The following is a 57,671-nucleotide window of genomic DNA, read 5'->3' as shown; positions in this document are numbered from 1 at the left end:
ATGACTTACCATATGATAACGTATATTGGTTTTTCGCAGATCGGACCTTTCAAAAGGCCAGACTAACTGACGGAGAGTTGGCAGAAGCTTCTGGCACTTTCTCACCCGTGCCGCATCCTGCAGGAGAATCAGGGGAAGGGCTGGCTTATGAACTTACCTTTGCTGTAGGCGAAGAGCTTATAGAAGGCTGCCATGCGGATCGAGAAATCATTATCCATGTCACAGATGTCGAACTCCTACATGAAGGGGCGCCCTGTGGTGCACCGGATATATATTATACCAAGGCTGATTTTGGTGGCAGTCGATAATTTTTCTGTAAATATCTATTCTTTTGAGCCATTTCATTATTACGGTACGTCTTGATGAATATTTAAAAAGGGCTTTCTATGAAAAAAATATTTTACATAATAGCAGTTATAATATTCCTCCCTGGATGTCAAGAGGATAATCAGCCGGCATCAGAAGTGGTAGGGGAGTGGCAACTTATACAGAGTCACCATTATGTAGGTACAGAAGTGATCAGAGAAGGAGAGGACTTAGAGTGGCAGGAAGTATATGTTTTTAGATCAGACGGAAAGTTTGCCAAAACCAGGACTACATCTTCGGGCAATCTCAATGCTTCCGGAACTTACATGGTGGAAGATGCTCCACTGTATCTATCCAGGCCGGTAAAATTATTGTTGAAGTTAACTTTCACTACCGGAGATGGGCTGGCAGGTGGCTGCAGTCCAGGTACAGAAGAATTTGACTTATCTTCTCATGATGGTATGGTGAGAAATTATTCTATTGCCTGTCAAAACCCTATATTGACCTATCAAAAAAAATAGAGCTTAATTTAAGGTAAGCTATAGAACTATCATCACCAAACATAATAAGACATAAAAAAATCCCCTCAACTTCTGTCAAGGGGATTTTTCATATATTCTGTCGTCCGCGGACTATTAATTTGTCTTCTTTTCCATTCTAGATCTCTCACCTTCATCAAGATAAATTTTTCTCATCCTGATAGATTTAGGAGTGATCTCTAGGTATTCATCTTTCTGGATGTATTCCATGGATTCCTCCAAAGAAAACTTTTTGGCTGGCGCAATTTTAGCATTGTCATCAGAACCAGAAGCTCTCATGTTGGTAAGTTTTTTTCCTTTTTGGACATTTACCACGATGTCATTATCACGGCTATGTTCACCTATTACCATACCACCATAAAGTTCATCTCCTGGGTCTACAAAGAAAGTACCTCTATCCTGAAGTTTATCTATAGCATAGGCAGTACACTGACCACCTTCCATTGATATGATTGAGCCGTTTACCCTGCCAGGTATTGGGCCTTTAAAAGGTTCATAAGAAGAAAACCTATGGTTCATAATGGCTTCACCTTGTGTAGCGGTAAGCACATTGTTTCTAAGTCCGATAAGGCCTCTGGAAGGAATTCTGAATTCCAGGTGCTGCAAATCTCCTTTTGGCTCCATGATCAACAGTTCCCCCTTTCTTTGGGTAGCCAATTCGATCACTTTACCTGCTGTAGTTTCAGGTACATCTACTACAAGCGTTTCTATAGGCTCGAGTCTTTGTCCATCTTCTTCTTTATAGATTACCTGGGGCTGACCTACCTGTAGTTCGTAGCCTTCTCTTCTCATCGTCTCTATTAGAACTGACAAGTGAAGTATACCTCTACCATAGACTAAGAATTTGTCCTCGTTATCAGTAGGCTCTACTCTTAGGGCAAGGTTTTTTTCCATTTCTTTAAAAAGTCTGTCTCTCAAATGACGAGAGGTAACAAACTTACCTTCTCTACCAAAGAACGGAGAGTTGTTTATAGTAAACAACATGTTCATAGTAGGTTCATCTATAGAGATTCTTTTTAATGGCTCTGGATTGTTTGCATCAGCTAACGTGTCTCCGATCTCAAAATCTTCTATACCTGTCACTGCACAGATATCACCGGCTTTTACCTCTGAAACCTTCACTTTACCCAAGCCTTCAAAAACATGAAGCTCTTTGATTTTTACTTTTTTGAAAACGCCATCTGCCTTACAGAGCATCATTTGGGCCCCTTCGTTCAATGTGCCTCTTTTTACTCTTCCTATAGCTATTCTACCTACGAAGTTAGAATAATCAAGAGAAGTAATCTGCATTTGCGGCGTGCCTTCATCTATAATAGGTGCAGGGATATGCTCCACGATGGCATCTAAAAGGGGTAGGATAGAATCGGTAGGGTTTTTCCAGTCGTGACCCATCCAGTTGTTTTTGGCCGAACCGTACATGGTCACAAAATCCAATTGCTCTTCTGTAGCATCAAGGTTAAACATCAGGTCAAATACTGACTCATGTACCTCATCAGGTCTACAGTTTTCTTTGTCTACTTTATTGACCACTACGATGGGAGTCAAGCCAAGATCCAGGGCCTTACCCAATACGAATCTGGTCTGTGGCATAGGTCCTTCAAAGGCATCCACAAGCAGGATGACCCCATCAGCCATTTTTAATACCCGCTCCACTTCACCGCCGAAATCGGCGTGACCAGGCGTATCTATGATGTTGATTTTAGTATCTTTATATCTTACTGACACGTTTTTGGAAAGGATGGTGATACCTCTTTCTCTTTCCAAATCATTACTGTCAAGGATTAGATCGTCAAATTGTTGGTTTTCACGAAAGATTTTAGATACGTGAATGATTTTGTCCACCAAAGTGGTTTTACCGTGGTCAACGTGTGCGATTATCGCGATGTTACGTATGCTCTGCATGATATGTTAAATTGAGGAGCAAAGGTAAGAAGAAAATTTGGTTTGAATATCAAACACTTGTAAACTTTGAGTTATTTTAAGAAACTAAATAGATTTCTATCTCTAATATAGCTATGTCTCTTTTTATTATATGCGGAATGGTCCCCTTATAGTCACTTGAAAACAGCTGATATATATCGATTTGGGTAGGTAATACCAACTGCTGTCCTTTACTGGCTTATACATTATATAATAAATGGCTAGGGGAGTTTGTTTTTAGATTTGATTTTAAAATATCTTTATCTCAAATTTTACACACGGTTCGGTGGAGTACAGGTATATGCCAGAAAAAAATCATTTGTGTTTTATTTTAAAAATATACTCCTGTCATATCAATGACAGGAGGGGAATTATTTATTTCTATACTTATCGGTTTTTTCATCGATAGTGACGTTGCTATCTTTTCTTATATGGATGCGGTAATAGATTAAAACCTCTTCTGCTCCAGCATTGAATACCGCATTTTGGGCTTCCATGGCTATGGCCATAAGCTGTTCCTGAGGTCCTTCCATGACTGTTTCAAAGGGGGTCACCTCAAATTTTACACCTGAATCCTGGATGACCTCAATGGCCTTGTCTACCAGGCTATAACTTTCCTGGGTTTTGCTTTTAGGGACTATCTGGATTCCCAAATTTATAATTTCCATTATTGTTGTTTTTGTGATAGTTTATTTATGATCTACCTTATAGTGGGCTAAAAAAATACATTTCCCTACTTATAAGTCATGGTAGCATGATCAACTACCTTGCCAATCAGTCATTGTATTGGCTCATGGTCATGTTAAGGCCTATGGTACAAAAAGCTTTGGTCATCTCAATGGCTTTATCCATAAATATGGGCAATTCTTCTATTTCGGATTTTCTCCATCTGCCGAGAACATAATCCACCTGCTTTCCTTTGGGGAAATCATCGCCAATGCCAAACTTTAACCGAGCATAGTTTTGGCCACCAGTAAGTTCTTCTATGTTTTTTAGTCCATTATGTCCAGCAGATGATCCTTTTCCTCTGAGCCGGAGGCTGCCAAAGGGGAGTGCCACATCATCTACAATTACTAGCACATTTTCTTTGGGGATGTTAAGCTCTTTCATCCAATAGTTCATCGCCTTGCCACTCAGGTTCATATACGTAGTAGGCTTGATCATGTGAATATGACGGCTTTTGTATTTAAAATCTGTCGTGAAGGCCAGGCGATTACTGGTCCAGCTCACCCCTTCCTGATCTGCTAGTCTGTCTACGGTGAGAAAGCCTATATTATGCCTTGTCAGTTCATATTCAGGCCCTATATTTCCTAATCCTATGATTAAATATTTCATTTTAGAGATGTATTATTGACTGCATGTTTCTATGGTTTCCAACTACCGAGAACAAAAAATCCTGCCTCTTTTAAGGAGGCAGGATTTAAAATATATTTTATTAAAGATTAAGCGTCGGCATCAGCTTTCTTACCTCTAAGTGCTCTTGGTATACCGATGGTAGCAATAGAGACATTAGGGTTGGTAAGAATTTCAAATCCTTCAGCTTTGACTTCAGATACTTTTACAGATTTACCTAAATCCAGATGTCCTATTCCTACTTCAATTACATCAGGTAAGTCATGGGCTAATCCTTTTACGGATAGCGTTCTTGATTTTAGTTCAAGTTTACCACCTTTTTGAATACCTGGAGAAGAACCAGTGATTTTGACTGGGATATCCATTTTGATGGCCTTTTTGTCACTGAATGCAAGGAAATCAGCATGAAGCAAAACTTCACTTACCGGGTGAAACTGGGCTTCTCTTAGGATAGCCTTACACTTGGTTCCCTCTATGTTCAAGTCCACCATGTGTACGTCAGCAGTATAGATTAGATCTTTAAAAAGGATAGCAGGGGAATGGAAGTGGATCTGTTCCTTGATACCTGGTCCATAAACTACGCAGGGCACACTTCCTTCTTCACGGATCTGAGTAAGCTCAGCCGAATCAAGATTTGCTCTTTTAAACCCTATAATCTCAATTGATTTCATAAATTTTAATTTGAGTATAAATTATTAAAGTAAATTCTATTAAATAAACAGCGCGCTGATGGAATCGTTTCCTGTTACGGCATGTATTGCTTTGGCAAATAAACTAGATACACTGAGCACCTTTATCTTATCTGACTTTTGGGTCATGGGGATAGTGTCAGTAATTACAAGTTCTTCAAGTACAGAATTAGAGATGTTTTCGTAAGCTTTTCCGGACAATACACCGTGGGTCACTACCGCCCTAACTGATTTGGCTCCTTTGTCCATGATGATCTCAGCTGCTTTACACATGGTGCCTGCTGTATCTATAAGATCGTCTATCAGTACCACATCCTTACCCTCCACTTCTCCTATGACCTGCATAGAGGCCACTTCATTAGCCCGTTTTCTGTGCTTGTCACAGACTACCATTTCTACTTCAAAATGCTTGGCATAAGATCTGGCTCTTCCCACTCCTCCTACATCAGGAGCTGCGAAAATCAGGTCAGGTAGCGCCAAGCTTTTCAAATAGGGCACAAAGATAGCTGAACCATTCAAATGATCCAAAGGAATATCAAAAAAACCTTGAATCTGACCGGCATGTAGATCGCATGTCATAATCCTATCTGCCCCCGCTGACATCAATATGTTAGCGACCAGTTTAGCTGCTATGGAAACACGAGGTTTATCTTTTCTGTCCTGTCTGGCATATCCATAGTAGGGGACCACAGCTACCACCTTATAGGCACTTGCACGCTTGGCAGCATCAATCATCAGGCAGAGCTCTAGCAGATTGTCCGCGGACGGCATGGTAGATTGGATTAGAAATATCGTGCATCCTCTTATAGATTCATCAAAGCTGGGAGACATTTCTCCGTCACTGAACTTGGAGATGGTAAGCTGTCCTAGCGGCTGGCCATAATTGCTGGCTATAGACTCGGCCAATTGACGGGAATAGGTTCCTGAGAAGATTTTAACCTCGGGCATGAGTTATTAATGTTTTGGGATTGAGCATTATTTGTAGATCAGGACAAATGTAATAAAATTCCAATAAACCGTAAGCCTATTGCTGTCTATTCTCCATTTATGCCCCCTCATTCATGCTGAACGGCAAAGTGAAATTATAATAGGATAAGGTTGCTTCTAATTTACATCTGGGTTATTGCTTTTTAGTTTTTAAAGCAGCAAGTATATATTTCGGTTGGACTGCTGTAGTGCTGCTGTTGCTGGATTTAAAGCTTGCATTTTTTGATAATAATCAATTTATAATTGCAATAATGTTGCATTTTTAATATAGATTTTTATAATTTGAAAAAACTTTAACACTCTAGTATGAAGAATATAATCAGATGTAACTTTATGTTATTTACTTTATTGGTTTCCTTGCTTAGTTGTTCGAATGAGGTAGATCGTAATCTGGAGAAAGCTTATTATTATCATATGGAGGCCAATAAGCTAAGGAGGGAGTTGGATGTACTAATGGAAAAAGAGTCAGTATATGCTCCATCTGATGGTCTATATACTGATATTTTATCACTTCTTGGTGAGTGGGATGATAATTTTGTGGAGGTGCCAGGATATGAACATGAACATAGCGCATCCGACAAGGGCCACCACCGCCATCACCATCAACCTATTCCTAATATAACTCCCTTAGAACATCTTTACCTTCAAAAAAGTCTTTATGAGGATATTAAGCTTATTTATGAAAAGTTTGTTTTAGTAAGAAGAAGGTAGATTCATGTCCTTATTTTTATGTCATCATGAAATAATGCGCCGCCGCTAAGTTTTTAAATGGCTGGCTAAGGAGTGATGGAAATCAAAAAAAAATCTCTGTTTACGATTGTAAACAGAGATTTGGTTGGCCGACCAGGGCTCGAACCTGGACTCTTCTGGACCAAAACCAGACGTGTTGCCAGTTACACCATCGGCCAGTTTTTATTACCTTTTAGCCGTTGCTTTGCTTTAAGGTGTCACAAATGTAGGGGCTCTTTTTATTTAATGCAAATAGTCAGCTGAAGATTTTTTGTTTTTGAAGCCTAAATACCTTTGTTTCAGTAAAAAAAATATTCTTTTTGAGAACATCAGTTTAAAATTCGGATAGATAAAAGGTTTAAGGCTATATACTTCGGATAGCATAATTGATTATTTTCACCATACTTATGGTCACAATAACCATTTAAACTTCTTTAAGATTCTTAATATAAAATCTATAGTTATAGCCATGATAAAATTTGAGATTGCAGATCAAATAAAAACCCATTATTTCCTTGGTTATGCCCTTTCGAAGAATTTTATTGACTTTCTTTTTTTTCTGTTTTGTTTTTTGTTGGGAAGCATATGGACAAAGGGAACTAACCGGTACTGTCCTGGAAGATGGCTCTGAGGAGCCTGTATTCGGGGCGTATGTTTTTTTTAAATCAAAGGAAGGAGAGACGCTGCAGACTGCAGTGACTGATTTTGATGGAAAGTTCAAAATCACCAAACCTTCGGCAAAACAATTTATAATAGAAATTACCTATGTAGGGTATAAAACGCTCCGAAAAGAGCTCAGTGACAATGTGGAAGGTGATCTGGGAAGATTTTTTGTAGAGGATGAAGGCGAGCTTTTGGAAGCATTTGAAATCAGTGCACCGGTTCTTTCAGGGGAGGTTAAAAGGGATACAGTATCTTTTAATGCATCAGCATACAAAACAAGACCTGAAGCAGATGCGGACGAACTGGTCAGAAAGATGCCTGGTGTGATCATTCAGGATGGCGTAATCCAGGTACAGGGTGAAAATGTGGAGGAAATATTGGTAGATGGAAGGCCGTTTTTTGGTGATAACCCTGCCGCCGCACTCAAAAACCTGCCAGCTGAGGTAATTGATCGGATAGAATTTTTAGACAGACAGGGAGATGAAGCACAACTTACCGGTTTTGATGATGGAGAGACTGTCAAAACAATCAATATCATCACCAAAAAAGGAAGAAGGCAGGGGCGATTTGGTAAATTTTATGCTGGATATGGTACTGATAATAATTACAATGCCGGTGGAAATATGAATTTCTTTAATGAAGCTCAGCGGCTAACTATCCTCGGTCTTAGTAATAATATTAATAGACAGAATTTTGCAGCGGACGAACTGGCCGGCGCAATGGGGGGTGATAACCGACGGGGAGGGGGTGATGGGCTTTCTGTAGGGCAGCAACCTGGTATCACCCGAACCAATGCAATAGGTGTGAATTTTTCCGATGAATATCTGGATAATAAATTAAAACTATCTGCTAGTTATCTTTTCAACGATCGTGATAATGTCCTCAACAGAAATTCATCCAGGGAATATATTTTACCAAATGACAGCCTGCAGTTATATAATGAAAATAGGTCCAATCAGAACCAAAGTCAAAATCACCGGTTTAATATGCGTATAGACTACCGTATTAATGACCATCATAGTCTTATAATTCGTCCTCGGTTAAGCTTTGAAAAAGCAGATGCACTTAACCAGCTGGAAGCTATAAACCTCTTTGATAGAAATAACCCCATCAGTCAGAATAATAATACGACCATTTCAACTAGAGAAAACCTAAATTTTGGTAATTCTTTGACCTATCGCTATCGCTTCAATAAACCTGGGAGAACATTTTCTACCAATATTTATACAGGAGCTTTCAATAATCTGAATAGAGCGGATCTGGTGGCAGTCAATCAAAACTTCGTAACCGGTAATCTGGATAGTCTCATCCAATTTTCCGATAATAGGTCCAGTGGCATGAATTACAATGTTAACTTCACCGTGACCGAACCCCTTACAGAACATGCGCAGCTGAGGGCAAATTATAGAATATCAAATAACGCCTCCCAGACACGTCAGGAAGTCTTGCGTCAGGAGCAAGAGACAGGCATAGTAAGACTGGACAGCACTTTGACCAATGAATTTGATAATGTTTATCAGACCCAAAGAATGGGCCTGGGATATAGGTACAATAAAAATAACCTAAGAATATTTACAGACTTAGGTTATGAAATAGCTGATATCGACAGTGATAGGATCTTTCCCGGTTTTGAGAACACACAAAGGACTTTTCGAAATTTTATGCCTAGGGCAGTGCTTACCTATGAGTTCAACGATATGAGTAGCATAAGGGTAAATTACCGGACTAATACTGACGCACCTTCTATCAGGCAGTTGCAGGATGTACTTGATAATTCCAACCCCCTTCAGATATCCATGGGGAATCCCGAGCTGAACCAGGAATACAGTCATAGGGTTTTTACCCGCTTTAGAAGGATCAATCCTGAGACAAATAGGTCTTTTATGGTGTTTTTTGCCGGGTCAATAACGAATAATTTTATAGGTAATGAAACCTTTATAGCTCCTAGGGATACTTTACTTCAAGGAGATGTATTTCTTAGTCAAGGGGGACAATTAAGCAGACCAGTTAATTTGGACAACTTCTGGAACGTGAGAACATATGTGAATTATGGCTTCCCAATATCTGCGATACGGAGCAATATGAATATCAATTCCAGCTTGAGGGTAACCAATCAACCCGGTATCATTAACGGTCAAAAAAACAACAATACCAATACGGTGATAAGTAAAGGCTTTGTACTGAGCAGTAATATCAATCGAAACATTGACTTCAATCTATCATCTGAAGGTAACTACAATATGGTGAGAAGCAGTCTGCAGGAGAGTTTAAATAATAATTTTTATCAGCAGAGAAGCAGATTGGACTTTTTCTGGAATTTTGCAGGTGGCTTTTTTTTAAGCAATAATGTGAATCACCTCCTATATACAGGTTTGGGAGAAGATTTTGACCAGTCTATCTGGCTTTGGAATATGGATCTGGGATTCCGCTTTCCTCCCAGCCGAAAAGCAGAAATAAAATTGACCGTTTTTGATCTGCTCAACCAAAATGTAAGCATTAATAGAAATGTTACTGATGTATTTATAGAAGATGTCAGAACTCAGGTGCTCAGGCAGTTCTTTATGGTGACCTTTACCTATAACCTAAGAAGGTTTGGAGGAGTGAATATGCCTTTATAAATACCTGATATCTATTCACAATATTTTAATGTAGTGTTTCCATTTTTACTTAAGGCATATTGGCGATATACTATAGGTTCGTTAATATTCAATTTTTAAATTTATATTCTTCTTTGGAAATCAAATCACCCGTCATATCTATATGGCTCTTCCTAGAGATAGGCAATAAAAAAGTAGCTTGTTTTCTTAAAACACTTAACGTTTCCGTAAGTTAATAATCTATGAATGGATTTAAATTGGAAGAAATACCTTCCCAGTCAGGGAAGATAGCGATAGTAACTGGAGCTAACAGTGGATTGGGTTTAGAGACTGCAGAAGGATTGGCCAAAGTAGGCTATAAAGTGATTATGGCTGCTCGTAACCAGGAAAAAGCCGAAGAAGCTCAAGCAAAGATTCTCAAAAAGAATCCAAATGCGATGCTGGACATTTTATTATTAGACCTAAATAGTCTGGCAGCCATCAAAAAGTTTACAGAAAATTTTTTGAATAAATATGACCAACTAGATTTGTTGGTAAACAATGCGGGTTTAATGATGCCTCCCTATCAGAAAACGAAAGATGGGTTTGAAAGCCAGATAGGCATCAATCATCTTGGGCATTTTCTTTTGACTGGATTATTGATAGATACTTTAAACAGATTTCCAGGGTCTAGGGTGGTGAGCTTAAGCAGTATAGCCCATAAAAATGGGAAAATTAATTTTGAAGACTTCCATTCGAGGAAAAAGTATAACGCTCAAGGTGCTTATAGTCAAAGTAAACTCGCGTGCCTTATGTTTGCCTATGAACTACAAAGAAGGCTGGATAAAAAAGACTATAAAATAGTTTCAGTAGCTGCGCATCCCGGTGTGGCCATGACTAATTTGATGCAGTACCTGCCTCCGTTTATGGTAAAAGTAGGAAAGGCTATTGGACCTCTTTTACTTCAGCCTCCCAAGATGGGCGCCATGCCCACCTTAAGAGCAGCTTTAGATCCCTCTGTAAAAGGAGGAGAATATTTTGGGCCATCTGGGTTTGGGGAAATAAAAGGGGCTCCCGAACGCGTGCATTCCAGTCGCAGGTCTCTGGACAGAGAGGTGGCCAACAAGTTATGGGAGCTTTCAGAAAAAGAAACCGGGATTAAATTTCTATAATTTAATTAGATCTCTTAAAAAAGGAGAGGAAGCCAATAAAGATACTTTGCATGCTCCACGTCACAGGTAAGCCGGTTTTACCTGTGGCTTATTATCTAGTTCTGTGATAAATAAGTTAATCAGGTATCCCTTTATTTGGCTATTTGCTAGTAGCATTTAAAATCAGCTGCCGATAAAATCGGATGGCATTTTCCAGATCACTTATTGCCAAATGTTCATCTGTACCATGGAAAGTAGATATATTATCTTTGTTCAGGTAAAAGGGGACAAACCTATAAATCTGATCCGATATAGGGTAATAATGTCTCGAATCAGTAGCCCCCAGCACTAGATTAGGCGCTACGATTACTTGGGGAAATATTTCTTTGATAGATTGATGCAAGGTTTCATAGCCAAAAGTTTCTACTTGGGATGAACCTGGAGCTTCACTGTTGAAGGTTCCTTCTTTTATTACGATCCTGTCATCGTCTATTAAAGTCAGGACCCTGTCTTTTACATCTTGCATAGTGGTGCCAGGGAGTGTTCTGAAATTTACAGTGGCTTTTGCCTGGATAGGAATTATATTGTCTTTTATGCCTGCTCTAAAAATGGTGGGCGAGGTCGTAGTCCTTATAAGGGCATTACCGGATGGTTCTTTACTGAGCGTGGATATGATTAGGGGGCGAAAGATGGAGGGATTTGCAAAAGCCATTCTGGAAGTAAAAGAGTTCATCTCAGGCCCGGCATATGCCATAAAATCCTGGACCGGCTGACTGATCAGGTAGGGAAATGGATTGTCCTTAAGTTTAGTGACTGCTTTAGCCATGACATCTATGGATGTTTCATGGGCAGGCATGGAAGAATGTCCCCCTTCTATGCTGACAGATAGTTCCAAAGTCACAAAACCTTTCTCTGCAGTTCCTATAAGTGCAACATCTTTAGTAATTCCTGGGACCATACCTTGAGTGATGGCGAATCCTTCATCTAAAACAAATGCTGCATTTACGCCCCTATTTTTAAGATGATCCACTATGGCTGAAGCGCCTTTCTCTCCGCCTATTTCTTCATCATGTCCAAAGCATAGGTAGACCGTCCTGTTGGGTTTATATTCTTCCTGTAATAGGATTTCGACAGCTTCCATATTCCCTATTACACTTATTTTGTCATCTATAGCTCCCCGTCCCCATATTTTGCCATCTCTGATATTGCCACTGAAGGGAGGTTCTGTCCATTGAGTAGGATCTTCCACCGGCACCACATCTATATGACCCATTAGGATAATAGGAGGTAAACTATTATCAGATCCTTCCCATTTATAAATTATACTGAATTCATTTATATAGGTGATCTCTAATTGTGAGGAAGAAAGCGGATAGGCTTCTTTTAAGAATCTGGCAAATTCATAGAAGGCACTGGGATCAAAATTAGCCGGATCTTCATGAGAGATAGTGGGAATCGAAAGTGCTCTGGAAAAATTTTCTATCGCACTATTTGGAATGAGTATCTTTTCTGCTGGATCTGGTTGGATCTGTTTGGATGAAAAAGTGAACGTGGTAAAGATAATGTATCCTACTAAAGCCCCCACCAGGATGAGAGAGATAATCAATAAGTTTTTCATAAAGAAATCATAGGAATGTTTACTTGACCAAATATAATTTTTTTTGCTCAAAATCAAACAAAAGGCCTATCGCTTAAAAACAACAGGCCTAGTGGGTGGATTATTATATACTGTTACATCTTTGTTATAAAAAGTTTTAAGGATCGATGATATCTAGGGGAAAACCTTTTATCTCCAAAAGTCCTGCTATTATGGAAGCTATATAATGTTCCATAAAGCTTTCCTCTTCATCATCTTTTGCTCTGTGAAAATCTACCTTTTTCGGCGGATCGGATTTATGTTCTGAAATATCAGTATCTATCACCAATACATTAGCCAGATAGGCACCAACTTGCCATAAAAAACCTGCAGGCTCTGGACTATCTGACTCGCTTAACCGTACTACTAAATCTTCATAACTCAATCCAAAAATACCTTCCGCAGCTTCGTTTCCGGCTTCAAAATCCCAAAGCAGGGTATAGATCATTCCACTTTCGAACCCAAATAGGGAAGTGTATTCTGTATATCTGTTCAATGTGGTCACATCTAATGAGTCGAGTTCTCCAGAAAATCTGACAGGCTGCTCAAGATGATGCATAGGAATGGCAAGCTTAGTCTGAAAATGCCCATTTCCCATGAGCATCACATCTACATTGATAAATGATAGTAAATCGTTGCCGATAATGCTATCTATATTGGTTAAACTATTTATGTTGACAAATAGGCTTTCTAAGGTCATAATGCCAGGTTCTTCAGCTCCCTCGGCTAGTTCCTTTAATTCGATATGTCCGTTTTTCAGCGAAAGATCTCCTAAGTAAAAGGGTATTTCGATATCTTTTATCATTTTTTGTAAAGTTGGCGCTCCATCATTGTCATTTTCCTGAGTAGGGAAATTATTATCTATAAGAACTTTTACATCGAGTCCATCTACCAGTATCTTGTCGAGTAGGATACCCAATTCATCTATTTCATTGATATCGTTCATAACGTTACTGAAATCCATGCCTTCTATCTGGAAAAGATCATTTCTTAGGCTGAAAACCATATTCGTTTCCTGATTTTGCATGATGGAAGGGTAATTTTCGTTAAAATCATAAACCAGTCCTGATATGCTGAGGATACCTTTATTTGTACTCATTTTAAACTGATCCAACTTCACTCGGTGAACTTCATCAGGAAGCGGGAAATCTATATGGCCCATCTGTAAGTCAATATCAATGGCATGCATCACCCGGTTACTTTTAAATGCTGTGCCTTCTGCAATCAGCAAATCTGTAACTTCCAAATTTATGTCAGGTAAGCGACCTATCTGTATATCTCCTGCTGTTTCCAACATTTTTAATTCAGCACCTACTATGGCTATCCTATGTATGCGTAATTCTTCTAAAAAATCATTTATAAAAGGGTAAAGGTCTAATTCCATCTCCTCTTCTTCTTCAGGAATATCTTCTTCTGTCTGTTGATCCATAGACGAACCTGCATCAGCCCTCACTATTGGGTTTATAAGGTTTATTTCATCTATAGCAAACTTTCTGTCAACCAGGCTACGTGTATCTATACCCTTTATATTGAAATTGTCTATGGCTGCATTTATATACATTTGGTCTTGGATTCTATCTTCATGAAGAGCATGTAAATTTTCTATTGTGAAGTTCCCCAGGCCTTGAGATATATCAAATTCCATATCATTTATTCCTAAGTGCAGCCTATCATGTTCATTTATAAAACCAACGGTATCTATAGCAATTCTAAATTTTTTGGTATGCAAAAATCTATTTTCTTTAAAAGCGGGGCGATTATCCACCGCCATCTGATTTACTTCAAATTCAAGTCCCCCCAATTTTAATTTATCTTTTTGTAATATATTTATATCCTGAAGAGATATGGCTCCAATGTAGATGGCGTCCAGGCCTTCCGGTAAATAGTCTACAAGTGTGAATTTATTTACATCAAATGCCGCGATGGATTCATTTTCCCCTCCATTAGATTCTTCAGTTTCATCTTCTGCCATCAATGACTGTCCAAAGATCTCAGCATCCAACCCATCCATAGATATGTTACCGGCATAAAAGCCAACCTCACGGATCAGTGATCCATAATTCAAATTTTTGATGGAAAAACTTCTGTTACTTACGGTATAGACCTGATCTACTTCTGGATCTTCCAAATGTTTTTTTGAATCACCTATATGATCAAACAGAAGTCCCTCTGTATTCAGGTATCCATCTCCTGTACTCAATCCAAAACTTCTGAGCTTCACAAAATGTATATCATCAGGAAGGGGGATTTCAAAGTTTTTCAGGGATAAAGATATATCTTCAGTGTGGAGGATCCTGTTGTCTTTAAAAGCTGTGCCCTCAGCTATAAAAATATCAGATATGGTGAGATCCATATGAGGAATAAGAGCAGTTTTGCCCGATCCTGGGACCCCATCCATACGGATATCTGCATCCTGAATGGATATTGTATTTATTTGTAAGCTTTCCAGCACCTTTTCTATAGCAGGGTATAAATCCATTTCAGCATCCGAACTACCATTGTCAGCTCCCTTATCTTCCGGATTATTATCTAATTCAGCAATTAGCCTTGGATATACCATGGCTATGCTGTCTATTTTAAACACTTTATCTACCAGGTTTTGGGTATTAATTCCAGTAATTTTAAAGCGGTCTATTTTTGTGTTTGCAGTTAAATCTAAGGATAGGTTAGCATTGATATCATTCATAGACATTCTTCCTAACCCTGATTCCATAGCCAGTTTATAATCTGATAGATTTAACTTTATATTATTATCAGGGCCCTGATATTGAACCGAATCTATTAAAATTTCAAATTGCTCAGCATGTAAAAATTGCTTATTTGCAAAAGCAGGCTTTTCATCAATCGTCATATGGCGGGTAAAAAAACTAAAGTCATGTATCTTCAGATCTTCATGCTGTCTATAATTAATATGTTCAAGGGATATTTCAGTAATAGTTACACTCTTTAGAAGTTCTGGTAATTGATCTGCTAAAGAAAATTTCGAAAAATCGAAGGGGTCACTTTCTATATTATCTGAAGTTTCTGCATCAGGATTAAGGTCTAAATTATTGATTATGGCCAATTCATTTAAAAATACGGTCCCAATCTTACCTAGGCTATCTTCCTGTACCCGGTTTAGATCCAGATCGGTCAGGTTAAATTCAGTATATCCGGCAAACAGTACGGTATCTTCTTTGGTTTCGCCATGTTTAAAGAATTTCAGGTTTTTAGATAACATACCAAAATCGCTTTCTCGGGTAGCAAATTCTATCAACCCCATCTCTAAGTTAAACTGTGGCTCACCAGTGCGGTTAATTACCACATCTTTACCTTGTATGTCTATAGCAGAAGCATAAAAAGCCCTAGCATCTGTAAAAACCCTATCTGCATCAATAAGTATGTCATCACTTCCCACATTAAATTCCTCCGCTTCAAAAGTTAGGGTGTCTATGGTTTCAACATTTATCAAAGTTAAATCTAAATTGTTAAAATTCAGATCATTTAATCTGATACGGTCCACCTGATCTTTGACCATGGGGTATATATCTAAATCCTCCCATCTAAAAGGTCCTGTATCTTCGTCGGTTTCACCATTTTCTACCGTTCTAACCTTCGCTTCCAGCACTAGGTCTAAAAAGGATACCCTATCTATTTGAAGTTTATCGGACAGCAAAAACTGCAGCCATGATAAACCAAAAACGGAAATTTCTCCTGCATCTAGGTTGATAACAGGAGTTTCATTTTCCCGAGCCTGTATGGTATCTGTTTGTATACTGATACCTTCTATTACAAAATTCCCTCTGAGGATAGATACATTCACATTGTCTATTTGAGCATCATATTGGCCTTGGTCAGCCTGATTAATTTCGTCTTCCAAAAAATCTCTGGCTATGGGATCTATCACCACCGAAGCAATGATTAAAAGCACAATAATTCCAAGAAAAATAAATCCCAAAATCTTTAAAATTTTCTTGAATATCTTCATTTTATATTTTGCTTATGAATTAATCTATTATATGATTATACCTATATGTATAATTAAAATCTCCAAGATTTGTTTAGAATAAATTGTATTTTTTCTTGAAAAATAAAAATTAATTTACCTTAGATAAGTTGAATTTTAGGGTTTAAAACATTTTATATTTTTTATAAATTTTACATTAAGGTGCAGCTTCTGGAATGGCATAGCTGATTATTCCAGTCATAGTTCCTTTGAATAAACCTAATGATAAGGAGAGCCTGTTTTTGAAAAGGGGGCACAGCAGACCTGATATTTCTATAGCGTATAAATAATTACCTTTGTATTTTCATTTAATCAATTATTATTTATAAATTAGTTCATTCCGGTTTTTTGAGATTATCTTTTTGGGAAATTAGTATAAATTATAAGGGGTATAGATGTATACTTAGTAGGATACAGTCGTAATACTGGAAAGGGATATGGTGTAACCGAAATAGGGATTTGGTCAATAGTAATTGTTGTGTGAGATTAGGAGTTGTTTTGAGGATCCAGAGGGCGGAAAGCCGAAAAGATGAATGTTCTGAACATTCCTTCCGTAGGTGCAGGAGGGATATTTTATTCTTATTCCATTAGTGGTGTATGGGATAAGATTTGCAAAACAAATCGGAAAATCTTATCAGGATGATCTTGGGAAATCTAGATTCCAGTTATAATAGGTCCCAATGGCCAACCTGATTTTTAGCACTATTATTTCGATCAGATTTCTATTATACCCGTAATACATACAAGAGAAACAGATCATGATCAGGTAGTGGCTTGTATAGCGATCATGCGCTACATGGCACTCCTACGCTGCTACAGTTTATGAACATCTTAAACAACTAATAGTAGATTGCTATACCCTTTCTGTTTTTAAATTTATTGTATCATTTGATTATATAAATTGGCTTAAGATAATGGTGACCATATGATTGAGATAAAACCTGCACCCAATTTTTCTATACAGTGTCCTTCATGTGGATATGAATCAGTTTCTAGTGGGAAACTATTTTTTCAGGGAATGCATATCCTTAGAGAGGAGATGTGTGAAGGATGTGGATTAGATTATTTTGCAACCATACCTATAGGTCATGATGCCCATTTTCCGACCCAATTTTCCAAAGATTATCAGTTTGTATCATATGTGCCCCGGGCTAAAGACTGGCTGGCTATGCCGCTGATTGAGGGAATGAAAGAAATGAGTGCCAGAAAAGTTACGTTTACACTGACCTCTAGACAGTTGCATAAAGAAGTGGTGATTGTAAATTGCTTAGATAACTGCTTTGGTCATGTATTTACCAAGCTTTGGAATACATATTCACTAATGGACAATAAGCAAGATGTAAGAGTTATAGTGCTGATTCCTTCCCAATTTAGATGGTTGCTGCCGGAGGGGGTAGATGAAGCTTGGCTGGTCCATTTACCCCTGAAGCTTTGTCATATTAGGATTCAGAATCTGGATAAATGGATAAAGGATCAATTATTAAGGTTTAATAGGGTATTTCTTTGTGAAACTTATACCCATTTGGATCAGTCTTTATATGTAGATGTAGAAAAAATGCTCAGAATTTCCAGGTTTGAGCTTTCCACATTCTCAAGTAAAAGACCATGTATTACTTTTGTCTTAAGAGAAGACAGGTTTTGGCATGGAAGTAAATTATTGTCTATAGTTATAAATGCCTTTACCAAAATAGGTAAAATTAAAACCCTGAAATTTTTTTTGGTTTCCAGACAAAATGATCTAATTAATAGAACTGCAAAGAATATTTTAGATAAAATTCCCCATGCTCATATTTTTGCCACTGGGTTAGGCAAAACCGGTAAGTTATGGACTAAAATCACTGACTTGAGGGTTTTTGAAATTAGTTATGAAACAGAGCAAAAATGGAACAGCACATATGCCAAGAGTCACTTGGTGATTGGTATCCACGGATCTAATATGTTAATTCCTAGTGGATTGGCAGCGGGATTTATAGAGATATTGCCGAGACATAAACTGGATCATATCGGGGAAGACACGCTGTTACCCTATACCAATAGATTTTTACATTTTTTGGGCAGGTATATAGATGAATATGCTACCCCAAAGTTAGCTGCGCTTCATGCTGTTAGCATGATCCGACATTTCCCTTACTTTTATAAAAATACTATCCAGAAACCAGAAGGTTTCCGGGAATAAACTAATTAACAGCTAAACTTAGTTTATTGTATTCCTTTTTTTATTCCGTCCTTTAATCCAAGGAATGACGCATATGATTTTTCTATGCTTAATCACCATTCAAAACTGATTAAATACTTAAGTTGCATTTATTTGTCTATTTAATGGTTTTATATGTGTATTTATGAATAATATAACTTATTATTGTTTTAGGATGTGTCTTATCGTACCAGCTGATGTGGCTGACGTGGCGAAGCATTATATTATATATGAGTGTTAGAATAACGATGTTTATTTTAATATGCCATAGGAGGTGTTTTTATAGATATATAAAATTTTTTATTATGTCATATTTTGTATGTGGTGTTGTTTAGATTCATAAATTAATAATAAAATTTTATTATAGAGGTGTTGTTTAATGGGTGATATTTTTAAACATTTTATTATAACTAAAATAAATCTCGGTTATTACGAAAAAGGGAATAAATTGGGATGGTCTCCTGATCAGTGGCTTAAGTATAGGGTAGATGTTTTCATTAAAATGTGTTTGCCTTCTGTATTAAATCAAAGCTGTAAAAATTTCGTCTGGATAGTTTATTTGGACAAAAGGACCCCGGAGTCGATTAGGTCAAAACTAAAAGCAATACAGGAATTTCATGGTTTTGTGAGGTTTCATTACAGACGGGGTTCTTTTGAAGATATTGGAAAACACTTTTTGTCAGATTTTCAAAATTTAATTGAGATCAGAACAGGATACATCATCTCTACACGGCTGGATAGTGATGATATGATTCATAGGGATTTTGTATTGCAAATTCAGTCCTGTTTTAAGAAACAGGTCCATCTTGCTATAAACTTTAATTATGGGGGTACATACCTGATGGGAAGAGGTGCATTCGGAACCGCTATCCATAAAAATAATCCATTTATAAGTTTAATAGAGGAGATTCAAAATGGGATGATCAAGTCAGTTTTTTACAAAAAACATATGGATTATTCAAATGATCCGGATAAGCTAGAAATTTATAGCCGCTATCCTATGTGGTGCATGACTGTTCATAAATTAAACATCAGCACAGGGTTTTTTGGCAGGGCCTGGCTCTTCAAAAACATAGATATGTATGACGCTTTTGGATTTTTGAAAAAAGATGAAGCATCATTTTTATTGAAAATTAGGTTGAATATTTCATTCATGCGTAGAAAGTCCCGTAAAGTTATTCCATTTATCACACATAATATAATCAGAAAATTTAGGTGATAATATCTGTTATCATTCCCACCTATAAAGATGATATAAGGCTTTTGAAATGCCTTGACGGGTTAATAGGACAAACTTTGAATCCTGGGTTTTTTGAAGTGATAATTGTCAACAATTTTCCCCACCTTTCTATTAAACTACCAGGAGTATATTATTCCAGCTTAAACTTAAAATTGATAGATGAAATCATACCCGGATCATATGCCGCTAGAAACAAAGGTATTTATACAGCCAAAGGGGATATCATCGCAATGACCGATTCGGACTGCATACCGGACCCTGATTGGTTAATTAATGCGTATCAGTATTTTGAGAATGATAAGGATAAAATTATAGGGATTATTGCAGGTGATGTCCCTTTATTTTATAAAAATCCCAACGCATTGACACTGGCAGAAATTTATGAAAAATATACAGGTTTTGATTTTTTTGCATATACTAAAGAAGGCTCTTGTGGTGCCGGAAACTGGTTTTCATATAAAAGTGTCCTGAAGAAATTTGGAGGATTTGACCCAAAATTAAAATCAAATGGCGATACCGATCTATCAAAAAAAATATCCAATAAATATAAAGTCATATATGCTCCTGAGGTTATAGTCCGTCATCCTGCCAGAAATACTGTTTTTCAACTGGATTATAAATATAGGCGGCTTTTGGGAGGGGTGTACCTACGTAAATATAACAATAGGCATTTTAGATTTTTTGGGCATGTAGCTGATTTTACATGGAGGAGGTTCCGTTTTTCAGTCAAAAAGTTGTTTACCGTTAATTTTAAAGAAGCTTTAGCTATCTCTATAGTATGTATGGTTATAAGCATCGGGGCATGGATAGAGTATTTTTATTTGATAAATGGCAGCGATACCAAAAGATGATATTGATGAAGTACCTAATGATTTACTTGATCAATCATGTTTTGGCAAATGGATATAAACTTATAAGTCATCAAATGTATTTGATCAGGGTTTTTACATATTTATACTATACTTAAATGTCGGATTCTCCTATAAAATTGATCAGGATTGTTCCTTTACTTGATTTTGGCGGTTTGGAACAAAGGGTACATCTCACAGCAAAAAGTCTTAAAAACAATAGGATGATAGACCTAGGCATAATAGCATTGGGCCAAGGGGGTGCTAAAGAGCGCTCATTAAGATCGGAAGGGGTATTGGTCCAAGTAATGAACCATTCGATAAGGATCCCTAACCTGGTTTTAATTTTCCGCTTAATAAAAATATTTAAGAAAACGAAACCTCATATTATCCATACATCAGGTGCAGAAGCCAATTTTCATGGTCTGGTAGCAGCTAAGATTTCAGGAATACCCTTAAGAATAGGGGAAGAAATAGGTTTTCCGAATCATAGTTTCTTTTGGGCATGTTTATTTAAATTGGTCTATTTAAATGCCAATAAGGTTCTGGCTATATCCGAATCAGTAAAGCAAAGACTAATAGCTTTAGGGGAGGTGAAAGCAAATAAAGTAGAAGTAATATATAACCCATTGGATATGGGATGTATGTTTGCTAAAAATACCATATCAGTGGTTTCAAGTAACTTAGATTCGCGGATATATCAGGTCTTTAATAGAAAAAATATGCGGGATTTTTCGAGGATTGGAACTCAGGTCAACCAGGGAAAAACTTTTGTATTTATTATTACCTGTAGACTAGTACCGATAAAAAACTTAAAGACGCTTATAAATGTATTTGGCGAAATATGTAAAGATAAGAGAGATTTTTTACAATTATGGCTGGTAGGAGATGGGCCGCAAAGGGGGTTATTGGAATTGCTGGTCAAAGATTTAGGTCTTGTAAGTCAGGTTATATTTTTCGGATTCATACAGGATGTGAAACCATATTTAACTGCAGCTGATGCATTTGTTTTACCTTCATTTTCCGAAGGCTTTTCTAATTCACTTGTGGAGGCTATGCAGTGTGGATTGCCCTGTATCGTGACAAATCAAGGCGGGCCTGGTGAAATAATCATCGATTGTGAATCTGGGTATCTTATTGATCCGTACCAACCTGGTCAGCTTAAAGATGCTATGGTCAAACTTATAGAGATGGATGGATCTATGCGTAAAAAAATCGGCCAGATAGCACAAATTTCCATAAGGAAATATTCCCTGCAAAATCATATGGTACGATTGATGGAAATTTACAATATTCCTTCTCCCAAAATACCGATGAATACCCCATTGCTATGAGATTTACATTGTCAGCTATAGGTAATGATTAGAGTTCTTCATTGTATTGAAACCATATCATCTGGGGGGGTAGAGCAGGTGAGGCTCCAATATGCCAAATGCTTTAATTCCGATGAATTTCAGTTGGCCATAGTATGTACGCAGGCCAAGGGGTACATTTTCACAGCGTTTCAAGACCTGAACATTAAAGTAGTTCCGCTAGGTACCTTTGACCATCCATTTGAATTAAAAATTTATAGAAAACTTTTAGAATTTATCAGGGAGTATAATCCCCATATAATACACGGGGCCGTATTTGAAGGGATGTCTATGGCTGTTATAGGAAAAATTTTTGGAAGGGTGCCTGTAGCCATTTTAGAAGAAACATCTGATCCTCAATTCAGATCTCGTAAAGCTAATTTGTTACTGAAACTATATGCTATGATCGCAGATGTAGTCCTGGGGATATCTCCTGAAGTGATGCTATATCTAAACCATAAAATAAAGGTTTCAGATAATAAAACACTTTTAATGCCAAATGGTCTAGCAATTCCCCCTTTCTCGACATTAAATGAATTATCTAACCTTAGAATAAGGCTAGGGATAGCACCTGATGATATAGTAATAGGTTCTGTGGGAAGAATGCATAATGAAATAAAGCGATTTTCAGATCTTATTGATGCGATTGATTTGTTATCAGTACCTTCAGTAAAATGTATTCTAATAGGGGATGGTCCAGATTTAAATAAGCTAAAAGGGCAGGTTAGCAGTTTGGGGTTGAATGGCCGGATTTTATTTCTAGGGTATCAGTCAAACCCGCATCCGTTTTATGGTATCATGGATATATTTTGCATCCCATCAGTGCAGGAGGGCTTTGGGTTAGTAGCAGTGGAAGCCATGTTTCATAAGTTGCCAGTCATAGCCTGTAGGGTAGGAGGCCTAAAGGATATTGTAGAAGGGGGCATTACGGGATGTTTTGTTAAACCAAAAAATCCTTTAGCGCTGGCTGAAAAAGTAAAATTATTGGTTCAGAATCCTGAACTTAGGTATGAAATGGGTCTGGCAGGATACAAAAAAGCTATTCAAAGCTATACTATAGATATTTATAAAGAAAAACTGGAAATGCTTTATAAAACATTGCTAGGTAAATGAAAAAGTTAATTTCAGCTTGTTAGACATCATAATATTAGGTGTAATAGTTACGGCTTTGGTCCGTACAAATGATGGAATATCCAATGCATATGGTTTGCCTAAAAAATACTCACAGCACCTTCATTACCTTCTTATTTATCACCTTTGTTTTTCTGTTTTTTTCACTTGGTATATATTACAGTTTGGTGGGGATTCTCAGGGATATTGGCGGTTTACAATGCAACAGGTTTTGATCAGGGGTGATGTGTTTTGGTGGAGGTATTTCGGCACCAGCACCACTTTTGTTTTATGGATGACCTATATTCCTAGCCAAATAATAGGGTTGAGTTATTTAACAGGCAACTTAATATTTGGTGCTTTGGGCTTTATAGGTATCCGGTATGTTTTTATCATGACAGCGGTAAATTTTCCCCAAAACCATGCTATCATGAACATACGCCTGTTTCCACTGGTCTTTTATTTTCCTAACCTTCATTTTTGGACAGCAGGTGTAGGGAAGGATTCCATAGCCTTTTGGGGGATAGCTTGGTTTCTTTTTGCATTGCAAAGTTATAATACAAAATGGTGGCAAGGATTGGTTGCATTGTTTTTTGTCTATATGACAAGACCACATATGGGGCAGGCACTGATAGCATCTGCTTCTGTGGCTATATTGTTTAGTACTGAAATTAGGAGAGAGTATAAATATATATTAGGTGTGGTTACGTTCGGTGTTAGTATTTATCTCAGTGATTCAACCTTAGAGTTTTTAAAATTAGAAGAATTTTCTATAGTGGAAATGGAAACATTGGCCAATAAGACTGCTGGACTTTTGGCTTCAGGAAAGTCTGGGATAGATGTCTCCTCCAATTCTTTTCCTTTAAGGATATTCACTTATATGTTTAGGCCGTTATTTATTGATGCACATAATACTATGGCATTCTTAAGTTCATGTGAAAACGCAGTTTATCTTTATTTAAGTTTTTATATTTACCGTAATTGGTCTCCTGAAGCTTTAAGGGATATGCCTGTATTTCTTAAAGCGGGAATGGTTGTTTTTATTCCTACTTTACTGGCCTTCGCCAATAGCTTGGGGAATCTAGGTGCTATTATGCGTATGAAAAACATGACTATGATTTATTTTTTACTTTTCTGTTTTTGGCTTATTTCATACCAAAAAGAAAGAAGGTTACGAAAAACTTTGTTGAGATGTAAAACACTTAAAAGTATGCATATCAAGTTATCTCCTTTGCCAAAGGGAAATGAAGTACATCAATATTGACATAAAGTAATGAGTAGATTTTTTTGAAAAAGATATTATTTCTGCCCAAATATACCCGTTTAGGTGCAAGCAGCCGGTTGCGTACTTTCCAATACCTGAATTTCTGGGAAAAGCATGGATATGAGGTGACCGTGTCCTCTTTTTTCAATGATGACTATCTAAGCGCCATCTATAAAAATAATTCACCTGATTATTATAATGTGGTGAAATGTTACTGTAGAAGGTTATGGACGTTGGTCAATGCTTTGAAATATGATATTATATATATTGAAAAAGAAATCTTTCCTTACTTACCTGCATATGCGGAACTTCTATTAAAGTTCTGTAATAAAGGATATATAGTAGATTATGATGATGCTATTTTTCATAATTATGACTGTCATAAATTAAGGATAGTAAAGTATATTTTGGGCGATAAAATAGACATAGTCATGCGGCATGCCAAAATGGTTTGGGTAGGTAATTCTTATTTATACCAAAGGACAATACGTGCAGGCGCTAAAGAGACATTAGTATTGCCTACTGTAGTAGATTTACATAAATACGCTATGAAAGTGCCAAAAAGTAAAACCAGTCTTCCGGTAATAGGCTGGATAGGAACACCTTTGACTGTCAAATATCTTCATAATTTACTGCCCTCACTGGAGAAACTGTATGATATGATGAAATTTACAATAATGGTGATTGGTCCAGAGACATCATTGGATTTTAAAGGAGAATGGGAATGTCTGCCTTGGTCAGAAGAGAATGAAATTTCCTACCTTCATTTTTTTGACGTGGGTATAATGCCATTGCCTGATTCGGATTGGGAGCAGGGAAAATGTGCCTATAAATTGATCCAATATATGGCCTGCGGCTTACCGATAGTGGCATCCCCAGTGGGAATGAATACTGATGTAGTTAGACATGGCATAAATGGATTTTTAGCTGCTTCAGAAGAAGATTGGATTTTTTATTTGTCTATGCTGATCAGGGACCATGACCTATGTATTAAGATGGGGGTGCAAGGCCGTAAACTGGTAGAATCTTCCTTTAACCTTAATAAAAACTGGGAAAGGATGCATCAAAGATTGTTAGATTTTTCATAAGATATTCTATTGTTTAAATGAACTTAATTTAAAATATATTAAGTGTTTTCTGAATTAATAGTACGTATATTAATAAAAAATAAATATTTAGAATGATTTATACTGGCTATTCATCCTATGAAAAGACTTCTCTTCCTAACCTGGGATTCTGATCGTACAAATTATATGGAAAATCTTTTTTTTCCAATTTTAGCAGGAATACAACAGAGCGGGTTAGCTTGTTATGTACTTCAGTTTTCCTGGGCAGATGGAGAAGAAGTTTTAAGGCTTAAAGCATTGGCTAAAGATTATGGAATTAACTATAGTCATATTGAGGTTTATCGCAGGCCTATAGTAAGCATAGGTACGGTTAATACTTTAATGAAAGGTATCCGTTTTTTAAAACATTACTTAGAAGAAAATAAGATCGATATCATAATGCCGAGGTCTACCATGCCAGCAGCTATGGTCAATTTCAATTATGAATTCATCAAAAAGCAACGAATTAAAATAGTATTTGATGCGGACGGAATGCCCTTAGAAGAAAGGGTGGATTTCGGTGGAGTGAATGAAAAAGGGTTTCAGTACCGATGCCTTAAAAGCCAGGAAAGTAAACTATTGCACCGTGCAGACAGGGTACTTACCCGGACGTTTAAAGCTATCAATATTCATGTAGGTACTATAGGTGAAGTATATAGGACTAAATTTTTTAAAGTAACCAATGGAAAGGATCCCTGGCAGTTCCGGTTTGATATTAAAGCTCGCCAAAAGATCAGGGCAAAGTTGGATCTTGGTAATGAAGACACGCTATTTGTGTATTCAGGTGGCTTAGGGCCCCAGTATGGGTGGGAAGAAATGGTAGAAATTTTTAATGCATACAAACAAATAAATTCCGGTGCAGAATGGATTGTCCTCACTCCAGATGGAGGATACGTTAAAAACCGCATTCCTATTAACCTAAAATCTTCCATTCATATTATCAATCTCGATTATAACGAGGTACCTGAGTACTTGTCTGCAGCTGATGTTGCTTTTAACCTGAGGAGGCCAGCATATAGTCTGAGAGGACTGTCTCCGATTAAATTAGGCGAATACCTCCTTATGGGCCTTCCTACCATCTCAAGTACCGGAATAGGGGATACAGCGCTGTTATTAAAAGAATTCTCAGGATATATTCACCCATATAAACACAAAAAAGGCAGTAGTTTGTCCAAGGCATTACACTGGCTTACAAAGCTAAAATTATTGGACCGTACCAATATTCGAGAGCTCGCCCTTTCTCATTTTTCGATTCAAAAATCTATTTTAGACTACAGGAATGCTCTAAAATTCTAACTCGAAGGGGAACAATGATTTATCTATTGGTCTGGAGGGATGATTTTTAGCAGATTAGAAGGTTTATTTTACCTTATCTTTTGTTCAATCTGATGTGTTTTTTTATGCTAGATCTTTCCTTACTGGTGCTTATTGTCTTCTTTAATTTTTATGCTAACGTTAGAATAGCCACCCGTTGGCATATTCCTAAGCGGATTTATGTTCAATTACAAGCTTTATGGGTTTATCACCTATTATTTACTAGTGTTTTTAGTTGTTATATTTTAAAGAAAGGAGGGGATGCATTAGCTTACTGGACATTAACTACTAATGTGATGACAGGACCAAGTGAACGGTGGATGGATTATTTTGGGTTGAGTACATTTTTTGTCCAGTGGCTTAACTTTTTATTATATAAAATTATGGACCTGTCCTTCATCACAGGTAATTATCTGTGGGGAATGATGGGCTATTTAGGAATAAGGATCCTGTTTCTGCTCAGCTATCAGGCTTTTATAAAAGAAGCCCCTTTGCGTAGGCAACCCATCTACTTATGTGTGTTTTTTCTTCCCAGCCTTCATTTTTGGTCTGCCGGTATAGGTAAAGAATCCATTACCCTCTTTGCACTAGCATGGCTGCTTTGGGGAATGTCATATCTTCATAAGTTTGGCTGGCAGTTGATCCCTGCCTGTGGACTATTGTTTTTAATAAGGCCACATCTTGGGTTTTTGGCCCTTGCTCTTATTGGATTGATATTTGGGATATCGCCTGTGTTTGCCTTAAAGAACAAAATGATTATATCGATATGCGCAGGGATTGTTTTATTGGTGATGTCACCCATATTGGTCCAGTATCTGAATATCTCTGATCTTTCTCTCACGAGTATGGGGAGTTTAATGGATTATCAGATTACTTTACTGCAGCAGGCAGGTTCATCAGTCAATTTGGCTTCTTATAATCAAGTGCAAAGGGTATTGACTTTTCTTTTTCGTCCCCTCTTTTTTGATGCTTACCATTGGGAAAGTTATGTAGCATCAATTGAAAATTTGATTTATGTGGCGGCTGTACCTATGTTGGCTTTTTATGGAGACAGAGCCGGGGTCCGTAAGATGCCTGTATACCTGAGTTTCGGTTTTCTTTTTTTTATTGCTACCACTTTAATATTTGCCAATAGCCTGAGCAATTTAGGTATCATGATGAGGATGAAAAGCTTTACGATTATTTTTATGATTTTAGTAGTCGTATACCTGATGGTATTTAGTAAAGAAAGCTGATTTACCCAAGGGACTGATCATTACATTATATTAAGGGAATCATTTTTGTAGCTACTTTATATCTAAAGTTAAACAAGATGAGCAGAGGATTTGTAAAAGAAGAAGATCAGGAAGAAGCACCGCTTATTCCGCCCAGGGCAGCATTACCTCCAGGTGTCACGAATTATGTCACAGTAGAAGGACTTCAGGCCTTATTGGATGAAAAAATAAAATTAGAGGAAGAAAAGTCTGGCAATAAAAAGGAAAATGAAGCAGAAAAGCGCTACGAAAACCTGATGATAGAAGGCAAGCTAAAGCTGCTGATAGAACGTATCAATTCTGCGAGAGTAGTCGAAATGTCATCTGATGCTTCAAAAGAAATCAGATTTGGCTCAACTGTTTGTCTTAAAACCATTAAAGGTAGAAAGCCAGGTTTTTTAAGGAAATTTACCATTGTAGGAGTGGATGAGGCTGATGTGAAGCAAGGTAAAATAGCTTTTATTGCCCCTATCGCTAAAGCAGTAGTGGGAAAAGTAGAAAAGGACAGGGTTAGCTTTCAGATAGGTGGCTTAGTTGAAGAATTGGAAGTAATATCTGTGGAGTAAATGTATTAATGATGAATGATTTATTTAATGTTGGTATATATGGGGATTTCATGTTCTATCCAAATAACTCATTGGTTTATTGCCCACTATAATATATAATGAATTTTTCTACATTAGATATTAAACGGTTTTTACTATTGATTAAAAAAGTAAAATTATTTTATTACGCCCCCCTTAAAGTCTTTCTATGAATTATTTTTTAATGAAACCATAAGTCCTATGACATAATAGGAATTTTTTACTCATCTTTTACTTTTTTGAATTTATAAGCATAAGAAGCTGGTTCTATTGCTTTGCCCCGATCATTAGAATAGGCCTTTGTAAAGCTGGCGCCGTATAGAAAAACCAGTGAGGCATAAAATATCCATAGGGCTACCACTATGATAGATGCGGCCACATCATAAAAATCCTCCAACTCCCTTTTGACCACAAATTCCCATATCAAAAGATATCCTATGATAAAAAGTATCGAAGTGACCCATGCCCCTACTAAGGTAGGTCCCCATTTAATTTTAACTGCTGGCAATACTTTATAAAGTAAGCTGAACCAAAAGAATACAAAAATAGCAGTAATTATGTTTACCAATACAGAAGTAAGCGTCCATCCACTTTGCTGGCTGTCTGAACCCAGGAGCATTTCCAGCCCCCATTCTACTGCGATAGAAGAAAATAATAATACTCCAGATCCAATGACCAGAAAAAAAGTCAGCACCCTCTCCATCCATATGCGTTGCCAAAAATTAGTGAATTTTGGTTTGACCAGCCAAAGATCGTTCAGAGAATTTTGGAACAGTCGAAACAACTGAGTGGATAGCCAAAAAATTACAACGGAATATATTACCAGCGTGAATAAATTCTGCTCTGCCTGTCCTTTATAGTTTTCAGTAATGACTACCAGAATGTTTGCGCCATCTTGTCCCACCACTATGGAAAGTTCCTCTTTTAATAAATCCACAATCATTTCCACAGGAAAAAACATGCTAAAGAAATAAAGAATGATCAGCAACATAGATGGCAGTGCAAACAATGAAAAGTAGGCAATGGCTGATGCAAATTTTACAGGGTGATTGTCTGCAAAAATTTTAAAGGAAGTTTTGGACAGGGAATAACACTTTTTTATAAAATGCATGGAAAGTAATCAAGTAAACATAAAAAATATTTGTTAGCAAATATTGGTCCTAGGTTGTGGAAACTGTTTTTGACAATTAAGATCTTATGTATAGGGTCATGTCGACAAGGGCATTTATATAAAGCCATTATAACCCAATTTAAAATGGGATGTCAAATAAACACTAATCCTGAGTGCCAATTGATTATCCATTAGCCCTACAATAAAACCACAAAGCTTTAAGAAAACTCTTTCAGAAGGATTAAATTGCAGCCGCTTAGCATATTATTGCCTACTATAGATGGCAATCTATTGACAAACTATTAAAACATGAACATCAACCATTACCTGAAGATAGCCGAAGAGCTGAAAATAAAACAGAAACAGGTTTCTGACACCATTGATCTTTTAGATGAAGGAGCTACTGTTCCATTTATCTCAAGATACAGGAAAGAAGTCACGGGCAGTTTAGACGAAGTGCAAGTGTCCGCCATAAGGGACCGCGTGCAGCAGCTTCGAGATCTGGATAAAAGAAAAGAGGCTATCTTAAAATCTATTAAGGAACAAGGCAAACTCACTCCCGAACTAGAGAAAAAATTAGACGCTGCCGAGACTATGGCAGTACTGGAAGATCTCTATCTACCCTATAAGCCTAAAAGAAGGACCAAAGCTACTATAGCCAAAGAAAAAGGGCTTGAACCCTTGGCCACTCGGATATTTTCACAAGAGTCCTTTGATGTTATGGCTGAAGCTAAAAAGTACATCGATCCGGAGAAAGAGGTCAATACGGAAGAAGAGGCTCTTGCGGGCGCCCGGGATATTATGGCTGAATGGATCAATGAAAATGCTGAATTAAGGATTAAAATGCGGAAACTCTTTATTGATGAAGGTAAATTTGTCTCTAAAGTCATTCCGGGAAAAGAAGAGGAAGCCATAAAATATAAAGATTATTTTGATTGGACGGAGCCTGTAAAGACAGCCCCTTCACACAGGGTGCTGGCCATGAGAAGGGGAGAGAAGGAGCTGTTTTTGATGTTGGATAGTACTCCAGAGGAACTTGATGCTATTGCGCTGATGGAAAAGATGGTGGTTGTGGAAAACAACCGTGCGGCAGAGCAGGTGAAGCTGGCGATCAAAGATTGCTATAAAAGACTGTTAAAGCCTTCTATGGAAACAGAGGTAAGATTATATTCTAAAAAGAGGGCAGACGAAGAAGCAATCAAAGTTTTTACGGAAAACCTGAGACAACTTCTTTTGGGTGCTCCCCTTGGAGAGCAAGCTGTATTGGCGATAGATCCAGGTTTCCGGACTGGATGCAAGACCGTATGTCTGGGGCCGCAGGGCCAATTGTTGCACTATGATGCCATCTATCCAAATGAGCCGCAAAAGAAAATAGCAGAATCAGGGGCCTTGGTTAAACACTGGGTGGAGAAATATGATATTAAGGCCATTGCTATAGGCAACGGTACTGCCAGTAGGGAAACAGAATCTTTTGTAAAATCCCTTGGCCTACCAAAGCATGTACTTGTAGTGATGGTGAACGAAAGTGGAGCCTCTATTTATTCTGCTTCTCAGGTGGCCCGGGATGAATTTCCTGACCATGACCTGACCGTAAGAGGAGCGGTTTCTATCGGCAGAAGGCTGATGGACCCTTTGGCTGAACTGGTAAAGATCGATGCCAAATCCATCGGTGTGGGCCAATACCAGCATGATGTGGATCAGGCTGCGTTGAATAACTCTTTGGACGATACCGTAATGAGCTGTGTAAATGCAGTGGGAGTAGAGATCAATACTGCTTCCAAAGAGCTATTGACTTATGTGTCAGGTCTAGGCCCGGCTTTGGCGGCCAAGATAGTAGAATATAGAAATGAAAACGGACCTTTTAAGAGCCGTTCGGAAATAAAAAAAGTGCCTCGTCTTGGCGATAAAGCTTATGAGCAGGCTGCGGGTTTCCTCAGAATCCGAGGGGCCAAAAACCCGATGGATGCCAGTGCCGTCCATCCGGAGAGTTACGCTGTAGTGGAGAAGATGGCAAAGGATATCAATGCAAAGGTCAGTGAGCTGATGAAAAGTGATGAGCTAAGGGAAAAAATTATCCTTAAAAATTATGTTTCCGAAACAGTAGGTCTTCCTACCCTTCAGGATATCATGTCTGAGCTTTCCAAGCCGGGAAGAGATCCGCGTGAAACTTTTGAAGTCTTCAATTTCCAGGAAGGGGTAAACGAGATGAAAGATTTAAAGGTAGGCATGAAGCTCCCAGGCATCATTACCAATATTACCAACTTCGGGGCATTTGTGGACATAGGCGTACATCAGGATGGCTTGGTTCATCTGAGTAATATGGCAGACCGCTATATCTCTGATCCCAATGAGGTAGTGACTGTAAACCAAAAAGTAGAGGTGACCGTAATGGAAGTGGATACCGCCAGAAAAAGAATAGGGCTGAGCATGAAGTCAGATCCTTTTGCCGAGAAGAAACCCACTGGTGGTGGAGGAAGACGAGAAAGGAAGCCAAAAGAGGAAAAAGAACCCGAAGGTGATATGGCGGCTAAGCTAGCATTGCTGAAGGGTAAGTTTGGGAAGTGATGGTTAATGAGAAAAGTCACTACAAATAAAAAGAAGATTCAAAGATTTTTGGTGTTAAATAAAGACATATAAGAATATTTGAAAAAATAAGAAAGGCTCCCGGATGGGGGCCTTTCTTATGTTATGCCTGCTTCCTGATGTAGCATATCATGATAAATCTGGGAGTCAATTGTAATTCTGAGTGTTTATAACAATTAAACAGCTATTATTTAATGGAGGTTATTTTCTTCTAGGTAATAGGAATATAAATAAACAATGGATTGAAATGAAAGACTTTCAATAAAAGGGAGTCTTTTAATATATATAAATTAAAGTGTTACAGCCTTAGCAAATATCTATAGACGATCATTAACTGTTTAATGATATGATGTATCAATTCTAATAATTTAGAAGCATAAATAAGGTTAATGAGGAAAACTTTGAAGTAAGTATAGTTGGCAGACTTGATGCCAATCTCGCTTATTTCCAGATTGATAAATCAATATAGAATCTTCTAAGAGTTCCTTATTCTCATAATACATTTTTCTAATGATACCCCATTCTCCTGATATTAATGGCGGAGAATATTCAATATATTTCCCATTTTGGGGTAACTTTTCTATAAGCTTAAAGCCTGGTAATTTTTTCTTCTCCCATCTGTTAAAATTACTGTAATAACTTTTTCCATCTATATATAAATCAAAATTTTTAAATACTTCATGAAGGTTTTTAATCCTACACCCTCCTCGGAGTCCGTTTTCAATATTGGAACTGTCGGATAAAAATTTCAACCAATCTTTGTTTGTTTTAACCTGACTGTAAATTGGTATATTATCTTTAGTATCTGCCATTTTCAGAAAGGTTTTATGAATTTTGTCATTTACAGTTTGGCAAAATAGTTCATACTGGACTGGGATGAAAAACAAAACAACCATTAATACCTTAATTACATTTTTTGCATTTTGCAGAGAATTCACCATTTTGTTCTTTTAGTAGGATTTCAATAATTTTGTTTCTTTTACTTAAATCTGGGACTTGAGATTTAAAACTATCAGTAGGGGTATTAGATTTATCCCTAAATAATCCTCCATAAGCCATTGACTTATAATAATCTTCACCTAAATTTCCATGCCCATCATCAAAAATTGAATCCCATTTTTTTAAGAGAGAAAGCAATCATGTCCACATAAGCACCCATAAATTCATGGTGAGCTCTATTCGAAGTTTTATATTTACTATAATTTTCATCAAAATGATAACTGAATTCATAATTTTGATTATTAAGTTCATAAATAATGTACCCATGTACCATTTCATGAATTATTGTTCTGGCAATGGAAAGTCTTGTGGCTTTATTTAAATAATCATTTGATAAGATTATATGAACTTCTTTTTTTCCATTAGAAGAATTAAAAATGGATGTGGTTATACCTGTTTTACCCTGAACCTCAGTATTTGAAATAATTAAATTAAAATTTTTAGATTCAGCAAACATCTTATAAATCTCTGATGCAAAATCAATATAAGCAAGAGGGTTTGAATTTCCAGTTTCAAATGGAGAGTTGATTTTACTCGCGTTTCCAATACTTTGAAATATCTCCCTTGCACAAGGGTCTTTAAGGTTATTTATGATTAGTTCTTCATTTAATGGAGGCCCTGATCCCGGACTAGGGAACTCATTACAATTTGTATCATCACAAAAAGAACCCGGAGGACCGGAACCACCACCACCTCCATTGAATTGGCATTCTGTTCTTGAAATAGACCCTCCGGAATAAATCGAGCAATCAATCCCTATACAGACCACATAGGAAGGGAGATAGGTTATGGAATTCCAACAAGTGATATTTTAATTTTTCCCTATCTGTTTTGTATTTGGGGGACTGAATCTAACATATGATATGAGCTTTCCTTTTTCAAAATTGAAGGTCCTTAAATGTTTTTCCTGATAGTTAAATACATCTATACTACCAGTCCAATTTGGCTGGACATTATTATAATTTATTTTTGTTGGATTTCCTTTGATCTGGAAATATCTCAGGATAAGCATATAATACTTTTCTTTACCGGGATTTTCAATAAAAAGAAGCGTTTCGGTATATAGTTCCGATCTCTTTCCATCATATCTGTTGTAAAAATGTAAGGGGAATATTTCAGTTTTATTTCTGGTCTTGACTTCATATACTTCTCTTCCGTCAGAAAATTCAAAATGATGATAGTCAGACCAATCGAGTTCTTTTTCTGAAAAGGGTAAAGTTAGCGTAAGATCATCATTTTTCTGACTTGCGTGGGGATCAATTTTTGAATGTAAACTTTTTTCACTTCTGTTAAACCAAGCTTCTATTTACTTAAGTTTAGGGTCTTTGATGACTGACTCTATAATGATTTCATCTTGATGCTCTATACACGATATAGATATTAATACAAATAAAAAGTAAAGACAAATTGCCCTTAAAGAATTAGTAGTGGGGGGTAAAATTTGTTTTCATATAAAATTATTTTAGTTAATTTCAATATTAGAACAATATAATCATATGTACAACACCTAGTTCTAGGTATTTTTATTGGTTTAATTATTAAAATCAAACTTGAATTGGGTCTTTGATGTTTCCATCATAAAGATAATCTTAAATCAGGGGCTCATTATTTAAGATACAAGATCAGAAAGAAAGTATAGAACTGCATTATACCACCAACCTGATAGGTACTATTAGTTGTGATTTTTCAAACCAAGCTTCTTATTATACCATCTCCACATTTAGTAAGCGCGATAAAATTTAATGCTAAATATATTTCAACCTCAAAAACTGCAACTTCGGCCCTTGCTCCACATCTCAGGGGGATCAGACTGGTCCCTATGCCCTTAGATACATATAAGGGAGGACCATTTTCCATGTACCATCCGCTGAGATAGTTTCCGCTTCCGCGGGGCTTGAAAGGCACCAATCCAAAGAAATTTATCTGTCCTCCGTGGGTATGGCCAGAAAGAATTAAGTCTAATCTTAAATCATCCCCGTTTTCATGCTTTATGATGTCTCGGTGAGCAGGGCAGTGGGAGAGGACCAGATTGAGATCACTGGGTGTAATCTCCTGTTTGGCTAGTAGACAATCAGCTTGGCCTCCAATCATGTCGTCAATTCCGGTCACGGAAATACTCCTGCCTTTAAAGAGGAACTGGCGCGATTCATTGATCAACAATTGACATTTGTGGGCAGCATAAAGTGTTTTCAGCTCTTTGAGGTCAACATTTCCCCAATATTCCCAGTTGCCTGTAATAGCGATTTTCTGAATGTTTAGACCTAATAGACCCAGGAACTAATCTAGTTCAGCCATATTTTCCCAAGCATCGATAGTGTCCCCTTTAAAAAGCAAAAGATCTGGGTCTTCCATGTTGATCCTTTCAGCCATTAAGCGGTGATGGTTGTCCATTTTTTGCAGGTGGATGTCCGAAAGCTGGATTAATTTTATCTTTTTATTCAGCCCTTTTGATATATCGAAGTAGTTCCATTGAAGGAAAAGTCTTTCAAACCAAAAGGCATACAAACCTACTAGGCCTAATAAAACAAAAAGACTATATAGAAATTTTTTCTTGCTGATCTTCATTCATAAAAAGTATTGCGTCCAGCAATATAACCGAAAATGAGAAGTGAGCATAGAGAAATCAATGAATATTAAAATTTATTCCAGGTTACTAAATACCTTGGTCTAGTTATAAAGAATTATCCGTATATGGTAAAGTATGATCCTAAAAATGATTAGCCATTGCACTTTATTGCGACCCAGTATGTTTAAAATAAAAAAAATAACAATGATAAGAATTTTCTTAATCCTGTCTTTCGTTTTTGGAATAGCCTTGAGTTCCTATGCTCAGGAAACCAATAAACAGAATACCCAGAATCAAAAATCTTTAGAGACTAACGGCACTCCTTTTACAATCAAGGATGGCAAATCAGAACCTTTTAATCAGCTAACAGAATTTGAAGAACATGTGATCAAAAAAAAAGGAACTGAAAGGCCATTTACAGGTGAATATGACGATCACTATGAATCCGGTACCTATATCTGCAAGCAGTGCAATGCACCCCTTTACCGATCAGATGATAAATTTGACGGCCACTGTGGTTGGCCGAGTTTTGATGATGAGATTAAAGGGTCTGTCAAGCGGAGAAAAGATTTTGGCGGGTATCGGATAGAGATTCTGTGTGCCAACTGTGACGGTCATTTGGGTCATGAATTTAAGGGGGAGCGTTTTACTGCTAAAAATACCCGACACTGTGTCAATTCTGTATCTATGAATTTTATCCCTGAGGGTGAGCCACTTCCGGTTAAGTTGAAGAAATAAATGGAAGATAATTAAACTTTTATAAAAATTTTTCGCTTAATTATAGCAGTAACAAGGGGTTATCCAGCTTTATAGTTATCGAGGCTGTTCGTCCATTTAAAGAAAGGAGGTAAAATGTCTAGTCCAATGAAATGTTTTTCAAATCAAATATATGTGGGTGTTAATTCTTGACCCTTCATCAGGTTTGAAAAACTCATAGGATTTTATACCGGCAGTATACTGCCGGTATTTCTTTTTTATAAGCTGTCCATATGTATAGAAAATATATCTTATTATACAGCTATCTAAATAATTTTCTCATTTTAATGGTTTACCAAGACTTCATTAATAACTTATTTCAATAGCTCAAGCAATAGCTTAAACCCCCATATCATTTATAAATGTAGAACAGGAAAAAATCTTTAGAAGGACATAAACTGAGTGGTGGCTACATAGGAAATGCAAAACTCCCTTCGTAACGGAATAAACCTGAAGGCATAATATTTGAATAGGCAGCCATAAGGAATATGAGATGATGTTGTCAGAAAATAAAGCGGATTTTAGAAATTTAATCAGAAACAGAGAATGGGAGGAAGTTAAGCGCAAGCTAAATCAGATGGACAACTTTCAGATAGCCCGTCTTATTGAAGAACTTCCCATAAAACAGGAGGTGGTTCTTTTTCGCCTGCTGTCCCGAGAGCAGGCCAAGGAAGTATTTCACTATCTTTCCCGATTTAAAAAAGAAAACATCGTAAACGGTCTAGCCCAAAATATAGATATCATATCGCTTCTGCTAAAAGATATCAGTCCAGATGTGCGTACATCTTTTCTGGAGGAACTCCCCGGTGAGGTTTCCAAACGTCTGATAGCTTTATTGTCAGAAGAAGATCAAAGGACTACTACTGTTTTATTGGGTTATCCCCAAGACAGCATAGGAAGGCTCATGACGCCTAATTATGTAGCGTTGCAGCCTCAGCTCACCATCGATGAAGCTCTGAACCACATAAGGCAAAATGGCGAAATGTCTGAAACGCTCAATATTATCTATGTAGTCAATCGCGAAGGGTTTATGGTCGATGATATTGACATCAAACATATTATATTGGCTTCTCCTACGCAGAAGATATTTGAACTTATGGATCATAGGTTTGTCGCTTTGCAGGCAGAAGATGATCAGGAGACAGCTATACGTATGTTTCAGGACTACGATAGAGTAGCCCTTCCGGTACTGGACACAAAAGGTGTCCTCATTGGGATAGTGACCATCGATGATGTCATGGATGTGGTGGAAAAAGAGTCTACAGAGGATTTTCATAGATTTGGTTCTATACAGGATGCGATAATCAATCCTTTGAAAGCAGGGGTGTTTTATATTTATAACAAGCGGGTTTTATGGCTCACGACGCTTGTTTTTATGAATGTGTTTTCAGGTGCGGCGATTGCCAACTTTGAAGATGTGATCGAGTCTGTGGTAGCGTTAGTTTTTTCTTGCCTCTACTTATAGACAGTGGTGGGAATGCAGGGGCTCAGACTGCCAGTCTCATGATCCGTTCTTTGGCGCTGGGAGATGTAAATCCTAAAGACTGGATGCGTTTAGTGGCCAAGGAAATTTCGGTTTCATTGTTGTTAGGTGTCACTATGGCTATAGGTGTGGGTCTGGTAGCCTATTTCCGTGCACCGGAAGTCATGGTGGTGGTGACTTCCACCATGATCCTTTCTGTAGTAAGTGGAAGTCTGGTAGGTATCGTATTACCCATAATATTGACAAAGCTGAAGCTAGACCCAGCTACCGCCAGTGCACCACTGATCACTTCTATTGCCGATATATGTGGGGTGCTGATCTATTTTTCTATTGCATCGTGGTATTTTGGCTTTTAAAGCAGGTAGAGCGCTATGGTATGCATATTTTAATGCAGGATACATCCCTTTTTATATGCCTTTTATTTCTAGTTAATATTCAATTATATAAATTTGATTATCTATTCTTCAGATAAGTTACTGTTTGATTACTACCGCCCAGGGTCGTACTTTCCATTCGCTTATCAAGCCATTACGGACATAAGGGTCATTTTTGGCAAATTCCTCTACTACGTCAGTTGATTCGCATTGAAAAATGAGTAAGGCTTCATCCGCCGGATCAGATAGTGCACCTGCCATTACCAAATCTCCTTTTATACGGGCCTCCTCAGCTAGTCGAAGATGTTCTTCACGGTAGGGAATCCGCCTTACGATATAGTCATCCACTGTTTTATAAAATAATACATAATATGACATAATTACTTTTATTGTATTTTTAATATTCTAAATATAGCTGTCGATATAGATAGTACATATTCCAAAGTTTAAATTTTTTCATAAATATTTTATTAGACTTTTTTGCAGCTATTAGTTTAATGAAAAATGACTGCTGTTGTCGTCTATAATAAGATAACCATTTAACTTACACTCAAAAAATTAAAAATAATGACAATAAGTGTCGTAATAATGTTACTTTTAATAACAAATTTTTGTTTATTAAATTAACATTTCTATATTAGCTATTGTAAAACAACAACTACTATGGAAACTTTCCCTAAAATCCGAATCATAACCAAGCAGCTGGCTTCGGGTAATTGTCAGGTCAAATTTTTTATTGATGATCAGTCTAAGCCACAGTATGGCTACCTATTGGTCGACGGAGTCCGTCCGGTGAGTGACGTCATTCGTGAAATCAGGGAGCGCCTGGAACAGATCAGGCAATCCAAACTAGATATGTACAGGTTTTCATTTAAAAGAAACTGGCATGATGACCATAATTTTTATCTTTACAGTGCTTAAATACGATCCATGTTTCTCAGCAAAAATTTAAGGTATTTACGGAGGCAGAAGAATTTTACCCAAGAGATGCTCTGTGAAAAGCTTGGAGTTAAAAGAACTATGATCTCCGCCTATGAAGACGGTAGATCAGAGCCAAAGTTGATGGCACTTCAGACCTTGGCCGAGACTTTTGGGGTTTCGGTAGATGAACTCTTAAACAGGAACCTCGAGCAAGATGGGAGGGTAGGCGCTTCCAAACGGAATGTAAATATACTCACAATAGCCGTGGATGCTGCCAATAATGAACACATATCTCTAGTGGGCCAGAAGGCCTCAGCTGGGTACCTTAACGGGTATGCTGATCCGGAATATATGGAAAACTTGCCGCAGTTTCACTTGCCAAACCTCTCGAGGTCTAAGACCTACAGGGCTTTTGAAATCAACGGAGACAGCATGCTTCCTCTGGTATCGGGTACAATCATCATAGGGGAATATGTGGAGCAATTAAATGATATTAAAAGCGGAAAGACTTATATCCTGGTCACAGATTCCGAAGGTATAGTATATAAGCGTGTATTTAATTATATAGAAGAAAAAGGCAGCCTTTATCTGGTTTCGGACAATGAGCAGTATAAGCCTTATGAAATGCCTGCCAAAGAAGTTTTTGAAATTTGGGAGTCCAAGGCCTTTATAAGCACTGATTTTCCCAATCCAAAAGATAAAGACAATCCTGTATCTCTAGAAGATATTTCTAAAATGATAACCGAACTGAGAAAAGAGATAGTAAGGATGAAGTGATTTTTTTGTCTTTATATTTTAATTAGGATTGATTGTATGTGTTGGTTTACCTTAATTGTCTAGATACCTGCCAGGATATTACCATTAAAAGTAGAAATAATATGGTACCGATTTATATATCAAATTTAAAAATTAGTGAAGATCTATTAAGCTTCATAAAAAATAATGGAGTAGTGATAATCGAGTATGGTGAATTTTTTAGGTAGGTTTGTAAACTATTATGTTTAAGAATTAAATGTTTGATTGGGGCTAATATTTATCTACTAACTATAAAAGGTGACCAATACTGATCACCTTCTTATAATTTGGTATGTTTAGGGATAAATTATCCTTCTATCTCTCCTCTTTCAGCTTTTTCTTGGAGGTCTTCATTGCCCCAAATTGCTACTTCTACTCTTCTATTTTTAGCTCTGCCTTCGTCTGTATCATTGGTAGCTACCGGGTCATTGAAACCTCGACCTGTAGTAGTCACTCTGTCGGCTGCTAGTCCCTGCATCTTTAGATAATTAGCAACTGATTTGGCCCTTCTTTCAGATAGGCCTTGATTATATTCAGCAGCTCCTCTGTTATCTGTATGGCCTTCTATCATGATGTTAGTGTCAGGATACTCGTTTAAAATCCGAGCCAACTCTCTAACATTTTCCTGAGCGGCAGGAGTCAAGCTGTAAGAATCAAATCCAAAAAGAATTCCTGATTCAAATGTTACCTTAATTCCTTCTCCTACTCTTTCTACTTCAGCATTTTGAACTTCAGTTTCGATTTCTTTGGCTTGTCTATCCATATAACGGCCTATGGCGGCGCCAGCTGTGCCCCCAACAGCAGCCCCGATAATGGCTCCACCCGCGGTGTTACCAGATCTGGAACCAATGACACCTCCTAGAACACCTCCTGCGCCAGCACCTGCTGCTGCTCCTGTACCGGTTCTGCTCCAGTTAGCACAGCCGAAAATAAAGAATGCTCCCAGAAGAATAGCAATAATTGATTTGTACGATTTCATAATAAAAATTTTAATGTTTGTTTAATTTTCTGAATTCACTTTTGATTTTAGATGTAGCATCAAAAGTATCGTCTATATTAATTATGCCTTTACCAAATTCATGCCAGAAGCCATCGCCCAAGTGGATGTAGTGCCCTCGCTTATTTGGTTTTTTTTCTTGAGCTTGGTCATAATCGTAATCCGGAAGAAATACAAAACCTAAAAGAGCCTTGACGCTTTCCCAGCTTACATTAATACTTTTTCCATTGATACTGAGTTCTATTTTCCTTACAGAAAACTTGACTGTTAGCTCATAAAACAATTCACCCTCCTGGCTGTCATTGACGTAGTATTGTAATGTAAGGGGAGCTTCCTTTTGATTGATCTCATAGATTCCCTGTATAAATTCCTGAGCCAGATACTGCCACTCCTCTGGATTGGATGGAATACCCCTGACTATCTTGCCATGTTTGTCTTTGGCCAATATTTTAATTCCTCCATTTTCATCCAGGTTTTTTTTATTAGACCAATTGGTTTTTCCATAGAGCGTCTTAAAAGGGGATTCCCAGATTTTTGGTAATTCACCTTTAAAACTATAATCGTCCTCCGGCGTAAATCCTTCTTCATATATTTCATCCTCAGAAAGTTCCTCCCTTTCTGTATAGGTTATGTCAAATTGTGTATTGACAAAATCTTTTTCAAATCCAGTTTTGATCTTATAGGTATGGCTGAATGGAGGAGGAATGGATCCTGAATCAAATTCTATTTCTAATCGGATAATATCATCTGTTTTTAAATGCATGATATGGTTAAAATAGGGTGGATAATTTTAAAAATTTTTACAGAAGCTCGCTATGTGAAACTCTTAAATTGTAATATCATGCAAAATTATGTATTTCTCTTAAATAAATCCTTTAATTTCACATTATGTCAGAGAATATGGATGAGAAGATAGCAGATATGGTTCAGGAAGTTTATCAAAATGGATATGCTGTACTGGATAATTTTATTACGGAAAATTTTAGAAAATTACTACTAGACGAGCAGCAGGATCTTCTTCGTCACGGGCAATTCAGACATGCTGGCATTGGCAAGGGGGACGCATTTTCGATCCGGCCTGAAATCAGAAGCGATAAGGTGATGTGGATGGACAGTTTTAATCTTACACCTTTACAAAACCAATATTGGGCGATGATAGATCAGGTACGTACCAGCATTAACCAGCGCTGCTTTTTGGGATTGCGGTCTTTTGAAGCCCACTTTGCCATGTATCCTCCAGGCTCTTTTTACTTACGGCATTTAGACCAGTTTCACCAGGTAAAGTATAGGGTGGTCACCATCATCCTATATTTAAACGATTCATGGACACCAGAGGACGGTGGGGCACTTAGGATGTACCTACCCTCTTCAGAAGGTGAAGAAATTTTAGATATATATCCTGAAGGAGGTAAGTTGGTGGTATTTCTGAGTGCTGAGATTCCACATGAAGTCATGACTACCTATAAAGAAAGGATCAGTATCACGGGATGGCTACGCGATATTGAATATTGAGTTATATGTAAATGATGCCAATTGACCACTTTTAATATTTTTCTTAAACTGTAGCTAGGTCAGGATACAGTTTATTGTGTTAGAACTATTACTGGGATAGCCGTTAAGATTTCAGGTTTAAAAAGCCTAATGTATCTTTTCAGACATCCTCTATATGTTCCAATGTTATAATCCCAAACCTTATTTAATGCTTGGCCAATAAACCCATATATTCTTCTTTCCTTTCTAAATAGTCTTTGGCAAACCTGCATTCTGCTTTGATATAAAGTTCATTGTCTTTAGCATAACGAGCTGCTTCCTGCAGTAAAGTGGATGCGATTCCCTGGTTTTCCATGTGGGAGGGCACTTCTGTATGGTGAATTATAAGCAATTCATCAGTGAGGGAATATTCCACTACTGCTCTTGCTCCTTCTTTTTCAATATAAAAATTAGAGGTATCTTTTTGGACTTTCATATGATCTGTTATTTTATATAATAAACTAGGCCCAAAAAGTATTGTTTGCTTTATTTTCTTTTTTTGATTTTGGGTCGGGGTTTGGCATCAGTAAATGAAGCCTCTTCTGTTTTGACAGAGACAGCCACGGCAGCTTCTATATGCTTGATCTCCTTATCATTTAGATATCGCCACTTACCTACAGCTAATCCTTCTAATGAAACATTCATTATCCTATCTCTCCGAAGACTGGTAACATTATAGCCTAAGTATTCACACATCCTTCTTATCTGCCGATTCAGACCTTGGGTAAGGATGATTTTAAATACAAAGTTTGAAATTTTTACTACTTCACATTTTTTGGTGATCTTATCTAACACAGGTACGCCATTCCTCATTTTCCGGATAAAGTCATCCGTGATTGGCTTGTTCACTGCTACAGTATATTCCTTTTCGTGATTGTTTCCGGCCCGTAGGATTTTATTGACGATATTGCCATCGTTGGTTAAAAATATGAGGCCTTCGGACGGCTTGTCCAATCTGCCTATTGGAAAAATTCTGACTGGGTGATTGATATAATCGATGATATTACCTGGTATATGTTTTTCGGTAGTACAGGTAATCCCTACTGGTTTATTGAATGCTATATAAAGGGGCTTTTCTTTTCCTTTGACTGGTTTTCCATCCAATAAAACTTCATCACCTTTCTTAACCCGGTTCCCTAAAGCAGCCACAGCACCATTGATCTTAATTCTTCCGGCTATAATGAATTTTTCAGCTTCCCTTCGTGAGCAGATACCGGTATCACTTATATATTTGTTAAGGTTGATGGAAGGTTGGTCAGGTGTCATTATAGACTGTAGTTTTGAGATGAATCTGTAAGAAGATTTTTTATGTCAGATTTTACACGCTGGAAAATTTCAGCATTAGCTTTACTATCTGAAAAAACCTCTAAAATCTGAGGATGGACAGATTTATGGAAAAATATTTTCATCACCTCATCCAAAGTTTGTTCATTTTCAGCCCTGAAGTATTTAAATCCGAGTTCTCTGCACAGATGTTCAGCATCGAGCGCTTGCCTGGTTTCAAAAAATTCCTCCAGTTCTGGCTGATCAGAAGGTCCTTCTATCAATCTAAAGATCCCGCCAGCATGGTTATTCATGATGATAATCCTAAGATTAGGCATGCTGTAGTTATGCCAAAAAGCATTTCTGTCATAAAAGAAAGCCATATCTCCTGTAATGAGTGTGATAGGATCCTTGGTAGTGAAGGCACAGCCCACGGCAGTACTATTGGAACCGTCTATTCCACTGGTGCCTCTATTACATATCACTTCATAAGTGGGGGATTTGGCGCCTAGAAAATTATAATACCTTACCCCCATGCTGTTGGACAGGTGAAGTTTTGAACTGGAAGGTAAGTGCGGGAGTATTTTATAAAATGACTTATATTCTCCGAAATCCACCTGTTTCAATATTTCCCCTATATTATCAGCCACTTTCTGGTCAGCCAGTGTCCAGCTATCTTTAAAATTTACGTCAATGGCAGTGGCATTTTTGATAAAGAAATTAAAGAAATCTATAGGATGAGTTTTGATGTGTATGGCCAGACTTTGATAAGTGTCTGGTAAATATCCGTTTTCCTGAATGTGCCAATGTTCAGCTCCGGAATTTCTGAGAAATCGTTTAAGTGATTTTGATATGATGGATTTACCGAAGCTGATGATCAGGTCTGGTTTATAAGTTTCATGACTTGCATGATAGGGTAAGAAGTGATCATGATAGGTGATGCTATTTATAGAAGACATGTTACTTATGCCATCAGCCACCAATACACCTTGGTCGCCATCTATAGCCTGATCCAATAATGATTTTAACAGATCGTCAGGCTTATGTTGACCAGGAACTATCAGGATTTTTTTGAAACTTGATAGTGCATGCTTGAGTTTGATTTTATCATCTTCTGTGAGAACAGTGATTCCGGTAATTTCTGAGTAAAGAATATGCGGTTGTTCATAATCATATTGCTCTTCTTTTGTAGGATAAAATGGTTCTCTCAGGGGGATATTAATATGTACCGGTCCATATGGGTATGTTTGCGCCAATTTAATAGCTTCATTGCTGATTCTATGGGCATGCCAAACCTTATCTGGATGAGAAAATTCATCTGGGAAATTAAAACTGCCCTTTACATGGTTTCCGTAGATGTTTTCCTGTCTGATGGTCTGTCCGTCCCACTGGTCTATCCATTCTTTCGGTCTGTCTGCGGTAATGATGAGGAGCGGGACCTGTTGAAAGTAAGCTTCAGCTACAGCGGGGGCATAATTTAAGGCAGCTGAGCCACTGGTACAGACCAATACTACAGCCTTGTCCAACTGCTGGGCCATGCCTAAAGCGATGAATGCTGCAGATCTTTCATCAGAAATGGTACGGCAGTGTATGTCCTTATGTCTGGCAAAGGCAAGTGTCAAAGGGGCACATCTGGAGCCGGGAGAAAGGATGGCCTGATGTATACCGCTTTTTGCTACTATAGCCACTAGGTCTATTATAGGCTGTATGATCAATTTAGTATAGGGTCAGTTAGGAATTTTCCTATGATGTCACATTTCATTTCTGTCTCTTCCCATTCTTTTTCTGGGTCGGAGTCTTCGGTTACGCCGGCACCTGCATATAAAATAGCGTATTGATCCGTGATGCGGGCAGTACGGAGATTGACATACAGACTGGATTCATTTCCTATATTCACAGGGCCTATGAATCCAGCATATAATGAGCGGTCAAAAGTCTCATGGTCTGAAATAAATTCCAGTGCTTTGTCTCTGGGCATTCCGCATACTGCAGAGGTGGGATGCAGCAGGTCCAGCATGACGGATCCTAATTGAGGAAATCCTGTAGCCTCCATATCTACTATGAAATCAGAGCGAAGATGAAGAAGATTGCCGGCTATTACCGTCTTTGGTCCTCTTTCTTCATATTCTCTCAGTCGGATCTTTTTAAAACAATTTACGATATAACGACTTACGAGTGCCTGCTCTTCAATTTCTTTTTGTGTCCAAGCAGCATTTTTGAGCGGATTTGCACCTATAGCCTTTTGCGTTCCTGCCAAGGCCATGGTGGAAAACGTGCTTCCTTCTGTTTTGATCAGTATTTCTGGAGATGCACCTATCCATGTACCTATATGAGCACTGTGAATAAAATTTACAAAAGCATTTGGATAGCTGCTACAAAGGGAAAGAATGATCCCACTGATATTTAGGGGGACTTTTAATTGAAGGTATTTATTTCTGGCAGGGACGACTTTGATCAGTTCCCCATTTTTGATAAGACGAATACCCTCTTTCACTTCATTTAGAAAAGATGTTTGAGAAGATATATCTATCTGATTACCTGTTTTACCTGATCGCTCTCGCAGCAGTTTGTCTATACTTTCTTTCGTAGCAGATTTATTAGCTTTTTTAAAAAAGCCGTCTTCATCTATTGTTCCGTCCAGTGGGATTTTAAGATATGTATGGGCTTCGAGAAAATAACATTTTTTATCGGATTGATCAGCAAATGGATGGATGACAAAACCTGGGGGAAGCTTGTCTAATTGTAAAGGTAATTTTTTGATGTCTTTATTGGTATCGATAATGACCTCTAACTGATCACTTTTCGGTTTTCTCCAAACGGCTAAACTAAAGCCGTGTTCCAAAACATAGTTAAATACAGCATTGAGGTATTGTTCCTGTGTTATGACCTTTTCACTAGTTGCTGAACTCATATATGCTATCTTATCCTTTATTCTGTTTAGTTATTAGATGTTTTGGTTTTGGAAGGGTTTAGATCATGATATTATTAATGTTCATTTACAACCTCATTGTACATACACTTGTTGTAATATGAAGTTATTTATCTAATACAGCCAGGGTTATCCTACTGATACAGCTCAACTGATCATTTGAATTAAATATTTTTATTTCCCACACCTGTGTTTTTTTTCCTATATGTACAGGTCGAGCGGTACCTTTTACAAAACCGTCCTTTACTGGTTTTAAATGGTTGGCATTTATTTCCAAACCTACACAGTACTGGCTTTCCTGATCTATGGTAAAATTGGCCGCTACACTTCCTAATGTTTCAGCCAATACTACATTTGCTCCCCCATGCAACATTCCGTAGGATTGTTTGGTTCTGTCATCTACAGGCATTGAGGCTGAAATATAATCCTCCCCAATATCGGTAAACGTTATTCCAATATGGGAAGTCATGGTGTCTTTTGCCAGCTTATTTAAAAAATCAAGACTGAGGTTTTTGTTAAAGATCATGTTTTTTTATTAAAAAGCCCTTTATTTGAACATTGGAACAAAAATAGAAAATCTTGGCCACTAAAAAAATACACATTGTCCGTCACGGACAAACAGATTATAATCTCAAAGGAGTAGTACAGGGATCAGGTATAGATGCGCCTATCAATGAAAATGGGAGGAGGCAGGCCTATGATTTTTATATGGCCCATAAAGACCTGAAAATAGATAAGGTTTATTATACAGGACTTCAGAGGACTAAGCAGTCTATAGAAAAGTTTCTTGAAATGGGGATCCCTTCAGAGTCTATACCGGATTTTAATGAGATCAGTTGGGGCAAATATGAAGGGGTACCTATGACCCACGATGAGAACCAATATTATCAACATATGTTGAGTAGATGGTCGCAAGGGGACCTGGACTACGCTATAGCGGGAGGCGAATCACCTAACATGGTATATAGGAGATTGAAGAATGGTTTGGATTATGTTTTGGAGCAAGGCCATGAAGATATATTGATCTGCATGCACGGACGAGCTATGAGGATAATGGTTTCGCTGATTCTTAATTACCCCTTGGAGCAAATGGATATGTTTGAGCATCAAAACTTGGGGTGTTATGAGTTTACGGTTCTTGGAAAAAATAACTTCCGCATGGATAGGTATAATGATACTTCATATCTGACTTCTAAATAAATCTAACCCCCTGCATTAATACAAGATTGGATTTATTGGGAAAAATTGCATTATCGGATGCTTAATGGGAGCGGAAGATAAATTATAGGCTGAGGAACAGGTGCTTTTTTGTATTCCTTATCTTGATACACAAAGCTAATTCAGTTTGCCTGGAGCGAAATGCCGGATCTCACCTTTTTTTTCACAGGCTTAGCATCCAAATTTGCTAATATCGAATTATAATTTAATTTACTTTCAGTCATATCCACTATTCTGAATGCCACTTCCTGTAGTTTCATAGAAGTGTGCCGATTTACCTGTACTAACATCTGACCGATATCACACCGGTCTAAATCAGTATTAGTGACAGTCAGAAGCATGGCAGCTTCTGAATTTCCTGAATAGGTTTTAGTATTAAATACCTTATTAAAAGTAAGCTCAATGTATTCTGGACTTGATTTTAGGCTTTTCAATTCCTCCTTGTCGAAAATGATCAAAAATATCCTATCTGCCGGTGGGAAGGCAAATGCAGAAGAATATATGGCTAGTAGTAATATTGTGGTTGTCAGGGTTTTCATATTTCCGAAGATATAAAAAGAAAACTTAACATGTCACAATATGTTTAAAAAAAAAATATTAAAAAAAAATCCGGCTTAGACCGGATTTTTTAAATTTATGCTTTGGTTCTTTTTTTCTTAGTAGCCGTTTCATCTTCGATTTCATCTTCTACACCTGCAAGTATTCTACCGCAGTGTTCGCAGACGATTAATTTCTTTTTTTCTCTGATATCCGCCTGTCGTTGTGGGGGCACTATATTAAAACATCCGCCGCATGCACCTCTTTTGACCAATACTACTGCTAGACCGTTCTTGGCATTGGTTCTGATCTTATCATAGGATTTAAGAATCCTATCATCGATTTTCTTGGCAGCTTTTTCTTTTTCGCTGATCAGCTTATTTTCTTCGGATTCACTTTCAGATACGATGGTCTTAAGTTCGTCCTGCTTAGTGTCAAGGTCTTTTTTACGGTCCTTCAGCACATCTTTTAATTCTTCCAGTTCATTGTTTTTTGATTCAATCCTGGCTTGGGCTTCCCCTATTTTTTTCTTGCTAACCTGAATTTCCAGATCCTGCAATTCAAGTTCTTTAGTGATGGCGTCATACTCTCTGTTATTTCTGACATTCATCTGCTGATCCTGATATTTTTTGATCAGCTTTTCTGAATCCTTGATGGCTTCTTTATGCTTTTTGATCTCTTCTTCCAAAGAGGCGATATCATTATGAAATTTGTCTAACCTTGTTTCATATCCTATGATTTCGTCTTCTAGGTCTTGAACTTCTTCTGGAAGAGCTCCTCTGATTTTAAGTATTGAATCTAGGCGGGAATCGATTTTCTGAAGATTGTGAATGGCTTCAAGTTTCTGTGCAACGGTACTTTCCATGTACTATATATAAGTTATGGGATTCGAAACTACTTTTGTCAAATAGAGTGCAATATTACTGAATTTATTTGACAATTTCTCTTTAATTAATTCTTTTGTAAAGATTTCACTTTCATAATGTCCAATATCTGCAATAATTAACTGATTATCAGCATCAAAGAACTCGTGGTATTTTACATCAGAGGTGATGAATATATCTGCCTTATGGCTTACGGCGGCACTGAGTAAAAATATACCGGCTCCTCCACATACAGCCACATTACGGATAGGCCTATCTAATAATCTGGTATGTTTGATTACCTTTAGGTTCATTTGTTTTTTTAGGTATATTAAAAACTCGCTCCCGCCCATATTTTCAGGTAGTTCGCCTATCATTCCTGATCCCACTTCTTGGTTTTCATTGCTTATTTCTTGAAGATAATAGGCCACTTCTTCATATGGATGGGCCGCTTTCAGTGATGCTATTATTTTCCTACTTAGGTAGGATGGAAACATTACCTCTATTCTGGTCTCTTCCACATTTTCGGCTACTCCTTTTTGCCCTGAAAAAGGCCTTGCGAGATCAGAAGGAGTAAATGTACCTGTTCCCAGAGAATAAAAACTGCAGTCAGCATATTCACCAATTTGGCCGGCACCAGCTTGGAACAGGGACTGTGTGATCTGATCCTTATATTTTAAGGGTCCAAAGGTTACCAATTTGCTCAGAATGTTACGCTTAGGCAGAAGGATTTTCGTATTTGATAAGCCGATAAGATCACAGATTTTTTTATTCACACCAGTGGACATGTTGTCTAAATTGGTATGAATGGCATAGATACCGATATCGTTTTTTATGGCTCTAATAACGGTACGTTCTACATAATTTTTTCCGGTAAGGCTTTTCAATCCTTTGAAGACTATGGGGTGGTGCGCTACGATTAAGTTACACCCCAGATCCTGGGCTTCCTGTACTACTTCTTCAGTGACATCCAGTGTGCATAGAATGCCTTTCACTTGCTGGCCGGGGTCTCCAGTGATAAGCTGAGCATTGTCATAGGGTTCCTGGTATGCCGGAGGTGCTATGGTTTCCAGGTAAGAAACTATATCCCTAATAGAATAAACCATATATTTGTCAATGATATAAATAAAACTAAGTTAATCAAAGGTAATAAATTATATACAATGCGTCTTTACGATCCTATATTATATCCTTTTGCCCTGTTGTATGATGGCATTACTAGATTGAGAAATAGGCTGTTTGACATAGGAAGCAAAAAGAGTGTTGAATTTACCATACCTACGATAGTAGTGGGCAATCTTTCTGTAGGGGGTACTGGTAAGACTCCTATGATAGAATTTCTTATCGAAAGGCTTATAGGACAATATAAACTTGCTACCTTAAGCAGGGGTTATGGACGGAAGACCAGCGGTGTATTAATAGCAGGTGAGCACGACACCGCATTATCCATAGGGGATGAATCTTTCCAGATTTTCACTAAATATGGGCAAAATGTATTGGTAGCTGTAGGTGAAGCTCGGATACAGGCCATACCTGAGATTATAATGGAAAAACCGGAGACTGAGGTAGTCCTATTAGATGATGCTTATCAGCACAGGTATCTTAAAAGCGATTTCAATATTTTGTTGACCACTTTTCAGCTTCCCTTTTTTAAAGATAAAATATTGCCCCTAGGTACCTTAAGGGAGCATAGGAAGGGAGCTATTAGGGCTGATGTAGTGATCATGACCAAATGTCCTGAGGATATGTCCGAAGATATGAAGGGGGAATGTAGGCTTGAAATCAGTAGGTATACTAATGAGAATTGCCCTGTATTTTTTGCCGGAGTAAAATATGGGCTTCCATATGGCGTTTCTCCTTCAGCCCATAAAATGATGGGAAACATTATACTGCTTTCTGGGATAGCTAATAATAAGGTGTTGATTGACCATGTCCATTCGCATTATAATGTGTTAGAGGTATTGGAATACCCTGACCACTATCGATATAGTATAAACGATATTCAGAAAATGGTGCAGACTTTTCGTCATCACCTGGCCAGGTCACCGGTTATATTGACTACTGAAAAAGACATGGTAAAACTTAAAGATCTGGAATTTAATGAATATTTGAAGGAAATTCCGATTTTTGCCCTTCCGATCAAGGTAGATCTTAAACATACAGATGAAGATAAGCTTATGGACATGATATCCATGACCATCATTGAAAAAGGATATAAAAGTGAATTATAAAAGTCTATACCTCTTAATTTTAATTCATTGCTTCATGATAGGTTGGGCCAGTGCCCAGGTAAATCCTCCACGTCAGCAGCAGACTACTGTGCCTCCAGATGAGGAGGATACTGATCAGCAGCAGCCTAGGAGGGGCATATTGGATGACAGTACTAAACAGGTATATGGCCCTCGTACCACACTGTATTTTTATGAACATTTATTAAGAAATAATAGGTTTGAAAAATACGAAATAGATACCTCCCTTACTGGTTTCCATAATTATGAACCAGTAGCCCGTACATGGTATAAATATCAAAACCTGGGCAATATAGGGAGTGCTGCACAGCCGGTGTTTTATGATCTTCCCGATCAAATAGGCAGGACATCCGGTTTCCATGTCTACGATCTTTATTATCGAAGTCCGGAAAATATGGTGTATTATGATACCAAATCTCCTTATACTAATTTAGCAGCATTTTTTGGTGGTGGTAACCGAAATATGCTCGATATTACTTTCACCAGAAATATAAATCCGCGATGGAATGTAGGCTTTAACTTCCATACCATCCGAGCCAGAAAGGTGCTGAATCCCGCCAGGAGGGATGATAATATGGTGGACCAAAACACTTATTCCCTGCAGACAAGTTATAGATCTGAAAACGAAAAGTATGTCCTGTTGGCCAATTTTTCCAGGATGCGACATCTCGTCAATGAGCAAGGGGGGATCATTCCCACTTCAATAGACAGTACCTCTCTTTATTTTACTTATGAAGATTCGAAGGTATGGCTTAGAAACTCCAGGGCTGTAGATTTAAGGCAGGATTATCATTTGTACCATCAATATGAATTGTTGAAAGGTTGGCAGGTATATCATGTTTTTGATAAAAAGAAGCAAGAAGTGTCATTTTTTTCTAATCTAAACACAGCGGATAGCCTCTTTTTTAATCTTTATGCACCTGAGCCCCGTACAGACACGACAAATAACGTTAACCATTTTTCTGAATGGAGAAATGAATTAGGTTTTAAGGGAGATTTAGGTCCTATATATTATAATGCCTATGTAAAGTTTAGAACAGGCAGGATGGCCAGCCCTTTATTTGAAAGCAATAATAGTTTTAATGAACTTTATCTGGGAGGATCCTTAAGAGGACAGCTTAGCGAGCGCTGGTATTTTGAAGCTGATGGAGAATATCTGATCCCTCAGGGATTTCGGATCCGAGGTATTTTTCGATCGCCCTATCTTGACCTGACTTATACCAAAGCCCTTTATCGTCCTACTATGGCTCAGGAAATGTATATGGGAAACCATTACAGTTGGAATAATGATTTTTCAAACATAGGTGTAGATCAGGTAAAAGGAGAAATTAAAGTGGACTTTGAGAAATTCTCTCTAAGGCCATCTCTGACGATAAATAGGATCAATAATTACGTAGTGTATAACCGCGCTCAGCTTCCTGAGCAATATAATGCTGAAGCTTTTATGCTAAGTCCTGGTGCCAAAGCTAATTTTACTTTCGGTAAGCTTTTTATGCAGAATGAGATCATATATACTGCGGTAACCGGGGGTGCTTCTGATGCTTTCAGGATACCACAATGGTTTGTTAATTCCAGGATTTTCTTCGATAGCCCTATGTTCAATGAAAATTTGTTTATTCAGATAGGAATAGAGGGCCGCTATAGATCGGATTATTTTGCCCATGCATATATGCCTGCAAGCCAGCAGTTTTATATGCAGGACCGGTTCAGTGTACAGGGGTACCCCGTATTGGATGCATTTCTTAATTTCAGGATTAACAGGACCAGACTCCTGTTGAGGTATAACCATTTGAACCAGAATATGCTGGACCAGCCGGGTTATTTTATTACACCTGATTACACCGGATTAAGGGGTATGCTGGATGTTGGGATAAACTGGTCGTTTTTTGATTAAAGGTAATATGAGCATGTCTTTTTACCATTGCCATCATAAATATCGGAGAGGCTATATGGGATGCTATCCCGACTTACGGTAAGGGACAAGTAATGACCATAGAAAAACAAGTAGAGATGAAACATTGGGAAGAAAGCACAAAAAATAAAATGCTGAATCTTCAGCTTCCTACGGATCCGAGATGGGTTCATATTGCTGAGATGAATATAGCAGATATTTTAGTAGATCATGCCTACTGTGAGCAGAAAGCAGCCAGTTCCTGTATCAGTTTAATCCTACGTTTTCCTGATTTTGACCGCTTAGTAGATCAGTTGACGCCCATAGTAGCTGAGGAGTGGACACATTTTGAACGTGTGATGCAGCAGATGAGAAATAGAGGGATCAAATTTGGATGGCCCCGTCAGGATGAATATGTAGTGCGGCTACTTGGCTTTTTACGAAAGGGTGGAAGTAGAACCCAACAATTAACTGAGCACCTCCTTATGAATGCCCTGATAGAAGCCCGCAGCTGTGAAAGGTTCAAGCTACTGTGGCAAAAATTAAAAGATGAGGAGCTTAAAAATTTTTATTACGAATTGATGGTGTCGGAAGCAGGGCATTATGTTAATTTTTTAGAGCTTGCCAGATATTATCAGAAAGCAGAATTGGTGGAGATCAGATGGAAGGAATGGCTGGATTTTGAAGCTTCTGTTATTCAAGAAATGACAGTGCGAGATGATCGCTTTCATTAATAAAAGTTAAATTGTCAGCCGAAATATATTTTTATACAAAATAGTTGGGTTTAAAATGAATATTTGCCTAATATTAATTTTAATCTCTAACGAATGAGGAGAACCTGTCCTTTAATGAACAAAAGATGAATTTGATCGAAAATATAAAAGAAGCGCTCAGGTCAGTGAAATCGAATTTGCTGCGAACTGTCTTGACTGGTCTGATCATTGCCATAGGGATTACATCCTTAGTAGGGATGCTGACAGCCATAGATGGTATGAAGGCTCAGATAGAAGAGAGTTTTTCAGGATTTGGTGCTAACAATTTTGATGTTAAGTCTAAAAATCTTCAGGGAAGACAGGTGACTACAGATGGAGTTACCCAGAAAACATATCCTCCGATTTCTTATAGAGAAGCGATGTCATTTAAAGATGAATACCAAAGTAGAGGGACACTTACTGTATTTACCAGCTTCACAGGTGCAGCTGAAATAAAGCAGGGTTCTAAAAAAACCAATCCCAATTCACGCATACTTGGTGGGGATGCTAATTACTTTATGATAAAAGGTGTCAAAATCGATAAAGGCAGGAATTTTAGTCATGCTGAAGTGGAGTTTGGTAATAATGTTTGCATAGTCGGCACTGAAATAGTAAATGTTTTATTCGATAAAAATGAAGATCCCCTAAATCAATACATTTCTTTCTATGGGAACAGATATACCATTATTGGTATCATGGAAGAGCAGGGGAGCAGCATGGGAGGATCAGGCGCCGACCGTATGGTAGTCATACCTTTGGAAAACGCCAAAAGGTTGGATAGAAGAGGTACATTTAGGTATACAATCACAGCATCAGGAGCTGACCCTGGTAAACTGGAGTATGAAATGGGACATGCTACGGGTATCATGCGGAAAGTACGGCAGGATAGGATAGGGGATGAGGACAGCTTTGAAATCACGCAAAGTCAATCACTGGGAGAAAGTCTAGAAGAAGTGGCTGGCTTTCTCCGCATAGGAGGGTTTGGTATAGGTTTTATAACTTTATTAGGAGCTGCCATCGGCTTGATGAACATTATGATGGTTTCCGTAACAGAGCGTACGCGTGAGATAGGTATCAGAAAGGCCCTTGGAGCTACCCCGTTGAGGATAAGACAGCAGTTTCTCATAGAGGCAATTGTTATATGCCTGATAGGAGGTATTCTAGGGGTAATACTAGGTATAGGTATTGGGAATATAGTAGCAAATTTAGTCGGACCAGGTGGGTTTTTGATCCCATGGTTATGGATGATAGTATCTTTCGTTATATGCATTATCGTCGGGCTGTTAAGTGGTTTCTTCCCCGCCTATAAAGCCAGTAAGCTGGACCCGATAGAATCTCTTCGATATGAATAGGTTATATTCCACTATATACAAAAGGATCAAATCTTTCTTTGTTCCAGCAGGGTAACTCTTAAAAAAGATCTGTATCCCTGGGATCTACACCATATTTATTTGTACCGGTTTCTCCTTCTTTGATGGTGAGGTATATGAACCCGATAAAATTCAAGGGTGGAGGGATAAGAAGGTACAAGGCATATCTCCAGTCATAACCAATGTCATGTAACCTCTTTATGGCCTGGTAAAGCAAGACTAAAATGGTGACGATTAATATGACCGCGAAAATCACAAAACTGCCCCATGCCTGAATTTCAAATGATTCGATTATTTTTAATAAACACAAAAGGTTTATAAAATAAAATACTACAAACATTACCAGAAATTTTCTTCTGGTGATTCTACCTTTAGGTTCAATTCCTGCTATCGATATGGTCATGATGTGTACTGTTTAAATTACATTGAATCTTATAGTAAACACCAAGAGTATCAGGTTGTTTTGAAGGGATGAAGTAGGTAAAAATTTACCAGTTAATGATTTTCGTAAACCAACTCCGGCTCTCCTACATCTACTGTACCATTTTCGTTAACAGAGAGGAGTTGAACTTTTTTAAGTTCATTGGTCAAGAGTGGATCATACTTGGCAGATACCCTGATATAGTTCTCTGTAAACCCGTGCATCATTCCATTCTCAATATCTTCCTCAAATAATACCGTATACGTGTTGCTAAGGTTTTCCTCATAAAACTTCCTTCGTTTTTTTTCGGATAAAATTCTCAGCATTTTGGATCTTTCGTTCCTTATTTTTAATGGAACGGGGTTTTCCATTTCCACTGCCCGGGTGTTGGCCCTTTCTGAATAAGTGAAGACGTGGAGATAAGATATAGGTAGCTCCTTTAGGAAATTATAGGTGTCTAAAAAATGCTCATCGGTTTCGCCAGGAAAACCTACAATGATATCTACTCCGATACAGCAGTGGGGCATTAACCCTTTAATTTTTGATATTCTATCCTCATATAGCTCACGGAGATAGCGTCGACCCATTTTACGAAGGATTTCATTGTTTCCAGATTGTAAGGGTATATGGAAGTGGGGCACAAAATGTTTGGATTTAGACACAAAATCTATCGCTTCGTTAGTAAGGAGATTTGGTTCTATAGAGGAAATTCTAAATCTATCTATTCCTTCAATTTCATCCAGGGCTTTAATTAGGTCAATAAATTTCTCTTTTCTTTTTCCTTCCTGGATTCCAAAGTCTCCAATATTGACACCTGTGAGGACTACTTCTTTTACATCGGTAGCAGCGATGTCCTGTGCAGCATTTATGATGTTCAAAATAGTGTCACTCCGGCTTTTCCCTCTTGCGAGCGGTATAGTGCAGAAGGCACATCCATAATTACATCCGTCCTGTACCTTTAAAAAAGTCCTGGTCCGGTCATGCATACTATAGGCATTGTTAAATACTGTGGCCTCCTGGATTTCAGAAGCCAGGACTTTTGTTTCATGGCCTTTGGCAAAACCATCCAGTAATTCTATCAGTCTGAATTTCTCTGCTGCACCTAGGACAGCATCTACCCCTTTTATTTCGGATATTTCTTGAGGCTTCAGTTGGGCATAGCATCCGATTATGGTAACATATGAGTTTGGGGAGATTTTTTTTGCCTCCTTGACTATTTTCTTACATTTCTTATCAGCATTTTCCGTAACCGAGCACGTATTGA

Annotated in this window: 52 protein-coding genes and 1 tRNA gene (2 of these 53 cut by a window edge); 27 read left to right on the top strand and 26 right to left on the bottom strand. The window is 37.7% G+C overall.

What is annotated here, in order from left to right:
• Together EL17_RS04165 and EL17_RS04160 are read left to right on the top strand one after the other, a co-directional pair.
• Window positions 1-308, top strand: partial view of a hypothetical protein gene (locus EL17_RS04165; protein WP_035070575.1) — the 3' portion only. Its footprint begins 184 nt before the window's first position; 308 of the gene's 492 nt are visible here — the last part of the coding sequence; its start codon lies beyond the left edge, outside the window; its stop codon occupies window positions 306-308.
• A gap of 78 nt (window positions 309-386) precedes the next feature.
• The gene (locus tag EL17_RS04160; protein ID WP_035070572.1) at window positions 387-827 is read left to right on the top strand and encodes a hypothetical protein; all 441 of its coding nucleotides are present in this window, start codon (window positions 387-389) and stop codon (window positions 825-827) included.
• Between the two features lie 114 nt (window positions 828-941).
• Here EL17_RS04160 and typA read toward each other — a convergent pair whose 3' ends face one another.
• The 5 genes from typA to EL17_RS04135 form a co-directional block, all read right to left on the bottom strand.
• Window positions 942-2,747 (bottom strand): translational GTPase TypA, encoded by a 1,806-nt coding sequence (typA, locus tag EL17_RS04155; protein WP_035070569.1) that lies wholly within the window; start codon window positions 2,745-2,747, stop codon window positions 942-944.
• A 389-nt stretch (window positions 2,748-3,136) separates the two neighbouring features.
• Window positions 3,137-3,433 (bottom strand): thiamine-binding protein, encoded by a 297-nt coding sequence (locus EL17_RS04150; protein ID WP_035070566.1) that lies wholly within the window; start codon window positions 3,431-3,433, stop codon window positions 3,137-3,139.
• Window positions 3,434-3,539: 106 nt separating this feature from the next.
• The gene (gene pth, locus EL17_RS04145) at window positions 3,540-4,100 is read right to left on the bottom strand and encodes an aminoacyl-tRNA hydrolase (RefSeq protein ID WP_035070564.1); all 561 of its coding nucleotides are present in this window, start codon (window positions 4,098-4,100) and stop codon (window positions 3,540-3,542) included.
• 107 nt (window positions 4,101-4,207) lie between these two features.
• Window positions 4,208-4,789: a 50S ribosomal protein L25/general stress protein Ctc gene (locus EL17_RS04140; protein ID WP_035070561.1), complete on the bottom strand. Its 582-nt coding sequence runs from the start codon at window positions 4,787-4,789 to the stop codon at window positions 4,208-4,210.
• 39 nt (window positions 4,790-4,828) lie between these two features.
• Complete coding sequence (locus tag EL17_RS04135) at window positions 4,829-5,755, bottom strand: ribose-phosphate pyrophosphokinase (protein ID WP_035070558.1); 927 nt, start codon at window positions 5,753-5,755, stop codon at window positions 4,829-4,831.
• A 345-nt stretch (window positions 5,756-6,100) separates the two neighbouring features.
• Between EL17_RS04135 and EL17_RS04130 the strand changes: the two genes are divergently transcribed.
• On the top strand, window positions 6,101-6,505 hold the full coding sequence (locus tag EL17_RS04130) for a hypothetical protein (protein WP_035070555.1): 405 nt from the start codon (window positions 6,101-6,103) through the stop codon (window positions 6,503-6,505).
• 121 nt (window positions 6,506-6,626) lie between these two features.
• On the opposite strand, the gene EL17_RS04125 is transcribed toward EL17_RS04130, so the two are convergent.
• Window positions 6,627-6,702: transfer RNA gene (locus EL17_RS04125), tRNA-Gln, on the bottom strand.
• Between the two features lie 342 nt (window positions 6,703-7,044).
• On the opposite strand from EL17_RS04125, the gene EL17_RS04120 reads away from it, so the two are divergent.
• Both EL17_RS04120 and EL17_RS04115 read left to right on the top strand, forming a co-directional pair.
• A complete protein-coding gene (locus EL17_RS04120; protein ID WP_035070552.1) occupies window positions 7,045-9,804 on the top strand; it encodes an outer membrane beta-barrel protein in 2,760 nt (919 codons plus the stop codon).
• A gap of 221 nt (window positions 9,805-10,025) precedes the next feature.
• Complete coding sequence (locus EL17_RS04115; RefSeq protein WP_035070549.1) at window positions 10,026-10,934, top strand: oxidoreductase; 909 nt, start codon at window positions 10,026-10,028, stop codon at window positions 10,932-10,934.
• Between the two features lie 139 nt (window positions 10,935-11,073).
• On the opposite strand, the gene EL17_RS04110 is transcribed toward EL17_RS04115, so the two are convergent.
• Entirely contained in the window at window positions 11,074-12,531 is a 1,458-nt protein-coding gene (locus EL17_RS04110) for a M20 family peptidase (RefSeq protein ID WP_035070546.1), read from the bottom strand.
• Between the two features lie 136 nt (window positions 12,532-12,667).
• Complete coding sequence (locus tag EL17_RS04105; protein WP_035070543.1) at window positions 12,668-16,516, bottom strand: AsmA family protein; 3,849 nt, start codon at window positions 16,514-16,516, stop codon at window positions 12,668-12,670.
• Between the two features lie 943 nt (window positions 16,517-17,459).
• Between EL17_RS04105 and EL17_RS04100 the strand changes: the two genes are divergently transcribed.
• The 10 genes from EL17_RS04100 to EL17_RS04055 all read left to right on the top strand — a co-directional run bounded on the left by EL17_RS04100 (window position 17,460) and on the right by EL17_RS04055 (window position 28,781).
• Entirely contained in the window at window positions 17,460-18,710 is a 1,251-nt protein-coding gene (locus tag EL17_RS04100; protein WP_035070540.1) for a hypothetical protein, read from the top strand.
• A gap of 397 nt (window positions 18,711-19,107) precedes the next feature.
• The gene (locus tag EL17_RS04095; RefSeq protein ID WP_051719805.1) at window positions 19,108-19,947 is read left to right on the top strand and encodes a glycosyltransferase; all 840 of its coding nucleotides are present in this window, start codon (window positions 19,108-19,110) and stop codon (window positions 19,945-19,947) included.
• A complete protein-coding gene (locus tag EL17_RS04090; RefSeq protein ID WP_240485931.1) occupies window positions 19,944-20,819 on the top strand; it encodes a glycosyltransferase in 876 nt (291 codons plus the stop codon). Before EL17_RS04095 ends, EL17_RS04090 begins: the two co-directional genes overlap by 4 nt.
• A gap of 116 nt (window positions 20,820-20,935) precedes the next feature.
• Window positions 20,936-22,150 carry a glycosyltransferase gene (locus EL17_RS04085; RefSeq protein WP_035070537.1) on the top strand — a complete coding sequence of 405 codons (1,215 nt, stop codon included), beginning with the start codon at window positions 20,936-20,938 and terminating at the stop codon, window positions 22,148-22,150.
• A gap of 24 nt (window positions 22,151-22,174) precedes the next feature.
• A complete protein-coding gene (locus EL17_RS04080) occupies window positions 22,175-23,281 on the top strand; it encodes a glycosyltransferase family 4 protein (protein ID WP_035070535.1) in 1,107 nt (368 codons plus the stop codon).
• 16 nt (window positions 23,282-23,297) lie between these two features.
• Window positions 23,298-24,542 carry a hypothetical protein gene (locus EL17_RS04075; protein ID WP_164674955.1) on the top strand — a complete coding sequence of 415 codons (1,245 nt, stop codon included), beginning with the start codon at window positions 23,298-23,300 and terminating at the stop codon, window positions 24,540-24,542.
• 23 nt (window positions 24,543-24,565) lie between these two features.
• Complete coding sequence (locus EL17_RS04070) at window positions 24,566-25,630, top strand: glycosyltransferase family 4 protein (protein ID WP_035070532.1); 1,065 nt, start codon at window positions 24,566-24,568, stop codon at window positions 25,628-25,630.
• Between the two features lie 165 nt (window positions 25,631-25,795).
• Window positions 25,796-26,944, top strand: a complete 1,149-nt coding sequence (locus EL17_RS04065; protein ID WP_164674954.1) for a glycosyltransferase family 4 protein — start codon at window positions 25,796-25,798, stop codon at window positions 26,942-26,944.
• A gap of 314 nt (window positions 26,945-27,258) precedes the next feature.
• Window positions 27,259-28,197: a hypothetical protein gene (locus EL17_RS04060; RefSeq protein ID WP_164674953.1), complete on the top strand. Its 939-nt coding sequence runs from the start codon at window positions 27,259-27,261 to the stop codon at window positions 28,195-28,197.
• 77 nt (window positions 28,198-28,274) lie between these two features.
• Window positions 28,275-28,781: a GreA/GreB family elongation factor gene (locus tag EL17_RS04055; protein ID WP_035070524.1), complete on the top strand. Its 507-nt coding sequence runs from the start codon at window positions 28,275-28,277 to the stop codon at window positions 28,779-28,781.
• A gap of 238 nt (window positions 28,782-29,019) precedes the next feature.
• Here the strand turns inward: EL17_RS04055 and EL17_RS04050 are convergent, their stop codons facing one another.
• The gene (locus EL17_RS04050; RefSeq protein WP_035070521.1) at window positions 29,020-29,910 is read right to left on the bottom strand and encodes a YihY/virulence factor BrkB family protein; all 891 of its coding nucleotides are present in this window, start codon (window positions 29,908-29,910) and stop codon (window positions 29,020-29,022) included.
• Window positions 29,911-30,219: 309 nt separating this feature from the next.
• Here EL17_RS04050 and EL17_RS04045 point away from each other — a divergent pair, with 309 nt between their 5' ends.
• Window positions 30,220-32,475: a Tex family protein gene (locus tag EL17_RS04045; RefSeq protein ID WP_035070518.1), complete on the top strand. Its 2,256-nt coding sequence runs from the start codon at window positions 30,220-30,222 to the stop codon at window positions 32,473-32,475.
• A 404-nt stretch (window positions 32,476-32,879) separates the two neighbouring features.
• On the opposite strand, the gene EL17_RS04040 is transcribed toward EL17_RS04045, so the two are convergent.
• The 4 genes from EL17_RS04040 to EL17_RS23865 all read right to left on the bottom strand — a co-directional run bounded on the left by EL17_RS04040 (window position 32,880) and on the right by EL17_RS23865 (window position 36,057).
• Complete coding sequence (locus EL17_RS04040; RefSeq protein WP_164674952.1) at window positions 32,880-33,305, bottom strand: hypothetical protein; 426 nt, start codon at window positions 33,303-33,305, stop codon at window positions 32,880-32,882.
• A gap of 287 nt (window positions 33,306-33,592) precedes the next feature.
• Window positions 33,593-34,261: a SprT-like domain-containing protein gene (locus EL17_RS04030; RefSeq protein ID WP_035070504.1), complete on the bottom strand. Its 669-nt coding sequence runs from the start codon at window positions 34,259-34,261 to the stop codon at window positions 33,593-33,595.
• Window positions 34,262-35,178: 917 nt separating this feature from the next.
• Window positions 35,179-35,730: a metallophosphoesterase gene (locus tag EL17_RS23870; RefSeq protein ID WP_394332156.1), complete on the bottom strand. Its 552-nt coding sequence runs from the start codon at window positions 35,728-35,730 to the stop codon at window positions 35,179-35,181.
• Between the two features lie 39 nt (window positions 35,731-35,769).
• Window positions 35,770-36,057 carry a metallophosphoesterase family protein gene (locus EL17_RS23865; protein WP_205623536.1) on the bottom strand — a complete coding sequence of 96 codons (288 nt, stop codon included), beginning with the start codon at window positions 36,055-36,057 and terminating at the stop codon, window positions 35,770-35,772.
• 205 nt (window positions 36,058-36,262) lie between these two features.
• Here EL17_RS23865 and EL17_RS04015 point away from each other — a divergent pair, with 205 nt between their 5' ends.
• The 3 genes from EL17_RS04015 (at window position 36,263) to EL17_RS23860 (ending at window position 38,653) form a co-directional block, all read left to right on the top strand.
• Window positions 36,263-36,796 (top strand): methionine-R-sulfoxide reductase, encoded by a 534-nt coding sequence (locus EL17_RS04015; protein WP_164674951.1) that lies wholly within the window; start codon window positions 36,263-36,265, stop codon window positions 36,794-36,796.
• 511 nt (window positions 36,797-37,307) lie between these two features.
• Complete coding sequence (mgtE, locus tag EL17_RS04010) at window positions 37,308-38,279, top strand: magnesium transporter (RefSeq protein ID WP_205623535.1); 972 nt, start codon at window positions 37,308-37,310, stop codon at window positions 38,277-38,279.
• Window positions 38,264-38,653, top strand: a complete 390-nt coding sequence (locus EL17_RS23860) for a magnesium transporter (RefSeq protein ID WP_205623534.1) — start codon at window positions 38,264-38,266, stop codon at window positions 38,651-38,653. Before mgtE ends, EL17_RS23860 begins: the two co-directional genes overlap by 16 nt.
• Before the next feature lie 117 nt (window positions 38,654-38,770).
• Here EL17_RS23860 and EL17_RS04005 read toward each other — a convergent pair whose 3' ends face one another.
• Window positions 38,771-39,049, bottom strand: a complete 279-nt coding sequence (locus EL17_RS04005) for a YciI-like protein (RefSeq protein WP_035070494.1) — start codon at window positions 39,047-39,049, stop codon at window positions 38,771-38,773.
• Window positions 39,050-39,334: 285 nt separating this feature from the next.
• On the opposite strand from EL17_RS04005, the gene EL17_RS04000 reads away from it, so the two are divergent.
• Window positions 39,335-39,592: a hypothetical protein gene (locus tag EL17_RS04000; protein ID WP_035070488.1), complete on the top strand. Its 258-nt coding sequence runs from the start codon at window positions 39,335-39,337 to the stop codon at window positions 39,590-39,592.
• Window positions 39,593-39,601: 9 nt separating this feature from the next.
• Window positions 39,602-40,369: an XRE family transcriptional regulator gene (locus tag EL17_RS03995; protein ID WP_035070482.1), complete on the top strand. Its 768-nt coding sequence runs from the start codon at window positions 39,602-39,604 to the stop codon at window positions 40,367-40,369.
• A gap of 325 nt (window positions 40,370-40,694) precedes the next feature.
• Here EL17_RS03995 and EL17_RS03990 read toward each other — a convergent pair whose 3' ends face one another.
• Window positions 40,695-41,366 (bottom strand): OmpA family protein, encoded by a 672-nt coding sequence (locus tag EL17_RS03990; protein WP_035070477.1) that lies wholly within the window; start codon window positions 41,364-41,366, stop codon window positions 40,695-40,697.
• Between the two features lie 10 nt (window positions 41,367-41,376).
• Window positions 41,377-42,147: a hypothetical protein gene (locus tag EL17_RS03985; RefSeq protein WP_035070474.1), complete on the bottom strand. Its 771-nt coding sequence runs from the start codon at window positions 42,145-42,147 to the stop codon at window positions 41,377-41,379.
• 125 nt (window positions 42,148-42,272) lie between these two features.
• Here EL17_RS03985 and EL17_RS03980 point away from each other — a divergent pair, with 125 nt between their 5' ends.
• Window positions 42,273-42,896: a 2OG-Fe(II) oxygenase gene (locus EL17_RS03980; RefSeq protein ID WP_035070471.1), complete on the top strand. Its 624-nt coding sequence runs from the start codon at window positions 42,273-42,275 to the stop codon at window positions 42,894-42,896.
• 184 nt (window positions 42,897-43,080) lie between these two features.
• Here EL17_RS03980 and EL17_RS03975 read toward each other — a convergent pair whose 3' ends face one another.
• The 5 genes from EL17_RS03975 to EL17_RS03955 all read right to left on the bottom strand — a co-directional run bounded on the left by EL17_RS03975 (window position 43,081) and on the right by EL17_RS03955 (window position 47,632).
• Complete coding sequence (locus EL17_RS03975; protein WP_035070467.1) at window positions 43,081-43,350, bottom strand: GNAT family N-acetyltransferase; 270 nt, start codon at window positions 43,348-43,350, stop codon at window positions 43,081-43,083.
• Between the two features lie 50 nt (window positions 43,351-43,400).
• Window positions 43,401-44,180: a 23S rRNA pseudouridine(2604) synthase RluF gene (gene rluF, locus EL17_RS03970; RefSeq protein ID WP_051719804.1), complete on the bottom strand. Its 780-nt coding sequence runs from the start codon at window positions 44,178-44,180 to the stop codon at window positions 43,401-43,403.
• On the bottom strand, window positions 44,180-45,865 hold the full coding sequence (menD, locus tag EL17_RS03965) for a 2-succinyl-5-enolpyruvyl-6-hydroxy-3-cyclohexene-1-carboxylic-acid synthase (RefSeq protein WP_316932631.1): 1,686 nt from the start codon (window positions 45,863-45,865) through the stop codon (window positions 44,180-44,182). The genes rluF and menD overlap by 1 nt, the downstream gene beginning before the upstream one ends.
• Window positions 45,866-45,888: 23 nt before the next feature.
• Complete coding sequence (locus EL17_RS03960) at window positions 45,889-47,088, bottom strand: chorismate-binding protein (RefSeq protein ID WP_035070461.1); 1,200 nt, start codon at window positions 47,086-47,088, stop codon at window positions 45,889-45,891.
• A gap of 124 nt (window positions 47,089-47,212) precedes the next feature.
• Window positions 47,213-47,632: a hotdog fold thioesterase gene (locus EL17_RS03955; RefSeq protein ID WP_035070459.1), complete on the bottom strand. Its 420-nt coding sequence runs from the start codon at window positions 47,630-47,632 to the stop codon at window positions 47,213-47,215.
• A gap of 53 nt (window positions 47,633-47,685) precedes the next feature.
• On the opposite strand from EL17_RS03955, the gene EL17_RS03950 reads away from it, so the two are divergent.
• A complete protein-coding gene (locus EL17_RS03950; RefSeq protein ID WP_035070456.1) occupies window positions 47,686-48,306 on the top strand; it encodes a histidine phosphatase family protein in 621 nt (206 codons plus the stop codon).
• A 140-nt stretch (window positions 48,307-48,446) separates the two neighbouring features.
• On the opposite strand, the gene EL17_RS03945 is transcribed toward EL17_RS03950, so the two are convergent.
• The 3 genes from EL17_RS03945 to EL17_RS03935 all read right to left on the bottom strand — a co-directional run bounded on the left by EL17_RS03945 (window position 48,447) and on the right by EL17_RS03935 (window position 50,830).
• Complete coding sequence (locus EL17_RS03945) at window positions 48,447-48,863, bottom strand: hypothetical protein (protein ID WP_035070453.1); 417 nt, start codon at window positions 48,861-48,863, stop codon at window positions 48,447-48,449.
• A 95-nt stretch (window positions 48,864-48,958) separates the two neighbouring features.
• Window positions 48,959-49,726 carry a zinc ribbon domain-containing protein gene (locus EL17_RS03940; RefSeq protein WP_035070450.1) on the bottom strand — a complete coding sequence of 256 codons (768 nt, stop codon included), beginning with the start codon at window positions 49,724-49,726 and terminating at the stop codon, window positions 48,959-48,961.
• A gap of 3 nt (window positions 49,727-49,729) precedes the next feature.
• Window positions 49,730-50,830 carry a Nif3-like dinuclear metal center hexameric protein gene (locus tag EL17_RS03935; protein ID WP_035070446.1) on the bottom strand — a complete coding sequence of 367 codons (1,101 nt, stop codon included), beginning with the start codon at window positions 50,828-50,830 and terminating at the stop codon, window positions 49,730-49,732.
• A 57-nt stretch (window positions 50,831-50,887) separates the two neighbouring features.
• On the opposite strand from EL17_RS03935, the gene lpxK reads away from it, so the two are divergent.
• The 4 genes from lpxK (at window position 50,888) to EL17_RS03915 (ending at window position 55,968) form a co-directional block, all read left to right on the top strand.
• On the top strand, window positions 50,888-51,955 hold the full coding sequence (gene lpxK, locus EL17_RS03930; RefSeq protein ID WP_035070443.1) for a tetraacyldisaccharide 4'-kinase: 1,068 nt from the start codon (window positions 50,888-50,890) through the stop codon (window positions 51,953-51,955).
• A gap of 34 nt (window positions 51,956-51,989) precedes the next feature.
• Window positions 51,990-53,867 carry a putative porin gene (locus EL17_RS03925; RefSeq protein WP_084166111.1) on the top strand — a complete coding sequence of 626 codons (1,878 nt, stop codon included), beginning with the start codon at window positions 51,990-51,992 and terminating at the stop codon, window positions 53,865-53,867.
• A gap of 92 nt (window positions 53,868-53,959) precedes the next feature.
• Window positions 53,960-54,598, top strand: a complete 639-nt coding sequence (gene miaE / locus EL17_RS03920) for a tRNA-(ms[2]io[6]A)-hydroxylase (protein ID WP_240485930.1) — start codon at window positions 53,960-53,962, stop codon at window positions 54,596-54,598.
• A 125-nt stretch (window positions 54,599-54,723) separates the two neighbouring features.
• Window positions 54,724-55,968, top strand: a complete 1,245-nt coding sequence (locus tag EL17_RS03915) for an ABC transporter permease (protein WP_035070437.1) — start codon at window positions 54,724-54,726, stop codon at window positions 55,966-55,968.
• 58 nt (window positions 55,969-56,026) lie between these two features.
• On the opposite strand, the gene EL17_RS03910 is transcribed toward EL17_RS03915, so the two are convergent.
• Both EL17_RS03910 and mtaB read right to left on the bottom strand, forming a co-directional pair.
• Window positions 56,027-56,389: a DUF805 domain-containing protein gene (locus EL17_RS03910; protein WP_035070434.1), complete on the bottom strand. Its 363-nt coding sequence runs from the start codon at window positions 56,387-56,389 to the stop codon at window positions 56,027-56,029.
• A 92-nt stretch (window positions 56,390-56,481) separates the two neighbouring features.
• Window positions 56,482-57,671, bottom strand: partial view of a tRNA (N(6)-L-threonylcarbamoyladenosine(37)-C(2))-methylthiotransferase MtaB gene (gene mtaB / locus EL17_RS03905; RefSeq protein ID WP_035072030.1) — the 3' portion only. 130 nt of this gene lie beyond the right edge of the window; only the last 1,190 of its 1,320 coding nucleotides appear in the window; its start codon lies off the right edge, out of view; the stop codon is at window positions 56,482-56,484.

The organism is Anditalea andensis (assembly GCF_000714815.1).
GTDB lineage: Bacteria > Bacteroidota > Bacteroidia > Cytophagales > Cyclobacteriaceae > Anditalea > Anditalea andensis.
Note: the sequence above shows the minus strand (reverse complement) of the source record. Positions and strands in the feature narration are given on the sequence as shown.

Coding starts and splice junctions, on each gene's coding strand:
- EL17_RS04080 (WP_035070535.1), top strand. CDS start 22,175: ATGATTAGAGTTCTTCATTGTATTGAAACCATATCATCTGGGGGGGTA.
- EL17_RS04100 (WP_035070540.1), top strand. CDS start 17,460: ATGATTGAGATAAAACCTGCACCCAATTTTTCTATACAGTGTCCTTCA.
- lpxK (WP_035070443.1), top strand. CDS start 50,888: ATGCGTCTTTACGATCCTATATTATATCCTTTTGCCCTGTTGTATGAT.
- EL17_RS03945 (WP_035070453.1), bottom strand. CDS start 48,863: ATGAAAACCCTGACAACCACAATATTACTACTAGCCATATATTCTTCT.
- EL17_RS04115 (WP_035070549.1), top strand. CDS start 10,026: ATGAATGGATTTAAATTGGAAGAAATACCTTCCCAGTCAGGGAAGATA.
- EL17_RS04005 (WP_035070494.1), bottom strand. CDS start 39,049: ATGTCATATTATGTATTATTTTATAAAACAGTGGATGACTATATCGTA.
- EL17_RS03935 (WP_035070446.1), bottom strand. CDS start 50,830: ATGGTTTATTCTATTAGGGATATAGTTTCTTACCTGGAAACCATAGCA.
- EL17_RS04055 (WP_035070524.1), top strand. CDS start 28,275: ATGAGCAGAGGATTTGTAAAAGAAGAAGATCAGGAAGAAGCACCGCTT.
- EL17_RS04000 (WP_035070488.1), top strand. CDS start 39,335: ATGGAAACTTTCCCTAAAATCCGAATCATAACCAAGCAGCTGGCTTCG.
- pth (WP_035070564.1), bottom strand. CDS start 4,100: ATGAAATATTTAATCATAGGATTAGGAAATATAGGGCCTGAATATGAA.
- EL17_RS03995 (WP_035070482.1), top strand. CDS start 39,602: ATGTTTCTCAGCAAAAATTTAAGGTATTTACGGAGGCAGAAGAATTTT.
- EL17_RS03925 (WP_084166111.1), top strand. CDS start 51,990: ATGATAGGTTGGGCCAGTGCCCAGGTAAATCCTCCACGTCAGCAGCAG.
- EL17_RS03975 (WP_035070467.1), bottom strand. CDS start 43,350: ATGAAAGTCCAAAAAGATACCTCTAATTTTTATATTGAAAAAGAAGGA.
- mgtE (WP_205623535.1), top strand. CDS start 37,308: ATGATGTTGTCAGAAAATAAAGCGGATTTTAGAAATTTAATCAGAAAC.
- EL17_RS03940 (WP_035070450.1), bottom strand. CDS start 49,726: ATGGAAAGTACCGTTGCACAGAAACTTGAAGCCATTCACAATCTTCAG.
- EL17_RS03955 (WP_035070459.1), bottom strand. CDS start 47,632: ATGATCTTTAACAAAAACCTCAGTCTTGATTTTTTAAATAAGCTGGCA.
- EL17_RS04060 (WP_164674953.1), top strand. CDS start 27,259: ATGACAGGACCAAGTGAACGGTGGATGGATTATTTTGGGTTGAGTACA.
- EL17_RS04050 (WP_035070521.1), bottom strand. CDS start 29,910: ATGCATTTTATAAAAAAGTGTTATTCCCTGTCCAAAACTTCCTTTAAA.
- EL17_RS04095 (WP_051719805.1), top strand. CDS start 19,108: ATGGGTGATATTTTTAAACATTTTATTATAACTAAAATAAATCTCGGT.
- EL17_RS04045 (WP_035070518.1), top strand. CDS start 30,220: ATGAACATCAACCATTACCTGAAGATAGCCGAAGAGCTGAAAATAAAA.
- EL17_RS03985 (WP_035070474.1), bottom strand. CDS start 42,147: ATGCATTTAAAAACAGATGATATTATCCGATTAGAAATAGAATTTGAT.
- EL17_RS04085 (WP_035070537.1), top strand. CDS start 20,936: ATGTCGGATTCTCCTATAAAATTGATCAGGATTGTTCCTTTACTTGAT.
- EL17_RS04065 (WP_164674954.1), top strand. CDS start 25,796: ATGGAAAATCTTTTTTTTCCAATTTTAGCAGGAATACAACAGAGCGGG.
- miaE (WP_240485930.1), top strand. CDS start 53,960: ATGACCATAGAAAAACAAGTAGAGATGAAACATTGGGAAGAAAGCACA.
- EL17_RS03915 (WP_035070437.1), top strand. CDS start 54,724: ATGAATTTGATCGAAAATATAAAAGAAGCGCTCAGGTCAGTGAAATCG.
- EL17_RS23865 (WP_205623536.1), bottom strand. CDS start 36,057: ATGAAGATCAGCAAGAAAAAATTTCTATATAGTCTTTTTGTTTTATTA.
- EL17_RS04110 (WP_035070546.1), bottom strand. CDS start 12,531: ATGAAAAACTTATTGATTATCTCTCTCATCCTGGTGGGGGCTTTAGTA.
- EL17_RS03980 (WP_035070471.1), top strand. CDS start 42,273: ATGTCAGAGAATATGGATGAGAAGATAGCAGATATGGTTCAGGAAGTT.
- EL17_RS04015 (WP_164674951.1), top strand. CDS start 36,263: ATGATAAGAATTTTCTTAATCCTGTCTTTCGTTTTTGGAATAGCCTTG.
- EL17_RS03990 (WP_035070477.1), bottom strand. CDS start 41,366: ATGAAATCGTACAAATCAATTATTGCTATTCTTCTGGGAGCATTCTTT.
- EL17_RS03910 (WP_035070434.1), bottom strand. CDS start 56,389: ATGACCATATCGATAGCAGGAATTGAACCTAAAGGTAGAATCACCAGA.
- EL17_RS04150 (WP_035070566.1), bottom strand. CDS start 3,433: ATGGAAATTATAAATTTGGGAATCCAGATAGTCCCTAAAAGCAAAACC.
- EL17_RS03960 (WP_035070461.1), bottom strand. CDS start 47,088: ATGAGTTCAGCAACTAGTGAAAAGGTCATAACACAGGAACAATACCTC.
- EL17_RS04040 (WP_164674952.1), bottom strand. CDS start 33,305: ATGGCAGATACTAAAGATAATATACCAATTTACAGTCAGGTTAAAACA.
- EL17_RS04120 (WP_035070552.1), top strand. CDS start 7,045: ATGCCCTTTCGAAGAATTTTATTGACTTTCTTTTTTTTCTGTTTTGTT.
- EL17_RS04130 (WP_035070555.1), top strand. CDS start 6,101: ATGAAGAATATAATCAGATGTAACTTTATGTTATTTACTTTATTGGTT.
- EL17_RS04135 (WP_035070558.1), bottom strand. CDS start 5,755: ATGCCCGAGGTTAAAATCTTCTCAGGAACCTATTCCCGTCAATTGGCC.
- EL17_RS04160 (WP_035070572.1), top strand. CDS start 387: ATGAAAAAAATATTTTACATAATAGCAGTTATAATATTCCTCCCTGGA.
- rluF (WP_051719804.1), bottom strand. CDS start 44,180: ATGACACCTGACCAACCTTCCATCAACCTTAACAAATATATAAGTGAT.
- EL17_RS04140 (WP_035070561.1), bottom strand. CDS start 4,789: ATGAAATCAATTGAGATTATAGGGTTTAAAAGAGCAAATCTTGATTCG.
- typA (WP_035070569.1), bottom strand. CDS start 2,747: ATGCAGAGCATACGTAACATCGCGATAATCGCACACGTTGACCACGGT.
- EL17_RS04105 (WP_035070543.1), bottom strand. CDS start 16,516: ATGAAGATATTCAAGAAAATTTTAAAGATTTTGGGATTTATTTTTCTT.